At 35.2% G+C, this 57,671-nt stretch carries 50 protein-coding genes, 2 tRNA genes, 2 rRNA genes and 1 pseudogene (2 of these 55 running past the window's edge); 39 read left to right on the forward strand and 16 right to left on the reverse strand.

Annotated features, from left to right (window positions below):
• Nucleotides 1-31, forward strand: the 3' portion of a protein-coding gene (gene rplM, locus OB_RS00910) for a 50S ribosomal protein L13 (RefSeq protein ID WP_011064552.1). Its footprint begins 407 nt before the window's first position; the window shows 31 of its 438 coding nt (coding positions 408-438); the start codon falls outside the window, past its left edge; it ends in the stop codon at nt 29-31.
• A 19-nt stretch (nt 32-50) separates the two neighbouring features.
• The gene (gene rpsI / locus OB_RS00915; RefSeq protein WP_011064553.1) at nt 51-443 is read left to right on the forward strand and encodes a 30S ribosomal protein S9; all 393 of its coding nucleotides are present in this window, start codon (nt 51-53) and stop codon (nt 441-443) included.
• A gap of 101 nt (nt 444-544) precedes the next feature.
• Here rpsI (OB_RS00915) and OB_RS00920 read toward each other — a convergent pair whose 3' ends face one another.
• Both OB_RS00920 and OB_RS00925 read right to left on the reverse strand, forming a co-directional pair.
• Complete coding sequence (locus OB_RS00920; protein WP_011064554.1) at nt 545-1,723, reverse strand: site-specific integrase; 1,179 nt, start codon at nt 1,721-1,723, stop codon at nt 545-547.
• A gap of 52 nt (nt 1,724-1,775) precedes the next feature.
• Nucleotides 1,776-2,291 carry a helix-turn-helix domain-containing protein gene (locus OB_RS00925; protein WP_011064555.1) on the reverse strand — a complete coding sequence of 172 codons (516 nt, stop codon included), beginning with the start codon at nt 2,289-2,291 and terminating at the stop codon, nt 1,776-1,778.
• Between the two features lie 167 nt (nt 2,292-2,458).
• On the opposite strand from OB_RS00925, the gene OB_RS00930 reads away from it, so the two are divergent.
• Together OB_RS00930 and OB_RS18245 are read left to right on the forward strand one after the other, a co-directional pair.
• The gene (locus OB_RS00930) at nt 2,459-2,758 is read left to right on the forward strand and encodes a hypothetical protein (protein WP_011064556.1); all 300 of its coding nucleotides are present in this window, start codon (nt 2,459-2,461) and stop codon (nt 2,756-2,758) included.
• 1,028 nt (nt 2,759-3,786) lie between these two features.
• On the forward strand, nt 3,787-3,960 hold the full coding sequence (locus tag OB_RS18245) for a hypothetical protein (protein ID WP_231846976.1): 174 nt from the start codon (nt 3,787-3,789) through the stop codon (nt 3,958-3,960).
• A gap of 282 nt (nt 3,961-4,242) precedes the next feature.
• On the opposite strand, the gene OB_RS00940 is transcribed toward OB_RS18245, so the two are convergent.
• From OB_RS00940 to OB_RS00955, 4 genes are all read right to left on the reverse strand, one after another.
• A complete protein-coding gene (locus OB_RS00940; RefSeq protein ID WP_011064557.1) occupies nt 4,243-4,977 on the reverse strand; it encodes a M48 family metallopeptidase in 735 nt (244 codons plus the stop codon).
• 12 nt (nt 4,978-4,989) lie between these two features.
• Nucleotides 4,990-5,484: a stage II sporulation protein M gene (locus tag OB_RS00945; protein ID WP_011064558.1), complete on the reverse strand. Its 495-nt coding sequence runs from the start codon at nt 5,482-5,484 to the stop codon at nt 4,990-4,992.
• A 4-nt stretch (nt 5,485-5,488) separates the two neighbouring features.
• Nucleotides 5,489-6,133 (reverse strand): hypothetical protein, encoded by a 645-nt coding sequence (locus OB_RS00950; RefSeq protein WP_011064559.1) that lies wholly within the window; start codon nt 6,131-6,133, stop codon nt 5,489-5,491.
• Between the two features lie 101 nt (nt 6,134-6,234).
• Entirely contained in the window at nt 6,235-6,513 is a 279-nt protein-coding gene (locus OB_RS00955; protein WP_011064560.1) for a hypothetical protein, read from the reverse strand.
• A 797-nt stretch (nt 6,514-7,310) separates the two neighbouring features.
• Here OB_RS00955 and OB_RS00960 point away from each other — a divergent pair.
• From OB_RS00960 to OB_RS00970, 3 genes are read left to right on the forward strand one after another with little or no spacing between them, the layout of a single operon-like run.
• Nucleotides 7,311-8,420, forward strand: a complete 1,110-nt coding sequence (locus tag OB_RS00960) for an efflux RND transporter periplasmic adaptor subunit (protein ID WP_011064561.1) — start codon at nt 7,311-7,313, stop codon at nt 8,418-8,420.
• Nucleotides 8,417-9,103 carry an ABC transporter ATP-binding protein gene (locus OB_RS00965; protein WP_011064562.1) on the forward strand — a complete coding sequence of 229 codons (687 nt, stop codon included), beginning with the start codon at nt 8,417-8,419 and terminating at the stop codon, nt 9,101-9,103. Before OB_RS00960 ends, OB_RS00965 begins: the two co-directional genes overlap by 4 nt.
• Nucleotides 9,100-10,293, forward strand: a complete 1,194-nt coding sequence (locus OB_RS00970; protein WP_011064563.1) for an ABC transporter permease — start codon at nt 9,100-9,102, stop codon at nt 10,291-10,293. The genes OB_RS00965 and OB_RS00970 overlap by 4 nt, the downstream gene beginning before the upstream one ends.
• Before the next feature lie 1,550 nt (nt 10,294-11,843).
• On the opposite strand, the gene OB_RS00975 is transcribed toward OB_RS00970, so the two are convergent.
• Nucleotides 11,844-12,101 (reverse strand): hypothetical protein, encoded by a 258-nt coding sequence (locus OB_RS00975; protein ID WP_011064564.1) that lies wholly within the window; start codon nt 12,099-12,101, stop codon nt 11,844-11,846.
• Nucleotides 12,102-14,996: 2,895 nt separating this feature from the next.
• On the opposite strand from OB_RS00975, the gene OB_RS00985 reads away from it, so the two are divergent.
• Nucleotides 14,997-15,431, forward strand: a complete 435-nt coding sequence (locus tag OB_RS00985) for a hypothetical protein (protein WP_011064565.1) — start codon at nt 14,997-14,999, stop codon at nt 15,429-15,431.
• Nucleotides 15,432-15,541: 110 nt separating this feature from the next.
• On the opposite strand, the gene OB_RS00990 is transcribed toward OB_RS00985, so the two are convergent.
• The 3 genes from OB_RS00990 to OB_RS01000 form a co-directional block, all read right to left on the reverse strand.
• Nucleotides 15,542-16,051, reverse strand: coding sequence for a YcxB family protein (locus tag OB_RS00990; RefSeq protein ID WP_011064566.1), 510 nt, complete (start codon nt 16,049-16,051; stop codon nt 15,542-15,544).
• A 29-nt stretch (nt 16,052-16,080) separates the two neighbouring features.
• Nucleotides 16,081-16,590, reverse strand: a complete 510-nt coding sequence (locus OB_RS00995) for a YcxB family protein (protein ID WP_011064567.1) — start codon at nt 16,588-16,590, stop codon at nt 16,081-16,083.
• Between the two features lie 94 nt (nt 16,591-16,684).
• A complete protein-coding gene (locus tag OB_RS01000) occupies nt 16,685-17,227 on the reverse strand; it encodes a hypothetical protein (RefSeq protein ID WP_011064568.1) in 543 nt (180 codons plus the stop codon).
• 294 nt (nt 17,228-17,521) lie between these two features.
• Between OB_RS01000 and OB_RS01005 the strand changes: the two genes are divergently transcribed.
• Together OB_RS01005 and OB_RS17815 are read left to right on the forward strand one after the other, a co-directional pair.
• Entirely contained in the window at nt 17,522-17,710 is a 189-nt protein-coding gene (locus tag OB_RS01005) for a hypothetical protein (RefSeq protein ID WP_011064569.1), read from the forward strand.
• Between the two features lie 130 nt (nt 17,711-17,840).
• Nucleotides 17,841-19,826, forward strand: a complete 1,986-nt coding sequence (locus OB_RS17815; protein ID WP_081427483.1) for a DNA primase family protein — start codon at nt 17,841-17,843, stop codon at nt 19,824-19,826.
• 886 nt (nt 19,827-20,712) lie between these two features.
• Here the strand turns inward: OB_RS17815 and OB_RS01015 are convergent.
• A complete protein-coding gene (locus OB_RS01015; protein ID WP_011064572.1) occupies nt 20,713-21,552 on the reverse strand; it encodes a replication initiation protein in 840 nt (279 codons plus the stop codon).
• Between the two features lie 1,210 nt (nt 21,553-22,762).
• Between OB_RS01015 and OB_RS01020 the strand changes: the two genes are divergently transcribed.
• The 13 genes and pseudogenes from OB_RS01020 to OB_RS01075 all read left to right on the forward strand — a co-directional run bounded on the left by OB_RS01020 (nt 22,763) and on the right by OB_RS01075 (nt 39,580).
• A complete protein-coding gene (locus OB_RS01020) occupies nt 22,763-22,957 on the forward strand; it encodes a recombinase family protein (RefSeq protein ID WP_011064573.1) in 195 nt (64 codons plus the stop codon).
• Nucleotides 22,958-23,191: 234 nt separating this feature from the next.
• Nucleotides 23,192-24,982, forward strand: a complete 1,791-nt coding sequence (locus OB_RS01025) for a DNA cytosine methyltransferase (RefSeq protein WP_011064574.1) — start codon at nt 23,192-23,194, stop codon at nt 24,980-24,982.
• Between the two features lie 168 nt (nt 24,983-25,150).
• Nucleotides 25,151-26,569, forward strand: a complete 1,419-nt coding sequence (locus OB_RS01030) for an ATP-binding protein (RefSeq protein ID WP_011064575.1) — start codon at nt 25,151-25,153, stop codon at nt 26,567-26,569.
• Nucleotides 26,556-29,198 (forward strand): Z1 domain-containing protein, encoded by a 2,643-nt coding sequence (locus tag OB_RS01035; protein WP_011064576.1) that lies wholly within the window; start codon nt 26,556-26,558, stop codon nt 29,196-29,198. Before OB_RS01030 ends, OB_RS01035 begins: the two co-directional genes overlap by 14 nt.
• Entirely contained in the window at nt 29,191-30,141 is a 951-nt protein-coding gene (locus OB_RS01040) for a PD-(D/E)XK motif protein (RefSeq protein ID WP_011064577.1), read from the forward strand. The genes OB_RS01035 and OB_RS01040 overlap by 8 nt, the downstream gene beginning before the upstream one ends.
• Nucleotides 30,142-32,178 carry an AIPR family protein gene (locus tag OB_RS01045; RefSeq protein WP_011064578.1) on the forward strand — a complete coding sequence of 679 codons (2,037 nt, stop codon included), beginning with the start codon at nt 30,142-30,144 and terminating at the stop codon, nt 32,176-32,178.
• Between the two features lie 392 nt (nt 32,179-32,570).
• Nucleotides 32,571-33,470 carry a Kiwa anti-phage protein KwaB-like domain-containing protein gene (locus OB_RS01050; protein WP_011064579.1) on the forward strand — a complete coding sequence of 300 codons (900 nt, stop codon included), beginning with the start codon at nt 32,571-32,573 and terminating at the stop codon, nt 33,468-33,470.
• A gap of 44 nt (nt 33,471-33,514) precedes the next feature.
• Nucleotides 33,515-34,174, forward strand: coding sequence for a hypothetical protein (locus OB_RS01055; RefSeq protein WP_011064580.1), 660 nt, complete (start codon nt 33,515-33,517; stop codon nt 34,172-34,174).
• Between the two features lie 706 nt (nt 34,175-34,880).
• A pseudogene (rpsI, locus tag OB_RS18010) lies at nt 34,881-34,955 on the forward strand (30S ribosomal protein S9); the annotation flags it as partial.
• A gap of 534 nt (nt 34,956-35,489) precedes the next feature.
• Nucleotides 35,490-36,533 (forward strand): WD40/YVTN/BNR-like repeat-containing protein, encoded by a 1,044-nt coding sequence (locus OB_RS01060; RefSeq protein WP_011064581.1) that lies wholly within the window; start codon nt 35,490-35,492, stop codon nt 36,531-36,533.
• 776 nt (nt 36,534-37,309) lie between these two features.
• Nucleotides 37,310-38,302, forward strand: coding sequence for a zinc-dependent alcohol dehydrogenase family protein (locus OB_RS01065; RefSeq protein ID WP_011064582.1), 993 nt, complete (start codon nt 37,310-37,312; stop codon nt 38,300-38,302).
• A 197-nt stretch (nt 38,303-38,499) separates the two neighbouring features.
• Entirely contained in the window at nt 38,500-38,724 is a 225-nt protein-coding gene (gene tlp, locus OB_RS01070) for a small acid-soluble spore protein Tlp (protein ID WP_011064583.1), read from the forward strand.
• Nucleotides 38,725-39,028: 304 nt separating this feature from the next.
• Nucleotides 39,029-39,580 carry a DUF4256 domain-containing protein gene (locus OB_RS01075; RefSeq protein ID WP_041544409.1) on the forward strand — a complete coding sequence of 184 codons (552 nt, stop codon included), beginning with the start codon at nt 39,029-39,031 and terminating at the stop codon, nt 39,578-39,580.
• 2 nt (nt 39,581-39,582) lie between these two features.
• Here OB_RS01075 and OB_RS01080 read toward each other — a convergent pair whose 3' ends face one another.
• Nucleotides 39,583-39,927 carry a hypothetical protein gene (locus tag OB_RS01080; RefSeq protein WP_011064585.1) on the reverse strand — a complete coding sequence of 115 codons (345 nt, stop codon included), beginning with the start codon at nt 39,925-39,927 and terminating at the stop codon, nt 39,583-39,585.
• 266 nt (nt 39,928-40,193) lie between these two features.
• Between OB_RS01080 and gndA the strand changes: the two genes are divergently transcribed.
• The 5 genes from gndA to OB_RS01105 all read left to right on the forward strand — a co-directional run bounded on the left by gndA (nt 40,194) and on the right by OB_RS01105 (nt 46,345).
• On the forward strand, nt 40,194-41,603 hold the full coding sequence (gene gndA, locus OB_RS01085) for an NADP-dependent phosphogluconate dehydrogenase (RefSeq protein ID WP_041544065.1): 1,410 nt from the start codon (nt 40,194-40,196) through the stop codon (nt 41,601-41,603).
• Nucleotides 41,604-41,858: 255 nt separating this feature from the next.
• Nucleotides 41,859-42,905 (forward strand): NAD(P)/FAD-dependent oxidoreductase, encoded by a 1,047-nt coding sequence (locus OB_RS01090; protein ID WP_011064587.1) that lies wholly within the window; start codon nt 41,859-41,861, stop codon nt 42,903-42,905.
• A gap of 262 nt (nt 42,906-43,167) precedes the next feature.
• Nucleotides 43,168-44,334, forward strand: coding sequence for a GNAT family N-acetyltransferase (gene eis / locus OB_RS01095; protein ID WP_011064588.1), 1,167 nt, complete (start codon nt 43,168-43,170; stop codon nt 44,332-44,334).
• A 101-nt stretch (nt 44,335-44,435) separates the two neighbouring features.
• Entirely contained in the window at nt 44,436-45,110 is a 675-nt protein-coding gene (locus OB_RS01100; protein ID WP_041544410.1) for a hypothetical protein, read from the forward strand.
• On the forward strand, nt 45,107-46,345 hold the full coding sequence (locus OB_RS01105; RefSeq protein ID WP_011064590.1) for an efflux RND transporter periplasmic adaptor subunit: 1,239 nt from the start codon (nt 45,107-45,109) through the stop codon (nt 46,343-46,345). The genes OB_RS01100 and OB_RS01105 overlap by 4 nt, the downstream gene beginning before the upstream one ends.
• Before the next feature lie 74 nt (nt 46,346-46,419).
• Here OB_RS01105 and OB_RS01110 read toward each other — a convergent pair whose 3' ends face one another.
• Entirely contained in the window at nt 46,420-47,268 is an 849-nt protein-coding gene (locus tag OB_RS01110; protein ID WP_011064591.1) for a YihY/virulence factor BrkB family protein, read from the reverse strand.
• Between the two features lie 137 nt (nt 47,269-47,405).
• Here OB_RS01110 and OB_RS01115 point away from each other — a divergent pair, with 137 nt between their 5' ends.
• Genes OB_RS01115 through OB_RS01125 form a run of 3 tightly spaced genes read left to right on the forward strand, consistent with a single transcriptional unit; the run spans nt 47,406 to nt 48,532 of the window.
• Nucleotides 47,406-47,864, forward strand: a complete 459-nt coding sequence (locus OB_RS01115) for a DUF948 domain-containing protein (protein ID WP_011064592.1) — start codon at nt 47,406-47,408, stop codon at nt 47,862-47,864.
• A gap of 4 nt (nt 47,865-47,868) precedes the next feature.
• Nucleotides 47,869-48,318 (forward strand): DUF948 domain-containing protein, encoded by a 450-nt coding sequence (locus OB_RS01120; protein WP_011064593.1) that lies wholly within the window; start codon nt 47,869-47,871, stop codon nt 48,316-48,318.
• Nucleotides 48,311-48,532, forward strand: coding sequence for a hypothetical protein (locus tag OB_RS01125; RefSeq protein WP_011064594.1), 222 nt, complete (start codon nt 48,311-48,313; stop codon nt 48,530-48,532). The genes OB_RS01120 and OB_RS01125 overlap by 8 nt, the downstream gene beginning before the upstream one ends.
• An 83-nt stretch (nt 48,533-48,615) precedes the next feature.
• Here OB_RS01125 and OB_RS01130 read toward each other — a convergent pair whose 3' ends face one another.
• Nucleotides 48,616-49,029 (reverse strand): DUF948 domain-containing protein, encoded by a 414-nt coding sequence (locus OB_RS01130; RefSeq protein WP_011064595.1) that lies wholly within the window; start codon nt 49,027-49,029, stop codon nt 48,616-48,618.
• Between the two features lie 161 nt (nt 49,030-49,190).
• On the opposite strand from OB_RS01130, the gene cwlD reads away from it, so the two are divergent.
• The gene (gene cwlD / locus OB_RS01135) at nt 49,191-49,922 is read left to right on the forward strand and encodes an N-acetylmuramoyl-L-alanine amidase CwlD (protein ID WP_011064596.1); all 732 of its coding nucleotides are present in this window, start codon (nt 49,191-49,193) and stop codon (nt 49,920-49,922) included.
• 89 nt (nt 49,923-50,011) lie between these two features.
• Nucleotides 50,012-51,070 carry an Mrp/NBP35 family ATP-binding protein gene (locus tag OB_RS01140; RefSeq protein WP_011064597.1) on the forward strand — a complete coding sequence of 353 codons (1,059 nt, stop codon included), beginning with the start codon at nt 50,012-50,014 and terminating at the stop codon, nt 51,068-51,070.
• 62 nt (nt 51,071-51,132) lie between these two features.
• On the opposite strand, the gene gerD is transcribed toward OB_RS01140, so the two are convergent.
• On the reverse strand, nt 51,133-51,777 hold the full coding sequence (gerD, locus tag OB_RS01145) for a spore germination lipoprotein GerD (RefSeq protein ID WP_011064598.1): 645 nt from the start codon (nt 51,775-51,777) through the stop codon (nt 51,133-51,135).
• A gap of 133 nt (nt 51,778-51,910) precedes the next feature.
• On the opposite strand from gerD, the gene OB_RS01150 reads away from it, so the two are divergent.
• Nucleotides 51,911-52,537 carry a KinB-signaling pathway activation protein gene (locus OB_RS01150; RefSeq protein ID WP_011064599.1) on the forward strand — a complete coding sequence of 209 codons (627 nt, stop codon included), beginning with the start codon at nt 51,911-51,913 and terminating at the stop codon, nt 52,535-52,537.
• Between the two features lie 40 nt (nt 52,538-52,577).
• On the opposite strand, the gene pdaB is transcribed toward OB_RS01150, so the two are convergent.
• Nucleotides 52,578-53,333, reverse strand: a complete 756-nt coding sequence (pdaB, locus tag OB_RS01155) for a polysaccharide deacetylase family sporulation protein PdaB (protein WP_011064600.1) — start codon at nt 53,331-53,333, stop codon at nt 52,578-52,580.
• 291 nt (nt 53,334-53,624) lie between these two features.
• Between pdaB and OB_RS01160 the strand changes: the two genes are divergently transcribed.
• From OB_RS01160 to OB_RS01180, 5 genes are all read left to right on the forward strand, one after another.
• Nucleotides 53,625-53,846, forward strand: coding sequence for a hypothetical protein (locus OB_RS01160; RefSeq protein WP_011064601.1), 222 nt, complete (start codon nt 53,625-53,627; stop codon nt 53,844-53,846).
• Between the two features lie 357 nt (nt 53,847-54,203).
• Nucleotides 54,204-55,767 (forward strand): 16S ribosomal RNA (locus OB_RS01165).
• Between the two features lie 228 nt (nt 55,768-55,995).
• A tRNA-Ile gene (locus OB_RS01170) sits at nt 55,996-56,072 on the forward strand.
• Between the two features lie 19 nt (nt 56,073-56,091).
• Nucleotides 56,092-56,164 (forward strand) — tRNA-Ala (locus OB_RS01175).
• Between the two features lie 138 nt (nt 56,165-56,302).
• Nucleotides 56,303-57,671 (forward strand): 23S ribosomal RNA (locus OB_RS01180) (it continues 1,553 nt past the right edge of the window).
• Together the 16S and 23S rRNA genes with 2 tRNA genes alongside form the textbook arrangement of a ribosomal RNA operon.

The raw sequence follows: 57,671 nt of genomic DNA on the forward strand, positions 1-57,671 counted from the left end.
AAAACCAGAAGTTTATGAGCTTCGCGGATAATTAAAGGGAGGTAAATGAATTGGCACAAGTACAATACTACGGCACTGGACGCCGCAAAAAGTCAACTGCCCGTGTACGTTTAGTACCAGGTACAGGCAATGTAACAATAAATGGTCGTGATGCACAAGACTATTTTCCATATGAAACTCAACTTTTAATCTTGAACCAACCATTAGCTGCTACAGAAACTCAAGGAACTTATGATGTTCTTGTAAATGTAGATGGCGGTGGATTCACTGGTCAAGCAGGTGCAATCCGTCACGGTATCGCACGTGCATTATTACAAGCAGATCCTGAGTATCGTTCTACTCTTAAATCAGAAGGATACCTTACTCGTGATGCTCGTATGAAAGAACGTAAAAAATACGGTCTTAAAAAGGCACGTCGTGCACCTCAGTTCTCAAAACGTTAATATACTTGTTATATCAAGGTTTTGCCCTCTTTGCTCTTATGGAGCAGAGAGGGTTTTTTATGTTCTAATTTGGAATTGAATACCCCTTGAATACCCCGAGCCTAAAAAGTCATGTACTTCTGGAACATCTCAGCTGTTTTCTCTTTCGCTTCATCGGTCACATGCGTGTAAATATCCATAGTGGTTTGAATATCGGTGTGGCCGAGTCGGGATTGTACATCTTTGATAGAAGCCCCGGCTGCAAACAACAAACTGGCATGTGTATGCCGGAATTCGTGAACTTTTATTTGTGGTAGCTCCGGATTCTTTTGATAAATTCGCTCTAGTTTATCATTTAAGTAAGCCAGTCGACAATAATCCATTTCATGTTTTAACTGATTATAAACCGTAAAGATGGGCTGCTTATCATCAGACTGAAAAGGGGCAGCAAGTTCTAACGTCAGATAGCGTTGTATTTGCTTGCTACGCCATTTCTTTAAGATTGCCAGAGTTTCATCGTCAACGCTAACGATACGCCGAGAGGCCTTTGTTTTCGATGTCTGAAGCTGCTTTTCCCCACCGGTGTAAATTAATGTCTTTTTCAAGCTGATCGATTTTTGATGGAAGTCTACGTCCGACCAATGCAGGGCATACAGTTCTCCCTTGCGTGCTCCTGTGAAGGAGAGTAGCCGTAACATGGTATAAGCCATGTCATCCTTCTGAATCGCCTCTAAAAAGGTTCTGAGTTCTTCACGGGTATAGTAATGCTTCTTTTCTTCCAGCTCTGCAACATATTCCATCTCATGTTTTAGTTTGGGTAACGTGACATAGTCCATCGGGTTACGCTTAATCATGTCCATTTTCATAGCATATCGGAAGACCTGGTTTGCTTGTATCTTATAATCCTTGAAGGTTTTAAGCTCCTTGGCCCAACCGTTGATAGCTTTTTGGCAATGCGATCGGGTTATGTCTTTCATTTTGTAAGGACCGAAGACCGGGAGGATCCTGCGGTTGAATTTACTCTCCATCGCATACACCGTAGTTGGCTTTACTTCTCTACGATGTTGCTTAAACCATTCTTCAAAAACTTCCTGGAAGGTCAGCTGATCATTTTGGCGGATCCCGAGTTCGTCGACTTCAACCAATATTTTAGATAACGCAATATTTGCATCTTTTTTTGTCTTGAAACCTCGGCGTGTGGTTCGTTTCTTTTTGCCCGTGAGGGGATCCTTGCCGAGATAAGCATTAAACATATAAGCGGTGGTACCGTCTTTCTTTGTGTACTTTTTAATGTTTGCCATAATAGTTTCCTTTCCAATACGCTGGCAGGCTATATACAGGAAAGAGAAGAACTTATTCTAAAATCAATTCAAGCATACTTCTAATTTTTTTGCGTTCTTCATTTGTTAAAAATTCATTTTTATAGTACAAGTCAATCTTCATATTAAGAAGATCATGGAGGTCAAATAATCTTCTTCTTAATTCGTCATCTGATAACTCTTTAATAGTTTGCTCTCCGTTTTCTAATTTCATTTCCTCAGTACTTGGAAGGTTTACTTCTATATTTCTCGTTTTATTTAGGAGTTTTTCATCTCTACCCCGATCAATACCTTCACGTTTAATATGACCATTCTCAAAATCCACGTAAGAAGCAGAGTAGCCGGCTAAATTCATTAGATAAATAGGTGAAATGTCTAACCCTACAGCAAGCGTTCTTAATAATGAAGGTTTAGGTAAACCTTTATAACCGTTCTCGATTTGAGATAAATATGAATCTGAGTAACCGGTTCGTGCCTTTAAGTCGATTAAAGTTATGTTTTTCTCTTTTCGAATCTCTTTGAGTTTGGCTCCAAATTCTTTAGCATCCATTAACAAGTTACCTCACCTTTCATGTTTGTTTATCATCATTATCACACGTTAACTTTACCAAGTAAATATTTTTCTAACTAAAGTGTTGATTAAGCAATTAGGATAATATATAATTAAGTAAGTAAATTATTTACTTACTTAATAAGTGAGGGGGTAGGACAAAGCTTATGGAGAGCTCCATACCATTACAGGTCTCAGATGAGTTTAAAAGTAATTATTATGAATTATTCTATGAACTAAGCAAAGAAGCTTTTGAAGCTGCTAAAAGAGATAGTGGGGCTGGAAGGTTCATGACGAAAAAGCAATGTTGTGAGTTTATCGGTATCTCTTTTGGTCATTTGCAAAAACTAGAAAAACATGGCTTACCAGTTATTGAGTTAGAAGGAAAGGTGCTCGTCGATCGTGAAGATGTTATTAAATTCATGAGTAAGTATAAAAAGATTGAAAACATTAAACAAATAATTTAATTGCTGGCAGGCGAAGTTGAATTTATTTGTCTACAGGGTAAAGAGTGATTTTAAGGGAATGGTTTAGTTTAACCATCGAGTAGTGTCAATAAAATTCCGGTTGTTGTGCGCGTGTTGGTGATAAAATTAATACGTGTAATTTTGCGGAAATGTGATATTATATAGATATCGTGGAGAATGAAATCATAAGCGTCAGAGCCTTGAATGGCGCCATGAAACCACCTCTTATAAAAGAGGTGGTTTTTCGCTTTATCGCCCTGGTCTTTTTCTTGTAAACGATAATGTAGATTTTTTGACGAAAACGAATCATCTAATCCTATGAAATCACAGAAAAAATTGTGGATCGTTAAAATCTGATTTGTGCATTTTTCTTCTAATGAATACGCTTAATCTTGTTCCTGATTTGTTCCCACTTTTTTATGAAAGACTATAAATAAATATATATAGGCATGAAGCATAAGCATATAAGAGTTTGTTCGAAAAAGCTAGGAACAAAGGAACATGTTCTGAATTCAGAGGATTTCGGTGAGTTATTTACCTGTCGAGGAGTAGACTACTCCCGCATGTTGTTTTGTATTATGTAAAGAGAGAGATTTTTTATCCTATGGATACGAAAACGTCTTTATATCCTTTTATTTGCATCCTGAAGCCTTGTCTCTATCAGACACTGTTTGAGATCTGTCGATAGAGTTTGGCTGATTTTCATAGCGTTATTCAGCGTGTGAAGATATGTGTTACTGATTAGCTCCTGGAACATGCGAGCAAGTGAATAGCTCACGGACTGTAGCTTGAATGCACGATGTAAATTGATAATATACTCGTACTTTTTCGCTTGAGAGTTTCACAAATACATGCATATGAACTCCTGTGGCATAGTTATTTATAGATTGAAATAATGTTTGATAACTTATAATAAAATTTAATTAATTATTACTATACCGATCTTCCATTAAAGAAGGTCTTATTAAAAATTAAGAATTAACTCAAGTGCTACGAGGAATTCAAAAAAGTTCGCACATAAAAATTTTGTGTTTTATCCACAAGCTGATACACCATTTTATGGTGCAGAAGGTCTTGTAGAATCAGAAAAGAAAAATGTTGATGCTTTTCCAGGATTCAAAATACCTATCAAAGCTATTTTGGCTGAAGGACATAAGTATACGGAAAGTAAAATGATATTCCGTATAATATTGGATTTTTAAGTAAAGGTGTAAAAAGTGTACTAAATAATGGGGTATTTTCTTCAATACAATTTCCCGCGATCGGGCACGCTTATAGACAAGGTACTGCGTGCAGTACTGTAGAATAGGGTACTTATCTGGAATAAAGATTTGCTCTTAACCTTAGAGAAAAGCTTGTAATGCATATGAACTGGTAATGTATTGTAAAGCACTTAATATTTATAATATATAAGCGTGGTTAAATATAAATTGGGGTGATCTAATTAGCTCACCCCAACATTTGACTTAAAACCTTTATTAATGTTATTTTGATGCTACTTTTTCTATCCTTTTATTAAGACTGGGGTGCGTTTCAAATATGTTATAGCTCTTTTCAGGAACGAGAGCGTGTTTTTTTAATATACTTAAAGTATTTTTAGCAACTTCACTATCAACTATAAAACTAGCATATTTATCTGCAGCAAACTCACGTCTTTGCGAAAATATAAAATGAAAAATAAAACATGAAATGTATACAATAAATGCAATTATTAGCACCCATAGTATAGAGATTCTAGATATTAAAAATGGTGATATTATTAACAGTAAAATTGGCACACCAGATATAGCAAAAGTAAAAGAAAGTATGTTTTTAATTAGGTGATTTTTTTTTATGTGAAAATACTCATGAGCTAATAAAAATTTTACTTGTGAGTTATCCAATAACTCGAGAATTGGTTTTCCGCAAATAATTATTTGCTGTTTATTTTTAAAAAGAGTTACCACATTATTCAACTGACGAGAAATAAAAACCTCTGTGTTTTGTTCTGAGACCATCTCATTTAGAATTAAAGTAAGATGTCCGTCTCGTTCAATTTTTAATTTTTTTATTCTAAAATATGAGACTATTGGAAACATTACACTGAATCCGGTTAATATAATACTAGCGTTGAAAAAATAGTGAATAATATTATCGTCTAGTGGTATATCAATAATACTCAATTTTAAAGTTGAAGTTAATAATAATAATAATACTGAAATAATTTGAAGAACTCGCATTGGTTGTCACCTCTAAATGAAATAAGGACTAACATAGGTTTCTAGTATTGCTGCTACTCCAACCATTAGAACTCCTATGACTAGTAATTTTATATTAAACTTCTTATATTCTAAGAATTCATCTCTTCCAAGAAAAGCTATATAAGCAGCTATAAAAAAACTTAAAATTTCTGGAACTCCATGGATAGATAGAGACAATAAAACGTGTTGAATGTTATTTAATGATAACCCTCCAAGAAAATAACCTAGCATTAATCCATTCGATGTTAAGCTAATAATTGTAGGAATTTTCAAGAGAAAAAAACCTGTTAACAAAATTAAAAAAACCTTTATATTATTAGTAAAAATATATTTTAATGTGTCAATTGAAACAAATGTATCTTTGAGAGGATTTGGTGTATATTCAAAGTTATTGTCATGTAAATTACTGACAAAGATTCCTACAATAAAAGAAGAAAAATAAACACCACAAACAATCCAAACAAATTTTAATTTTAATCTTTTCATATTATTACCTCATAAAAAGTGTAGAAAGAATATTTATTAAATACCAGGAAATTAAAAGGTAAATTGTGTTTTTTCTTTCTTTATTAAATAGTTTTGAGTATAAGTAGGACGCTGATAAGACACTAAAAAATTGAAAAGGGTCTACTTGTTGAGTAATAGAAGCTAAAATAGAGTTTTCCGGTTGGAAAATTCCATAAGCAGTAATATAACCATAAGGTTGAACACCAAAACTTAAACTTAAAATTAGGTTAACAATAGACCCTGATAAAATAGGTATGTATGAAATTACTGCTATAGAAAATAATTTCATTTTAACATAATTCTCATTGAAGACTTGAAATATTGAAACCACATATAAAAAAATAAAAAGCGAACAAATTATTCCTAACGGAGCCAATAGACCCAAAAAAAAGGAAGTTATGTAAAGTAAATTCTCCATTCCGCCTAAATTAGGTATAACTTCACTGGATAAATCACTATTTATACTGCTACTACTAAGAGTAATTAAACCACTAATTATACATACTTGAATTAATATTGCCAGGCTCTTAACTTTTTTTTCTACAATTAAATTTATTATTCTATTTATCCCATCATTAAAGTTTAATAAAAGTCCAGAATAATAAAACAAATTATATTTTTTCAGCATGTTCTCACTCTCCTTTTTTTATAATTGGTTCCAATATATATTCCCATTTATTAATAAGAGGGGGAGCTCAGCTGCTACTCCCCCACTTATTATTTATTTTATTAAACTCCTGCAGATCCTGCGACGGCAACTGCCGCAGCTAGAAACCATGGTACTGATACACCTAGTAATCCAATTAGATATTGTTGTGCACCATAAACTCCACCAATAGTAGTTAAAGAATTAGCAGCCCAAGTCGGAATATTGTAACCAGCATTTTCTAGTATCATTAGAATATCCCCTTGTGCGAATGGAGAACCTATAAATCCAATAATACCTAAAACTAATGCAGCCGCAACTACCCCATATAGACTTCCTTTATGAGTACGTATATTTTCCATGGTTATTTACACCCCCTCCTATTTACTTAGTTATGTACATGCACAAAAACTATATTACTAAATAATATGAATGTTTGCAAGTGTGTTTACAATATCGAACTTCCTAAGTCAATCCCTCTATAGTAAAATATGAGTATTCATTTATAGTATTCTATTAAAGCATGATCGAAAAAATTTTAAATTGAGGAACATTTCATACAATAAATTGTAGTTTGAGTTTCAATATATTTACAAATTCTTACTGTTCCCTCATAAAAAGGATATCTAAGCTTCAAAAAAATTTCTTCGTTAGGCTCAATTTTCTTTCCGCATTCACTACATTGTGGTTTTTTCCTTTTAAAAAACATATATCTCCCCCCTATCAATTCCATTTTTAACAATTTTAACAGAATGCAACTTCTATTTTTCAATTTATTATTATATAAGTCAAGGTTAATTAGTGTTAACATTTGTAAAAATTTGTATGGAAATTCTAGAAATGTATCGAATAATAGTGGAAAATAGGTTATAATTTTACATGGTATTATTTACCTAAAATAGGTGTTGGAACAAAAGAGCAATATTGCATGAAACAAAAAGTTTTAAACCTTTACCTGTGGGTATGATTGTAAGCTATAGTGAACAATTTGAACGGATGAAAAAAAGCCTGAAGGTACAGAATGCAATGGCTATTGACGATATATTTGTGATAGGAACATGAATACAATCGATAGATATGGAGTTATTTCTCTTAAAAGGATAACTACTGAGAAATTTGCATTGTTTAGTACTGTGGTAAATGGAATGGCGGGATGTAAATGAAAAAGAAGAAAGTTTTTGTAATAATCTTTATTGTTTTAATAGCAGGATTAATTATTGTTGGTAATATCTGGAATGCATCAGCTGATTCAAAAATAGAAGTAGAAGTGACCCAATTAGAAGAAGAAACTATCACAGAAACAGTTATGACCTCTGGTCAGCTAAAATTAGCAGAGCAGCAAACAATTTACTATACACCTGAAAATGGTGAAGTGGAAGAAATACTGGTTAATGAAGGAGATCAAGTGGAAAGTGGTACACCGCTAATTTTTTATGAAAATACACAGCTGGATTTGGAACAAGATCAAAATGAATTGCAGCTTCAGTCTGCGAATTTAAAGGTCAATGATTTGCGTAAACAGCATGAAGTTATAGATGACTTGCTGAGAGATGATGAAAAAAATGAACAGCTCCAGGCTGAACATGATAATATTAAGCTTCAGGAGCAGCAGGCATATATTGAGGTAGAACAGTTACAGCTACAAAAAGAGTCTTTGCAGGATCAAATCAATGATCTGGAAATAAAAAGTGAAATTGCGGGAAAGGTACTCGAAGTGAATGATCAGGTGGTAGTTGGTTCAAATCAAATGGAACAACAGCCAATTATCCGGATAGGCACATTGGACCAAATGATTATAGAAGGTTTTATCTCTGAATACGACTCATTAAAAATTGAAGAAGGAAATCCTGTAACGCTCTCTTCCGATACAGTTCCTAACCAAACATGGGAAGGTGAAGTCAGCTTTATCTCTGATTTGCCGAAAGAGATAGAAAGTAGTGGTACAAATGGAGGGGGGGGTGTACAATATCCGATTGAAATAACAGTTGCATCAGAGAATATAAATTTAAAGCCAGGATTTCAAATAATTGTTGAAATTACAACCGATGAACGGATCGCAAATACACTTCCAATCACTTCAATTAAACAGAATGGCCAAACCAATTACGTGCATGTAGTCAATAACGGGAAAGTAGAGAGTCGTGAAGTAGGAGTAAATACCGCTTCAAAAGAGTCGATTGAAATTACAGATGGAGTTACAAATGAAGATCTGGTTATTAAGGATCAAACTGATACAATTGAAGATGGTATGGATGTGAGCATCAAATGATCCAACTATCCTCCCTTGTAAAAAGTTATTCTATTTTAAATGAAACGATTGATGTTTTAAAAGACATTGATTTACATATAAAAGCTAGTGAATTTGTGGCAATAATGGGTCCTTCTGGATCAGGAAAATCAACCTTAATGAATATTATTGGTTGTCTAGATCATCCAACAAGTGGAACATATTTGCTAAATGGAGAGGAAATTTTTGAATACAAAGAAAATGATTTGGCGAAAGTAAGAAATCGTTCAATTGGATTTGTCTTCCAGCAGTTTCAATTACTGCCTAGGCTCAATGCTTGGAAAAATGTAGAGCTTCCGATGATTTATATGGGAAAATCAAAAAAGGAGAGAGAAGAGAAGGTGGCTGAGGCATTAAAAAAAGTAGGATTAGCCGAACGAATGAATCATTTTCCAAACGAATTATCAGGAGGGCAAAAACAGCGAGTAGCAATTGCGAGGGCTATCGTAAATCAACCAGATATCATTTTGGCAGATGAACCGACAGGAGCACTGGATACAAAAACAAGTGTTCAAGTGATGGATTTGTTTGCCGCACTAAATCAAGCAGGAACAACGATTGTTCTTGTCACTCATGAACCTGAAATTGCTGAATATGCAGACCGAATCGTGCTTGTAAGAGATGGGGAAATTGTACAGCAAGAAACGGAGGGTATAGAAGGATGAGTTTTTTTGAAAACATTAAAATGGCTCTATCCTCACTACGTGCTCATAAAATGCGTTCCATATTAACTATGGTAGGCATTATTATCGGTGTTGGGTCAGTTATTGCTGTTATCGCTATTGGACAGGCTGGAGAAGCAATACTTAAATCGCAAATTATCGGATCTGGAAATACTATTGATCTATATTATATGCCATCCGATGAAGAGTTACAGGCAGATCCAGACGCGCTAACTATGGATCCCTTCACAGAAGAGGATATTAGGGCTATTGCATCGATTCCAGAAGTGAAAAATGTTATCGCAACTAGTTCAGAATACGGCAATATCCGGTATCAAGAAGAAACAGTTGAGGCCTCCATAACAGGAATTAACCAGGCTTATTTGGAAGTGAATGGATTAAAATTGGGACAAGGGAGAAATCTTTTATCAGCTGATTTTCTAGCAGGAAAGCGTACAACAGTTATTAGCCCCTCTATCAAAGATGAATTATTTGATGGTGAGAATCCAATAGGTAGGGTGATTTATATACAATCGCAACCCGTGGAAATCGTTGGCATACTGGAAGAACCAAGTGGTCTATTATCTCTAGGTATGAATGAAATTTATCTACCATGGAATACATGGCGGACTGTATTTGCCTCCAATGATATAAGTCAAGTCACTTTACAAATTGAGAAAGCAGAAGATCTCCAAGATGTTGGCAGTCAGGCCGCTGATATGTTGAACCGTGAGCATAATAAAGAGGAAGCATATCAGGTTGCTAACATGGAGCAGATTGTACAGGGAATTGGACAAATCACGAGAATCATGACGATTATTATCGGAAGTATAGCAGGTGTCTCACTATTAGTTGGTGGGATTGGTGTTATGAATATTATGCTTGTTTCGGTAACCGAACGAACGCGTGAAATTGGAATTCGTATATCTATTGGAGCAACTCGCTATCAAATATTATTTCAATTTTTAGTCGAATCAGTCATCCTTACTCTCATTGGTGGAACAATTGGAATTCTGCTTGGAGGAGGGACTGCCTATCTTGTGTCTTATTTTGCAGGGTGGCCATCCTTAGTCTCGTGGCCGATTATTTTGGGTGGGCTGTTATTCTCGATGATTATTGGGATTGTTTTTGGTATTTTACCTGCAAATAAAGCATCTCGTCTGAATCCGATTGAATCACTAAGATATGAATAATATCTTAATAACTTGAACTAACATTTGGAACCGGAATGAAGAAATGTAGGGTATATTCCAGAGTTAGCTGTTTGAGATGGCCCATTCCTATCAGGGTGTATTTATAAATTTAAGTTTAATGGAGAGGGGAGGTTTAATTACTTTTGGCAGATTAATTTATTTCTTCGTTTATACCTGAGGATTTTTATCTAGACATAAATTTTATTGTTTTTTTTATGAAATTGATAAAAGCAAATTAATATGGTCTGTCTTCAAAAAATAGAGGTGGAAACAAAGAAGTTTTACTAGATTCTATGTCCATTAGATTGGTTTATAGAGAATGGATATAAAAGTATTGCTTTTAACTTTAAAAAGTCAATGTGTTCTTTAGTTTTTTAACTGACTTTATAATTTTTAGTTGTTCATAAAGACGGAAAATAAAAGTTACCTGTTCTATTAGTACAAAGTCGGTAAAAGACAGCTTGTTTTATGTTTGTTGGTTATTAGCTTATTCGGGAGAATTGATTATAAGTATTCTTTATAAGAGACCGCAAGATTTCGATGTGATATATAATAGAGTTTCTCCAATAGAGTGCGATTGTACGGATAGATTCTGCTTGATTATATAACGTTTCTACACGTGCTCGTTCAAATTTGGTAAGTTGATTGTAGCTCATAATAGCCCACCGTTAATTGTTGGTAACTTACATTTAACACGAAGCTGTTATGGGTTGTTTTATTTTATCCATATCTTTAGGTGGTGCACTTAATATTACAATTTGTCTTGTTAAAAATTAGTGCGAGACATATTACGATAAAATCATCTATATAATGAAATTTATGCCGAATTATTTGAAGTTCTGTCACTTACTTGTGAGGAATATGATTATATAGAATAATCGAGACAATAAAATAATAATTTACGTTTAAAATAACAAGTGTACTCAACTGACATCCAACTTGGTTCTAATTGGTTCAAGTAATATTGATTTCAAACTTTTTTCATCCACTTTTATCGGAATTTTTCAAAACGCTGATATAAATGGATTCCAATGGATTGAACATATTTACAAATTACCTGAATAGTTCTCAAAACGTTAATAAACCTAATATACCAAGGTTTTGACCTCTTTGCTCTTATGGAGCAGAGAGGGTTTTTAATATTCTAATTTGGAATTGAAGCCCTTTGAATACCTCGAGCTAAAAAGTCATGTACTTTTGGAAAATCTCCGCATCTTGGATCAGTGCGTCTTCTGCAATGTTTTCACTAGCGAAGCTCTTGAATTCGACACTCTTGAATCCTTTTATCTTCCGGGTTGGCGCCCTTTTCGTACCGTATAGAATTTTGATTTTGCCATAATTACTGCTCCTTTGCTTTGCGTTTTTAATCACATTGAGTATGTCTATATCATTTTCGATCTAATCAGCGGGCGTGTCACTTTGACAATAAGGCCATTCCTCCTGTAAATACGCTTTTTATCTTATATCTTAACCGTTTATCGGTTGTGCAAGGCGCAACCTCGGGGGAATAGCAAAACCCCGCACCGTATTATGGTGCGGGATTCTATTCCTTAATATCTTGTTTTATAATGAGTATCTAAATAAGCTATAAAGCGTTTACGTTCATTGAACTTTTTTTCATTTTGGTCTCCGTTCTCAATCTCTTTAGCTAATGTCATAGCATCCCAAAATGGTCCATCTCCTTCATAACCTTCTAGAATTTTGTCACCTATTTTACCGTAGGGTACCGGGTTATGTGTTTCTAATTCATGGGCTATGTTGAGCATTCTTTGTTGGAGTTCAACGCGCTGTTCAAATCTGAATTGCAACCACTTCTTTGTTTAGGTTATAGAACAACTTTGTATATATTTCTATGTCACTTGGTTTATGTCACTTGGTCTTAGTTTTTCTGACAATTCCGCTACATTTTCCCAAGATTCACCAAAGAGGTCACGCTCCACATTCTACGACTCTTCTTCAATAGATTCCGGTTTGGATTCTGTCACCCTTGCCCTCAACTTGACTCTTTTTTTCAGGTTGCAGGATTATTTAGTAACAATTTCGGATAGGAATGGCATGACAACACCCCCGACAAACAGAACGATGGCGAGGCAAAGGGTGGCTCCAGATATTGGAAGAATCCATTTTTGCTTCTTGTATTGGAACCAAGAATTAATTGCCCACATGAGTAGAAAAATAGTAAAACAGAGTGCGAACATTTCACCAATGTGGTCTTGGGCTGGACTTATATTTGCTACAGAGGAAAACATGAAAATACCGATAAATTCCAATAGGATTAAATTGACAACATGCACGACGATACGTATTTTTCATAAATTACCACCTTGGTAATTTATAATGTGTTATTAACAATAAACGTTAAATGAGCTTCATAGACAACATGAAATATATTTTGCAGCAATACATCGATTGAAACCTAGCTTCATTAAGTCTGAGTGAATAACTACTACATCTTTACATCTTCATTATTATTAAATTAATTTCTATTGTTTTATCGGACATAGTGACACTGTATCACTTTTATTTTTAGACTGGGTTTTGCTCTTGATTTGACACCGAGAATGGTTCTTCTGTCCGGTATTTCTGACCGGCGTGCATACAGATGGATTTATCACGTATGTACGAAAAAGGTGCAAGCGTTTTGCGGGAATACGTGGTGGGCGAAGCCCATTGTTTTTACCGGAATAGAGCAACGACCGCGATTGGTCGTTGCGTCATGTAGGGTTGCTTTTTATTAAATAGAAAGTGACGAACAGGAGCTTTCGAATGAGCACCCTGAAACGAAGTGGAAGGGCAAGGAGAGCGAAGCTCGACGCAGTGAGGGGGACGGTCAGCTATGCTGACTGACAAATGAGCGTAGCGAGGCTTGTCATACGTCCCCCTTATGCTCTTTCCCCTACCACGTACCGAATCACGCACCGTATATTGAACCACCCCGACAAACCCTCGGTGCGACTGGCGGTACGACACTCCGGGGCGGATACCACCACAAATATGCCGCATATTCCGCCCCGCATAAAGCCCGCCGTTGTAGGATTCCGAAAATATGCCCGCCATCACATCAAGAAATATGCGTATGACGGCATATTCGGGGATAAGCGGGCGTCTACCGGCACGATTTCAGCATCGATTGCGTGAGCGGAAGGGCGAATTTCGTGCAGAGATGCGGTGCGGGATTTCGCCGAGAAGTGCAGCTCTAAATAGATAAAAAAGAAGCGGTGTTGCCAAAAAATCAGGTAGGGGAAGCTGTCCAAAAATAAGATCTTAAAGAAAAGAGAAGCGGACCGAACGGGGAGCGGATCGTCCGGAGAAAAGGTCTTTCAGGAGAGTCACACCTTGTCAAACAGCGTGCCCTGATGGAAATAAGGCGAGGCGCTTGTATGTCAAAAATTATATAGTTGTACGCACAAAGTGCGAGTAGAAAAAGTCAGGAAAAAGCACCGAGCGGAGGAAGGCTCCGCGCTGTTTGTAAGAGGTGTCGTTCAGGGATTTCCGAGGGGGAAGGAGGGAGCGGTTATACGAGCGGTAGCGAGCGAATCAAGAAAGACCACCGACCGACGCGGGACCCGCTCGAAAATCCCTTGCTGCCCTTGATTCAACAGCTTTTTGCGTGACTTCTTTGCGGGAAGCCCGGAGCGGTTATACGAGCGATAGCGAGAGAAGGCAAGAGAGACCACCGACGGGCGCGGGACCCGCATAGAAGGCGCGCGTTGCTCTTGAAACGTTGCCAGAAAAGGGTTTTTGTAGTCTGGTACTACCAAAAAGAAGGATCTGCTGGTCAAAAAAAAGAGACAGTGCACACTTTCATAGCGTGAATCACGGTATGCACACCCGGTGCGATATGCGGTGCAACATCTCATGCACACAAAATATTTATGATATACCTATCATATAAGAAACATATTCCATGACATATGCTGTGCATATGAGATACGCACCGCATGTGATGCAGTATAAACTTAACTGTATTTCGCACGATATATCACATAGGATACATATGCTATGCGACACTCCATGAACATATACCTGTCATTTATACCATTTGGTATACCATGCGATATGAGATACGCATATGATGTACAATACCGTGCATGCGCACATTTGATAAGCAGACCGTGTTACATGGCGTGTTTATGTTGTGCTGTAAGCCATGAATATAAGATGCGCAATGGTGTCGTTACGGGATGCGATCCGGGGTTGGGGAAAATAGATCTGCTAACGAAAAAACGAACTTAAAGATACAGCTACTGGTTAGGATGCTAAGCAGGAGTAACATCAAGAATAGTTTTTACTTCTCCTGGTCTTGGATATGATTGACTGTTTTTTTGCTATTCCGTAAACTATAGACAAAATCTAATAATTACATTAGAGAGGGGTGGTTCTTAATTATGGGCGTCATTCAAAAGGAGACATCATACCTTTTTTATTTCACAGTCGTGTTTTTATCTTTTATAACAGGTAGAAAAGTAGAACGCATCGAGGCGAAGCGAAACAATCTGAAAGAGGAAGTCAAGCTATTGAAAGGCAAACATAAATTATAGAACCCAAATCGTAGTTCAACATCATTTCTTCCATGTAGAAATGGTGGATTTTTTATCTGTCGCGGTTTACTTTTTCTCGTTGAATTTCTCTTTATATATTAGACAGCTCACATGCTTTGAATGTACTACGCTGTCTAATAAATAGAAGAGAGGGAGATATGTATGACTAACCAAAAAGAAAGTGATTTGCGCGTAATCACGCTTGAACAAGGAACGGCTACCTATCAAGAGATTGTCAACAAAGCCACTGATTCGGATATGGTTATTGATCTAATTAAAATTAGAACCGATGAGGGCTTCGTGGTTGATACGAAGGACGCTGAAGTTAAAGTGGCAGAAAACAAGGGAACAGGAACACGCGCTTTGGAGAAAGTTGCCTTTCTAACATATTTAGGAGACGACAAAGTGGGAGAAGTCGGCTTCGTCAATGGTCTAGAAGGGAATAAGCAAACGATTGTTTATTCTCAAGTTGTAGAAAACGATGAAATTAGTATCTATTATTTTGAAGATGGCCAGCTACAACACCATACTTTCACACAAGCAGAACAGGACGAATTTCGACGATGGTTACAGAGGCTGAGTGTAACGAAGCCATAAGAGTAGTGTGTTCAGCAGGATGACGATTTGAGATTTCAGGTTGTTTATCACGATCAATCGTAAATTAAAAATATACTAAGATTAGTAGGCAAGGTCATTGACGGATGGCCTTACCCACTATTTTTCTTTCTATTAATTAATGCCTGTAATTCTTTTGTTTCTTTTTCATTCATATTCTCAGGTTCCTTCTTTATTGTGACTGCTTTCAAATCAGTTATATATAGATAATAACGGTCATTATCTTCTTTAATTTGATTAAATTCACTCCAATTAAATCTCTCCGTTGAATTTTTAGATTCCTTTACCAATTCATCATCAGATAGAACTAAAGAAAAATCCCCTGTTAAATGTTGATGATGTCTAAGTACATCTTTTCTAAAACGATTTATCATTCCATGCCTATAAATTATCGATAGTAAGGGGGAAAATATTATAGAAACAGTTATTCCAAACCATATTGAATCCCCTGGTGTATGAGTAATGAATAAATAAAGATAAATTAATAAAAAATATATTATTGTATATATTGTTTTAGTTTTTATATGATATTTAGTTTTTGATATTGCGTTTTTTTGCTGAGCAATCAAATCTTTTTCTGTTAAATTATATTTCGCTATCAACTTTTTGCCTCCTAGTAAAACTAATTCATTTATATTTGATTAATTTTGTTTTCTATGTATGTCTGGTACTCATTTACTTCTTTATGATTCATGTTGTCTGGTTCCTTCTTTATTGTTATTGCACGTAAGTCTGTAATATACAAGAAATATAGATCATCATCATCTTCAAATTTTTGAATATCCTTCCATTTAATTATTTCTGTTAGATTTGTAGATTCTTTTTTAAATTCATCTTCAGATAGGATTAAAGTAAAATTCCCCATTTTATTTTTATGATGTTTAAAAATATCTTTTTTGAACCGTTTTAATATAGCCCTCTCATAAGAGTTCCATAAAAATGGAGCGACAATTAAACATAGCACCATCCCAAGTATTAGATCATTTTTTGAGAAACCATAAATAAATAAAATGAACACTACAAATACAAAAAAAACAACTAATTGCATTATTCTAGATTTCTTATGGAATTTAGTATTCTTTATAGCATTTTTTTGCTGAGCAATTAAGTCTTTATCTGTTATATCGAATTTTGCGATCATATGTAAAAAAACCCCTTATTATTGTTTCTATTAAACTAAATAACAGTTGACGATACGGTGATCCACTTGGTTTTGCAACAAGTACTACTTTCTATTATTTTTTTCTGTATGGTAATTTATTTTTTAATAACTGATTAACGTCTTCATACTGTTCGTCAGCTTTGACAGGATAAACAAAATCAATACTATCTGCGTAAATTAAAAAACAATTATCCTCTTTGCTGTAATAATCAACATTTCCCCAGTTACTTGCCATATTTTTTTCTTTCTTTTGGTCATTAGGATGTACTTTAACATGAATGTCATTTTCAGATAGTGTTGTGCGGTAGTCACCCAGCAAACCGGTATTATCTTTCGTCAAACGCTTGTATGTATTTTTCAAAGCATCTTTTCTATGTTCTTTAAGAGCTAGAACAGGAGTGGTTATGAAGCAAATAAGCACTAATAACAAATACACATAAATACCATCCCCTATAATGAGAGAGATTGGATAAGATACAATAAGTGATATTAATAACACGCTTAGAACAGTCCATTTTTTTGCCTTTTTAGCTTTTGAGCTATTTTCGTAATAATTATTAGCCAAACTTTGAATATCCTCTTCATTTATATTGTAACTTAACTCAATTTTTGTCATAGTTAGCCTCCCTTTACAACTTAAAAATCTGATTTTATCACACTAATCAAATAATTTGATTCAACATGTTTCATTTTAACATAAAATTATTGGATACAATTATCCTTATTACCTTTTTGATGAATGAAGTAATGTGAAAATGTCTATCACTTTGTTCATAGTTCAAAAGATTTGTCAAGAAAATTTATTAAACATTCTTATCTCCATGTGCACAAATGTTCTTGGTGAACTATTGATAGCAGGTAATCTCATAGTTTATCCTTGTATTAACAAAGAAAAAGGAGGTTTGGGGATATGTCGAAGGGGAGAGTTTTTTCAGGGGTTCGTATAAAGGAAGAAAATGCAGTTAAAATCGATGAATTAATAGGACATTTTCAAGGACAGATATCACTTGGAAGTGTACACAAACAGGATGTTGTAGATTTGGCAATTGAAAAACTTCATGAGGAAATCTTTAGGCAGCGTTATCAACTTCAAGTGTAAATAGATGGTGGCCATTCTAATCAGGGAAGACATAACAAAAACCATGCGAAACCCCGCGATGGTTTTGTAGATCAGTGAGAAAGCACTGAATCTAATCAATTCTTTTATAGATGCAAAAAAATAGCCCTCGATGCGACATTGGCAACAGGAGCTAGATACAGATTTAAAGTTACTGACCGGTCCAGGGTCAGAACTACTTGGTTTCGAGTTGTACAAGACACATCACCAAACAAAAAATGAGAGAGGTGTATGCCATATGGTCGACACAACCATGGTATCTACTACTAATATTAACATTAATTCCGAAAAAAAACAAAGAGTTATATACGATGAAGGAATCAAATTCATATCGAATGGCGATGAATATAATGATGAAACGATGAGTGATAATGATGCCGGTGGTAATGGTGGAAGTATCGCCGATGGGGATGCAGTAGGAAGTAGCGATGATGACAGCCATACGAACCGTCGTGTGCAAGTACCCGATGATGTTTACGTTCCTGAGTACCTTTCGCGGTTTTTGAACGATCTAAAACTTCCAGAGCAAATTAATAAAAGTTTTCTATTAGATGTTGGAGAAGAAGCACTTAAATCCAAAATACAATTCGTAGAAGAATTCAACATGACCATTAAATCAGGAAAAAAGCGAATTCCTGACAAGCTGGACTTTGATGACGTGGCCATCATAATGATGTCTATATTTACATTCCGAAACATTCAAACGACGGAACGAGAGGAGGATACGCTGCTAGCTCTGCACGATATTAGCAAAGCATCGACTAAGATGGGGATATATAATAAGAGCAGGGGGTATCTTTACGAGGTAATGGAACGTCTGGCGCCAAAATTTGATCAGCGCGAAATGGACAAAGTGATCCACAAGATCGAAAGGTCAGTACCGAGAGTCGAGCAGACGAAGGAACGTCATTTGTTTGCGGTAAACAATGGGATCTACGATCAGAAAACGAGACAACTAATGCCGTTTAACCCTAAGTATGTGTATCTCACAAAAATTCCGGTGGAGTACAAAGCGCATCCAATTAACCCTGTGAAGACATCACCGGACGGGTATCAGTGGGACGTAGAGTCATGGCTACGCGAAATCATGGACAATGACGCGGGTTCAACAACTTTAATGTGGCAGGTCATTGCAGACTGCTTACAACCTAACTATTCGCGGCATAAATCAATATGGTTCTATTCTGAAAAGGGAAACAACGGGAAAGGGACTGTCGGTCAATTGATAAAAAACTTATTAGGTAAAGGTAATTACGCGTCACTCTCTGTTGCAGACTTTAATCATGAGTTCTTGAAGTCGAGCCTTGTAAATGTTGCGGCGAACATTGCAGATGAAAACGACGTAGATATTTATATTGATAGTGTGAAAGATTACAAGGCGTCAGTTACGGGCGATGACATCAATATTAATATAAAGTATGGACAGCCATTACGTATCCAATTTAACGGGTCGAATATTCAGATGATGAACGGTTTGCCGAAAACAAAAGATAAATCCGAGTCGTTTTATCGCCGCATTATTCTCGTGCCTTTCTTGAAGTCTTTTACAAACAATGGGGAAAGAACATACATCAAAGATGACTATATCAACCAACAGGAAGTATTGGAATACGTACTGCACAAGGCATTGAACATGGATTTCGATGAGTTCATCGTACCGGCACGTTCTGCAGAGTTACTGGATTGTTACCGCGAAAAGAACAATTCTGTGATGGAGTTTTGGAACGAATTAAAAGAAGAATTCGTTTGGGATTTATTACCAACTGATTTCTTGTATGCTATCTATGAGAAATGGTCAGAGATGAACAACCCTAGTGGAAAACTAATGGGGAAACGTACATTTAAAGATACACTATCGACTGTTATCAGTGAACAAGGCGACTCATGGATTAATAAATCTAACAGTAAGGACGCCGCAACAGTATCAAATGGTAACATGGACGATGACGAACCGTTAATCACAACGTTTGGGTTAGATGGGCCAAACAAAAATGGAAAAACGAATCCGTGGTATGCCAGTCATTACAATGGTGCGAATACTCAGAAGAAGCGAGATTTCAAACGTAAACCAAGGTATAGAGGATATATTCGGGCGTGATTCACAGAAGATAGGGGGCTTAAGCTCCCTTGCAAGACAATATAAACAAGTACAAATTTCGTTCGATTTTCTGTACAATCTTGTACAAATACGTACAGTTTTGTACAGATAGGTAGCAATAATTTGTACGAGGACACAGAAAAAGGAGAACGATGTACAGAAACGAACCACAGTGTACAGCAAATGTACAGCTGAAAATCAAATTTTGTACACATTAAAACACTATCCCATCAGTGCTTTATATATGAAATGTACAGATGTACACTTATTTATATAAAACTAAATAAATAAAAAGAATAGTATATAATCATATATATATAAAGTTTTGGTTTATAACTTTACATCTGTACATTCGACTAGGTGTATTTAATTACTTCTGTGTTTTAATAGGTGTGTTTTTGGTGTGAACATGTCTTGGCCGAGAGTATAAACAATACAAAGTAGATTATTACGCTGAAAAGTGTAATAACTCACTTTAATTCCCTTCGCATGAAGAACTTGCTCTTATTGTAGGTGAGGTGTTTAAGTAATCAATGCCTATTAATGATAAAAAGAAACCGATACGGGTTTCATCCGTTATCACCAGATTTTGTTCCCTTCGGAATCAACTTCTTCGTGCTGATTTTCTTCTATGATTCCTGCCATTAATTATTTTAATGTTGGATATTTTGAATTTTGGTCAGTTGTGGACATAAGATTCACTCCTCATTATTGTTCTTTTATTATTTTATGCACAATGTCACTGCTACAATCGAAATAGCGATACGCATTACCTTCTTTGTCAAATGTTACTGCATTCCTATTAAAATTAGCGCAAATCACGTCTCTGATGATTCTTCGTTCTAGCATAATAATTCCTTCCTAAGATTATTATAACACCTTCACGTTACTTATCAGTCTCGTCCTTTAAAGATATCCGAAGTGTAATGTCGATTGTCTTATTTGTCATTTTCTCTTCCTGATTCTCTTTTTTATTAGCCTGTTTTTCCGAGAACGTCTTTAGCTCATCTTCTTTTACATTTCCTGCCGTGTTTAAATCATCATTTATTTTAATATCAAAATATATTTCGTCCACTCTTCTAACCATTTTTATTTCTTCAAACGTAAAGGTAAGAACGTTAATATTATCAAGTTCTTTTTTTACGCTTTGTAGTATTCTTGATTTAAAATGACCGTATTCTTTATATTTACCTTTGACCCCTAAGAGTTCTTTTAGTTTTTCTAATTTGATTTTTCTATGACCAATCATGGCATACTGTTGCAGCAGCTCAAATAATCGAATTGTATATGGACTTTGCATGTGACCGATTGTGGCAAATGCATATTTCGTATATTTCTCCTGTTCCGAAAGGTAGATTAAGTAAGACTTGATTAAATCATTAAACGTAATATGCACCATGCCGTTTTTATAAATGATTTCTTTAAACCATGGGAACCCCCAATCGTGCTCCCTTGGCTTTATTCGAATTTGTTTTCGTTTTAGCTCCCCGACTATTTTTTTAACTTTACCATGATAGCTGTTGCCGGATAAACCGGCAGCATTAATAAACTCAAGAACTGTAAATGATACATTCGGGAATTGATCTGGTGATTTATTAATCTTTGCTACGGCATATCGAATAATTTTGTGTTCCGTTGCCGTTAGGCCTTCTTCATAAATTGCTTCTATTAAATCATTTGATTGGCAGACTTGTACTTTATTATCTCTTTTTTTCTTTTCGGCCATATAATCCTTCCAATTCTTACAGTATTAGTATTGTCTTTATTATTTCAGATTAAAAATAGTGCATTAATAGTTGTTATCAAGTGTCATGGTTTGGATGCTCTTCGTGGGAAAAGACCGCTAATATATATAATGGTTCAATGTTTTTTTTATATTCAAACGAATAAGCTTGCTTTGTTTCTTGCATTTCAAGGTGAAAAGGAACATACAAATGCTTATAATTCAAGGGTTCACAGAGTTATGTTCCTTAGTTCCTACTTTTTTTAATAAAAGATTATAAATAATTAATATAAATGCGTGTCACGCATATAAAGTTTTCTAAAATAAAACAGCAACAGAGGAACATATTTTGAATTCAATATATTTTGGTGCAGTTTTTGGGTGACGTGTTGATAGAATTATCTGTTTTATCTATAGATTACTTCGGCAAATGTCGAGAATCTAAACTTTATATAAAGTCCTTGTTTAACTAAAAAACTAGAATGAATTTGATGATGAGTAATATTTAATTCACTGTTGTCGCCTTGTTTATATTACTACTTCAATAGTAGTGCTTTTATGTTCCTGCTTTGTTCCTTTTTCGCTTAAAATGTTCCTTTTTTGGTCGAGATGTTCCTTTTTTAGAGCTATTTTTGCATGTATGCAAGTAATTTTTGTGATTTTGACATCATTAAGGATACAAGAACAAAAGATCTATTTTGCATAGATGCAAGTAAATTTCGGTATTTTGTTCCTTTTTACCCCCAAATGTTCCTCAGATGTCCCTGTTTATTTTTAGCAAAAAGGAACAAGTAAATCGCTTAATACCAATGGGCCACGCGTTTATGTTCCTTAGTTCCTACTTATTCTAATGAAAGACTATAATAAAAAATATATAATAGACGCATGTCACGCATATAAAGTTTTCTTGAAAAAACCAGGAACAGAGGAACATATATTGAATTCAATATACTTTGGTGTGAGTTTTTAGGTGGCGTGTTGATAGAATTATTTGTTTTTCTCTATATTGTACTTCTCGGCAAATATAGTGAGTCTAAACTTTTATATAAAGTCTTTGTTTAACTAAAAAAACTATAATGAAATTTGGTAATGAGTAATATTTAATTCACTTTTGTCCAATAAGAGTACACTCTGTCCAAACAGATGGAAATGTAGTACTATCAATGCATATAAGTGTTAAAACAGACTTGTTCAAATAATTGGATGTGAGAATGTGATTTTTGGATATGCGAGAGTCAGTACAAAAGACCAAAATTTAAATCGCCAAATAAAAGAGTTAGAGAATTTCGGATGTGATCGCATTTATCGAGAAAAGCAATCTGGTAAAAACTTTGATTGTCCTGTTTATAAAGAAATGCGTTCCAAATTACGATTTGGAGATGTATGGGTTGTATATGATTTAAGTTGATCATACCTGTTGTACATATGGTAATGGTGATATCTATAACTAAAGAGGACACGACATTTAGAATTGTTTAGAGATCTGAGTGGAAATAAGAAACTCAGGTCTCTTTTTCAGGTGATTTAAACTTATTTATAAATTACTATCTATTGTTGTTGATTTTATTTTAAATAAACGTTATGCTGCTTAATAAGGTGATTAATAACTTATGAGTGTTTGAATTGAAAGGTGAAAATAGTAATGGATTCAGTAATTAATAATCGAAAGCCAAAGTATAAATTAATTGATTTGTTTGCAGGTGCTGGAGGGCTTAGTAACGGTTTTATTCAGACAGGTAAGTTTGAAGTACTGGGAGCTGTCGAAATTAATAAGTCTGCAGCTAAAACATATGTGGAAAATCATAATAAAAATGAAGATTTAATAATTAAGAGTGGAAATAGTGGGATGAGCGATGTTTCAAAGATAGATTTTGCTAACTTTATCTTAGAAAAAAAAACCTCAGGAGATGAAATAGTAGTCATTGGGGGACCGCCGTGTCAAGGTTTTTCAAATGCTAACAGACAAAAGAATTATCTGATATCAGGAAATAACCAATTGGTAAAACAATATGTTAGAGCAATTGATGAAATAAAACCCACTGCATTTTTATTGGAAAATGTAAGAAGCATGAAATCGGATGTTCATAAGTTTTTCGTTACAGAACATATAGAAGATACTATATATTCTTATAGTTCATTAAAGCATTTAAAACAAATCACTAAAAATAGTAAAGAGGGATTAAATAGACTTATTAAGGATGATACTATAACTTTGGTTGAAACCAAGTATAGTTTCCTAAAGGATATATTTGAAGGAATATATCACCAAGAGGAATTGGATCCTATAATAGAAAATAAAATATATATTTCTCGATTAAGAAGCATTGAAAGAAAAACAAATAAATTACAGTCAATAAAGTTGTTAACTACCAAAGAAAAGAATGAGACGACGCAATTAATAGAGTACTTAGAGAATAAAGTTGAGAAAGATCCCTTAATCAAACAATTAAAGATTGATGTAATCATTTCTTCAGCCATTACAATATTAAAATTGGTTGTCAAACAAGAAGTTGATAAAGAAAATATAATAAATACGATAGGGCCGTTAATGGATTTAAATACATTTCTTCTCCACTATAAAGAACTTATTGAAGAAAAAATAATTTTTTTAAAACCGCTAGATATAAAACAAATGAAGGAAAAAGTATCAGTCATTGCAAAAGTTAAGTCGTATAATATTGTGGAGTATTTAAAAACTGTTTTTACTTTCTATGATTATAAAATAGATGATAATGTCTTAGATGCGTCATTCTTTGGTGTTCCGCAGCGTCGAAAAAGATTCATGGTTTTAGGAGTAAGAAAAGATAAAGTGAAGGTTAATAAGGTTAAATTACCTACACAATTGAATTGCATAATGACACCATATACAGTTTTTGATGCAATAAGTGATCTAGAAAAAATTTCTCCACAGAAGGAACTAAAGAATTATATACCAAGTTCATATATAAAAGGCAAAAAGTTATCACCATTACAGTCATATTTTCGGAAATATAATAATAGGATATACAATCATATCAGCACTAATAGTAGAGATTTAAGTCTTAAAAGGTTTGAGGCCATCAAAAAAGATGGAGGTAAGAACTTTCATAGTTTATCTGATGATTTAAAAACAACATATACAAATTCTGAAAGAACTCAGAATACTATTTATCTGAGACTAAATTACCATGAACCTTCACCAACTGTAGTAAACGTTAGAAAATCAATGTGGAATCACCCAAAAAATGCTGTTGCATTAAGTATTAGAGAAGCAGCAAGACTCCAATCATTTCGTGATGGTTATATTTTTTATGGAACGAAAGATCAACAGTATCAGCAAGTTGGGAATGCAGTTCCTCCACTTTTAGCTAGAGGGGTATCAGAACAATTATTGAATATTATTGGGGAGAAGGCACTAATAACAATAGAAGAAGAATTTAGTGAAAAACAATAGTTGAAAACTATTGTTTTTTGTTTTGCACTAATTCACAAGAAATGTAATAATTTGTTATAATTTAGCTAAATAGATAGAATAATATGCTTTTTATAGACCAAATTTCTTAGTTTAGCTTATAAAACTTATTAAAAATAAAAATTCATTAATGCTTGAGAGGTAATAAGGATGGAAACTTCGATTATTGTAAATCCAAATGTTGGAAATTTTGTCAATTCCATAAGAGATATAGGATATTCCTTTGAAGTTGCAGTTGCAGACATTATTGACAATAGTATTACTGCTAATAGTTGTAATGTAAAGATACATGCTATACCAGAGCCAGAACTTGTATTTTCTTTGTTGGATGATGGATATGGTATGTCCAGTGAGGAATTAATAGAAGCTATGCGTCTTGCAACAAAAAATCCTATGCATAAAAGAGATAAAAACGATTTAGGGAGGTTTGGTTTAGGTTTAAAAACAGCATCATTCTCACAATGTAAAAAACTAACTGTAGTTTCAAAAAAAGATAATATAGTTTCAATGAAACAATGGGATCTCGATTACATTGCCAATGAAGATAAATGGTTACTCATAACTCCAGAAGAAGCATCTATTGAGTTATTGCCTCTATTTCAAGAGTTAATAAATAGTGAAAGCGGTACATTAATTATATGGGAAGAAATCGACAGCTTTAAAAAAAATGGCTTGTCCTCTCAACTAGATAAGTTGAGAAAGCACTTGTCGTTAGTTTTTCATAGATTCCTAGAAAGTAATGATTCTTTTAATATTTATGTGAATGATAATAAAATTAAAGCTTTTAATCCTTTTAATATTAATCATCCAGCAACTCAACAGTTAGCAAATGAAAAAATAAAAATAAATGGTTCAACAACCATAATCCAACCATTTATATTACCTCACCACTCTAAATTAAATCAACAAGAATATGAAATGTATGCTACAGAAGAAGGCTATACTAAATCCCAAGGTTTTTACCTATACAGGGCTAACAGATTATTAATTCATGGGACATGGTGGGGCCTTCATAGAATAAATGATGTTCACAAACTAGTTAGGATTAAGATTGACATTTCCAACGATATGGATTATTTCTGGGGGATAGATATTAAAAAGTCAACAGCAAATCCGATGAGCGAAATAAAGAATGATTTAAAGAGAATTATACGACAAGTTACAGAAAAGGGTTCACGTCCTTATACAGGAAGAGGAAGAAAAATAGAAGATAAATCAACCATAAGTTTTTGGGAAATCTCTTCTGGGAGTGAAGGGTTAAGATTTTCAATAAATAGAAGACATCCTTTCTTAAACAAACTTTTATTCAATCTGGAAACAGAAAATAGAAGGTTTTTAGATTTGTACTTGATGGGATTAGAAGCATATTTACCATTAGATGCTATTCAAGCGCAGTTACAATTAAATCCACATAAAATTAAGCAGGATAATGCGATTGATGCTGATGTTATTAAAACTATATTACAAGAAATTAAAACATCTGATTTAGATCCCGATTATATTAATAATTTACTTAGGAGTGAATTATTTAAAAACTACAAGGAGTGGCTAGCTAATGGAACGGAATAGTTATCAAGACATAAAAAATTTTATATACAAAAAATTACAAGAAGTAGATGGAGTATTACCACAAGGAAAAATTGGTTCTGAAATTACTAATACAAGAGAATTGATAAATAATTTAGGCGTAGATATTTTCGCTAAAATATTATCAGTAAACTCCCTGAGTAATTTATCAGACAGTGATTGGAATCGAATGAATAGGGAGTTAGAGACTTACTTTGATGTTCAGATGGAACAGGGGGTATTAGTGCAAGGAGAAGAACAACAAAAGCGAGATAATACTTGGTGGACAAGTAAATATAAACAAGAGAGCAAAAGCTACTACTGGAACAGATATAAGGAGTTTATGAAACAGTCTTTACCAACGGATGTAGTTAAAGGTATTGGGGAAGATACAGACGTTGTTATGAATAATTTGGAGAATCCTAAAGTAGAAAGCTTTTCAAGATATGGAATGGTAGTTGGACATGTACAATCCGGAAAAACTGCTAATTATTCAGCATTATTATGCAAAGCTGCGGATGCAGGTTATAAATTTATAGTAGTAATAGCTGGTGGGATTAATAATCTTAGGAACCAAACTCAGGAGCGCTTAAACGAGTCTTTTGTAGGAAGGGATGAAAGGGTGCCTGTTGGTGTTGGAAAACTAGGGAATCTGAAGAAAGAATTATTGCCAATTAGTCTTACAACAAAAGAACAAGATTTTAATAAAAGAGATGCAAATAAAAATGCACAAGGTTTGAATTTTGACAACATAAGAAGTCCAATAATTTTGGTAATAAAAAAGCATACACGTACTTTAACAAATGTCATAGACTGGTTGAAATCACAATATGGCAAAGAGATTCCTAGACATGCAATGCTACTTATAGACGACGAATCTGATTATGCATCCATAAATACTAAGGATGAGGACAGCCCAACATCTATCAATAAAAAAATAAGAGAACTATTATACTTATTCAAAAAAAGGGCATATGTAGCATATACTGCTACACCCTATGCTAACATTTTTATTGATCATGTAGCAGATCATGATAAAGTTGGAAGGGATATATTTCCTGACGATTTTATTTACTCTTTAGAGGCACCAACAAACTATTTTGGTGCAGAAAAAATATTTCTAAACAGTAATACAAAATATTTGGTTGAAATTAATGATTGTGAGAATCATATCCCAATTAAACATAAAAAGGATTTTGATCTATACTCACTTCCTGAAAGTCTTCATGATGCTATTCGACTATTTATAATAAATATAGGAATACGAAGTTTGAGAGGCCAGGGAAATAAACATAATAGTATGCTTGTGCATGCTACTCGTTTTACTAGAGTTCATCAACAAATAAGTACTTTCATTGAAGACTATTTGTCAGACTTAACTGCTGGTGTAGTTGCATATGGAAAATTAAAAGATTCACACAAATATAGTTTATACATTAAAACTCTAAAGGAGACTTTTGAAACTCGTTTGCCTAACTCAGAGTTTGCTTGGGTAGAGGTAATAGATAGAATTGTTGAGACTATTGAAACAGTTATAATTAGAGAAGTCCACCAAAATACAAAGGTTCATTTAGAGTATAGGGATGATAGTGTCACTAATGCAATAGTTATAGGTGGCACAAGCCTAGCACGTGGTTTTACTCTTGAAGGTTTGTCAGTAAGTTATTTTTATAGAAATACTGTATTTTATGATACGTTGATGCAGATGGGAAGATGGTTCGGTTACAGAACAGATTATGAAGATTTATGTAGAATTTATATGACACCTACAATGTTTGAGAATTTTGGTCTAATTATTGAAGCCACTACAGATTTAATGGATGATTTAAAAAGGATGTCAATAGCTAAAATGACTCCGAGAGATTTTGGATTATCTATTATACACCATCCTGATAGTGGTTTACAAGTGACAGCAAGAAATAAACAAAAAAATAGTAAAGATATATACTTTGAAATGAAATTAGATGGAAAGCTTAAAGAAACAAGTTGGCTACACAAAGACCCTCGGATTATACAAGAAAATTTGGTTGCTATTCGAGAGATTGTTAGATACCTGGAACAAAACAAAAAAACAGAGATGATTGGACAGTCAAATTATGATTATTTATGGAGAAATATAGATAAAAGTCATGTACTTAGATTTTTAAATAGTTTTAAAGTAGTTTATACAGATCCTTTTGGAATACAAACAAGAATGCCGATAGATTTTATAAAAGATTATGTCCGCGATATAGATTCTTTATGGGATATAGCACTGTATAGCGGGAGTACAAACAATATCTTTAAAGAAGGAAATGTTAGTATAAATCGCCAAAAGAGGGGTGTGGAAATTAAAGATACTTATTATGAAATTCAAAATCGACAAGTTTCCTCAGGAACTTCAGAATCTATCTGTCTTGAAAATGAGGACTTAAAGAGGATTAAAGGTAAAAGTGACCGAAAGGGAGCACGAGCATTAATGAAAAAGCCTCTATTAATGTTACATGTTTTGGAAGTCGATAATAGTATTGAACTAGGCGCTTTTGGAATAAGCTTCCCTGGCGGTATTACTAGTAAACAAAAGACTATTAAAAGAAAAATAAATACAGTTTATATTCAGAAATTGCTTAACGAGGAGGAATATGATGACTAATAATGAAAATCCATGGGAAGGCATGGGGTATTCCTCTCAACGACGAGTCGAATCTAGCATGAGACACAATATATACTGGATAACTGATTTACACGGGAATTATGGTCTCTATTTTTTAGTAGGTAAAGTGCCTTTTGGGTCAGATAATTCTATTAAACTTAAAGGAATAACTATTATAAAAAGGCCAAAAGGGAAACTAATAGAGTTATTTTTAATTTTAAATAACAAAGAAGACTGGCAAGTGTTTCACGTCCTCTGTAACGATTTAATTACTGTGGCAAAAGAATTTGATTCTGAAGAGAGATTAATAAGCTCTATTGAAATTCGATTAATACGCTGGCAACAGTTATTGAAACAAGATAGAAGTAAAATGTTAACTTTAGAAGAACAAATGGGTTTATTTTCTGAATTATTATGTCTAAAAGATGTTGTTGGGCCTATTGTTGGTATTAATCAAGCAATTAGGTCATGGGTAGGGCCGGATTTTGATAAACAGGACTTTTTATTTGATAATTCAGTAGTGGAGGTAAAGTCGTATAAAACTTCAAAAGGTGAAATAATTAATATTTCTTCAAAGGAACAATTGTATACCTTGAAGAATTCGCTATATTTAATTACTTATGCGATATCACTTTCTCAGAATGGATCCTCTGTTAAAGATGTTGTAAATCATATTAGAGGTTTGATTAAGAACGAAGAAGATAATGACATTATTAATATATTTGAATATAAATTGATTGACTATGGATATATTCCAGAAATAATTAAAGAACCACTAAGGAAATTTAAAGTAGATAAACAAAGATATTATTTGGTTTCAGATAACTTTCCAAGGATAGTACCCAAAGATATAAGAAATGAAATAACATCTGTAAAATATTCTATTGACTTGTCAAGTTGTCATGAGTTTGAGATTGATTCTTTGAAAAAAGAGGAGATATAAATGATCAGTTTGGAGGAATTCCATCAAGATTTTCTGCAATCCATATTATCAGATTCAGAAAGTAGAGGAATAATGAAACCACAGGCATTTTTTGAAAATGTTTGTGAAGAACTAATAAATACTGGAGATCTAACTATTAATTATACAGCAGCTGAGTATATTAAAAACGGGATTGAAGTATACGGATATGATTTTGATGAAGAAAGAAAAATATTAACAGTATTAGTACATCAATTTTTTCAAGAAGATAAAATAGAAACACTAACGAAAAACCATATAAAAACTAAATTTAATAGACTAAAAACATTCTTGAAAAAATCGTTACAAGGTATTTATCAGGAAATGGAAGAAACATCTGAGGCTTATTCCATGGCATTTAATATTTTTAGGTATAATCAAAATAAAAAAGTTAATAAAATAAGGTTAATGCTTTTAACTGATGGGAAAGCCACTAGAAATCTATCTGAATTGCCCAATGAAATAATTGGTGAATTACCTATTGAGTTAAGGGTAATTGATTTAGAATATATTTATAAAATATTTTTGACAGAGTATACTAATTATCAATTTGAAATTGATTTAGAACTACCTTGTTTAGAAATAACAACTAATTCAGAAGAGTATAAATCTTATCTTACCTTTTTAAAAGGGGACCATATTGTTGATATTTATGAACAGTATGGACAGAAGTTATTTGAACAAAATGTTAGAACGTTCTTACAATTTAGAGGCAATGTAAATAAAGGAATCAGGAATACAATCGAATATAAACCTGAGATGTTTTTTGCATATAATAATGGAATAACTGCAACAGCTTCAGATATAGAATTGGATAATGAAAAGAATATAAAAAAGATAAAAAATTTCCAAATTGTTAATGGTGGTCAAACAACGTCTGCGATTTATGCTGCAAATAAAAACTCAAAATTAGATATTAAGGATATTTCTGTTCAAATGAAATTATCTGTAGTAAAAGATAAAGAAAAACATCATGACTTTGTTTCAAAAGTATCTGAATATGCTAATACACAAAACAAAGTAAATAAGTCAGACTTCTTCTCAAATAGCCCTTTTCATAAGGAAATGAAAAATTATTCAAATAGGGTGTGGGTAGCTGCAACTAGTGGGTCACAAAGAAGGACACACTGGTTTTATGAAAGAGTCAGGGGAGAATATTTGAATGAGCAGGCTTATTTAACAAGAGCTGAAAAAAAGAAATTTCAATTAGAGAATCCTAAAAAACAGCTTCTTGATAAAACTTTCTTGGCCAAAAGTGAAAATGTTTGGTTACAGAAACCAGATATTGTATCAAGAGGTGCCCAATATAGCTTTTCAACATTTGCTGAAGATATTACAAATCGATTAGAAAAAGAAAATTTAGCTATTACAGAGAATTTCTTTAAAGATGCAGTGTCAAGAGTAATATTATTTAGAACTGTAGAAAAAATGGTCTCCAATGCAACATGGTACAACGGTGGGTACAGAGCACAGACTGTGGCTTATACAATTGCGTATCTATCTTATTTAGTGGAAAAGACAGGAAAATTTATGGATTTCAGTGTTATTTGGGATGAGCAAGAACTTCCTGAGCATTTAATTACAATACTGGAGCGTATAGCAGAGAAAATTTATTCTGAGATTACTAGTCCTCCGGAAGGGTCAGCAAACGTTTCACAGTGGTGTAAAAAGAAACAGTGTTGGGAAAGCATTAAGCAACTTAGAATAGATATAGAAATAAATGATGAATTGCTTATTAATAAAGAAGAACAGAAATATATTAATAGGGAAGATAAGATTGAGAAAAAATTAGATAATAGTATAGAAATGCAAGTCTTTGTTGTTAATACTGAATTAGAGCAATGGAGTATACTGTATAACTACTATAAACGAGATTATTTAAAGAAAAGGATTTCTCACACTCAGTTAGATATATTGAAAAAGATGGCATTAGGATATTTGACACCACCCTCTGAGAAACAATCGAAAATATTATATCAATTATATGAAAAGGCAATAGAAGAAGGAGTTTCTTTTTAAAAATTAGTTTCCATATTTGCTGGGGATAAAAGTGTTTTGAGTAAAGAAATTTCTAATGTTATTATTTAAAATAGAATTATTCTTTAGTATTAGATGCGAGGTTATGAATTGTAAATATAATAAATGTGGAAGAATATCCGGAACATGTTAAGAATTGTTTATGTGATTTAGAATTTCTGGTATGCGGTCAAAATATTATAGTCAGCCATATGATTCCGGTTAGTCAATTAATAAAGTGAAGGAAATTAAAAAATAAGACCAAGTTTAGCTCTCTGTTTTTATTTAAAAATATCATGGAACAGTTTATAGAGTTATGCAATAAGACAGTCAGTGTTTTATAATAACTATAAAATTAGTATTCTATCTGTATTAACTAGAGAGAAGGTATAATCGTGGAAATATATTTGTATAAAAAAACTACATCTTCTCAGAATGACCAAATCTATGCATTTGAAAATTTACATGAAGATTTGACAGTTCCTTTATCAGAAGAAGTTTTAAGTAAAAAAGGTGCATTGTTACAATTTGAGTTAAGAAATTATAACCCTTTAGTAAAAGATAGAAATTGTGTGGATACAGTTTTGGTCAACCAACTAAGACAAAATAGCCCCTTTTTCAGTAACTTATATGACTACTTTGTAGATAATTCAGATTATATAACAACTATTACAGACTTTGGTGAGAATAATTCCTATTCACTACTGATTTATAAAATGGATGAAGAGATTTTTATTAAACAATTTGATGGAAATAAATTATTATCCAATAATTCACTCATTGGGGAGTTTGACCAGCGAAGGTTAACAAAAACAAGAAAAAAGTTACTTATCTTTGACGGTAATTTTGATTTCTATTTTAATTTGAATGATGATACCGTAATAGTAAAAAATAATTCCCGCTTTGAAAAGATTTGTAATTATGAAGCTTACTTTAATAATATAAGAAATGATAGAATTATAGAGATAAGAGATTCGAATTTAATCTCAAATTTTGATGAGATATATGAAGAGATAGACAATAAGAAATATAATAGATTGTTTACACAGCTTAATACTTTTGATGTGGAAACCATAACATCTAATCACGAATTGATTACAAGGTTAGAAAGAAAAGATATTTATTTTGATAATAACCAATTTGAAATTCGCACCTCTGAAAATAGTCATATCTTATTATTCCTTATCTCAGGTTTGGTTTCAATTAATAACTTTGACCAGGTAGTGGTTTCAAAAGATCATGAACTTATTATCGATAGAGATGTAAATGCTACAAATCAAATAGTTAGAATTTGAAGCTGGATATATTTTCATTAGTAATATAAAAGAAGGTGTTTTGCATGGAGGAGTATGTAACTTTAGTATTGGACTATGTTACAAAATATTTTAATTCACAATATTACATGCAAAGCATTCTCGTAGCATTAACTGTTTTGTTAATAATATTGTTATATTTAAAAAGCTTCCATAGAATATTTACTGAAATAGTTTGGATATACTCTGCTCTTCTACCTGCCTTAACTATTCTATTTTTGAATCAAAGTGACGTAGTATTTTTAGTGATGCTTTATCTAATACTAAATGTGGTATTTTTAGTTCTTTATTATAAGCAGATTATAAAGAACTATTTTAAATTAGTATCTGTTTCCATTTCTCCAAAGTCAAAAGTTAAGAAACTAATTAACAGAGATTTTGGAAAAGATAAGACCTTAGAATACGTAGGACTGTTTGTTTTACCGTTTACCACAGTTAATAATTCTGTGAATAATACCACAATCTTATTTATTTTAGTTCTTGTAATATTAATTATAAAAAGGTTCGATCTTTATTATTTGAATTTACCGATTCTTTATTTTTTTAAATTACAAGTAATAGTAACTAATAAAAATTTAAGAATGATAGTACTAACAAGAAGGAATTTCACCTTTAATACAAATGAAGAATATGATATTAGAAGTTTTATTAAAACGCTTAAATTATATATATACGTAGAAAAATAACTACATGTTATGTCTTTAAACAATCAGTAAAAAAATTAAAACGGTTTACTATGTTAGTTGAAATTGAAGCAAATGATGAAGGCGGTGCCGAAGTTATTCAATTGCTACCCTTTGTCGAAGCCCATAATGATTAAACAAAGCCAGCATTAATTCTTATATTCATTGTATAAATGTGTGAACAAAATAGACAAGATCTTTAGGTAGTCACTTAAAGAAAAGGATAAAGATAATTGTTCATGTTTTGTTTATGTTCAATATTGGTCTTTTTCATGTTTAGTGAAAACAAAAAAGCATTGATTTAATAGGGTTTTTAGAGGTTGTTTGTTCATCTTTACATGGTTAATAGATGGGCGGCATGATGTAATAAAAACATAATGTGATGCGGATAGTATAAAAGTGAATATTAGATTCCTAACTATTATATAAACCGGATTGTGTCAGAATATGTTTTCTTTGAGAATTAGTTTAAAAACAGCAACAAAGGTTAAAAACACAAGTAAATAGATACTCCAATTCGAATAATGAATTGAGCGGAAATCTAAAAAACAAGAAATCAAATAGGTTTCCTGTATATAGCCTGCCAACGTATGTATTTTGAATACCCTTTGAATACCCTTTACGAAAAATCCGTTAAAATCCAATGAAACACAAACAGGGAATAACGTTGATTTGAAGCGGTTTAGAAACTTCCATATAATGGAAATTAAACCCGTTTATGAAAGAACGTAAAAAATACGGTCTTAAAAAAGCACGTCGTGCACCTCAGTTCTCAAAACGTTAAGTTTTTGGAATATCAGAAAACCCTCAATCTTTATGGTTGGGGGGTTTTTACTATTTAACTCCAGAATAAAATTTGATGAGTAATAAATTCGTTTCCTCTAATAATTTTATGAATAGTTCGACCATCTTCTCCTTATCATTACTAGACTAAAAATATATGAAATATCAATAATTACTACGATAAGGTAAAATCAAACCAGTTATCTCAAAAATAAATTTTTTAAGATGATTACTTATCATGATTATATATAAAGGAAAAAGAATCTAAAGAATCTCTAAATAAATGAAGCCAATAAGTTCGACGAATAGTGAGCAGTGTTTTTGTAATATACAAGATTCTATTTTAAGGTATTGGTAAAGATATAAAGTTTTAAGTGATTTATCAATTGCTTGCATGATATTGTGAGGGTGTAACATAAATAGTGGGTCCAAGGACAATATCGTTGATGCAATATGCTGCTGTCATCATTTATGGACTTTTCAGAGTAATATTATTATAACTACTAACAAAATACAATTTGAAAGGATGAAGATTGTGAAAGTATTGTATGCTGGAATGGAAGATGTATTACTTGTGTTAAAGGAAAATGAATACGGATGGCAAATGGAAGAAAAACTTAAAGGCACGCAACCTGTGCGAGTTGCGATAGATCCATCTGACTCTTCTATCGTTTACTGTGCAACATATGGTCATGGACTATGGAAAAGTGAAGATGCAGGGGAAAGTTGGCAAGCTCTAGGGAAGCCCAATTTATATTTTGAATCGGTAAAGGATGAAGGCATTTCTTCACCATATGTAACGTTTGTAGGGACGCATCCGACAAAGAAAGTCGGGGGATCGCACATCGTTTATGCTGGCACTGAGCCCTCTGCTTTGTATTATTCAGAAGACGAGGGGGAGCACTGGAAAAAATGGAATGGTATCGATAAAATGGGATCTAAACCTGGATGGAGTTTTCCACCTCGTCCTCATACTCATCATGTTCGTTGGATAGCTCCAAGCTATGCTAATCTAGATCATATAGCTGTGTCCATTGAATTCGGTGCTGTTCTTCGCACCGAAGATCATGGTTTTACATGGCATGATCGTTCTGAACAATCTCCTAGAGATGTCCATACACTATTGACTCATCCATCTGCTCCAGGTCGTTTGTATGCTGCTTGTGGTGATGTTTCGTATGCAGAAAGCAAAGATGGTGGCTATCAATGGCAATACAAGAGCGAGGGCCTAGAAAAACACCCTTATCTTTATAACATGGTGCTTAGTGCCACGGATCCAGACGATCGCTGGGTTTCAGCATCTTCTGGACCAGGTGCAGCTCACTCTGTTCCTAACTCAACTATTTATAGGAAAAAAGGGGAGACTCCTTTCCGCGAAATATCACAAGGACTTCCGGAGAATTCTTATGCCCACGTCTTAACTCAAGATCCTGTGGACACTAATATTTTGTACGCGCTTAATAATCATGGTATTTACTACTGTGATAATAACGAGGAAGCATGGAATCCGATCAATATTAACTGGGATAAGAGGTATAAGGATCAACATCCGTCATGCTTAGTGGCTTGCGAGATCTAACTATACAAAGGTTTTTTTAACAGAAAACAAAATTATTATAACGTTAGATAGATAAAAATGGAATGAATCTTACGCTGAATTACTCCTAGTTATAAAGAGACAAAGCGAGAATTACCTTCAAAATAAGTAACCCCTCTCAATGTGGGGTTACTATACTTCTATTAAACTTGATGATTATGTTAAAGGTTTAATAATATTCGAATTTTTAGAGCGCTAAGTTATTTATACTAATGAAATTTTATACACTATTGTCCAATTCAGTATTGACTTACCAATTGGTTGAAAAGAAAAGCTTTGAATTTATAACCTATCTAAATTTCGGGGTTGTTTTAGAAGTGAATATATTATAAAAGGAAACCTTTGTTTTTATATAATACAGGTATAAAACTGTATTTAATAATTAAAGAGGTTTCTTATGACGACTTTATTGGGTTCATATTAGTGTAGATGTTGTAAAGAAGAATTGAAATCAATAGATTGCGTCATTGTTGAGAATTTAAGAACAATGCTACATATTAACAGTCGTTTATCCAATGCTGAGGATGAAATAGACAGAGTATACGCGGAAGACTTGATACTTAAATTTTTTTGGCGAGCCACTCGAATAAGGGTGGTTTTTATCTTTGATTCCTTTGTGTGTATTAAGATAAAGGATGCGGCACAAAAATAGGGACTCGTCTTTTTCATATTTTGTAGAAAAGTATTAAATACTGAGCAGTTGAAGTTAAGATGATATAATTAATTAATTCTGATTTATTTTAAGGAGAAATATAGTTTTGGATGCGAAATGTATTAGATTTTATGAATTTGGTAGACCTAAAGACGTGTTAAGAGTGGAGACCAAAAGTATTGAACCACCAATGAATAATGAAGTTCTGGTTCGAATGCTAGCTCGCCCTATGAATCCTTCTGATTTAATACCCATTACTGGTGCTTATTCTCATCGGATTTCTTTACCTAATATTCCGGGGTATGAAGGAGTGGGGGTCATAGTGGATGTTGGACCATCCGTTTCCAATGACCTTATTGGTCAACGAGTTTTACCATTACGCGGGGAAGGTACATGGCAAGAGTATGTTAAGACATCATCAGAATTTGCAGTTGCTATCCCTGATTCGATTGATGATTTTACAGCAGCACAGATGTATATTAATCCAATTACAGCATGGGTAGTTTGTACGGAAGTATTAAATTTAAAACCTAATGATGTTTTATTAGTTAATGCTTGTGGTTCATCAATAGGGCATATTTTTGCTCAATTATCAAAAATACTAGGGTTTCGATTGATCGCGGTGACTAGAAATAATAAATATACAGATAGTTTACTTCATCTAGGTTCCTCTTATGTAATAGATACTTCCAAAGTTCCACTTAAAGAAACAGTTATGGAATTAACAAATGGAGTGGGTGCAGATGCTGCCATTGATTCTGTTGGGGGGAACGATGGAAACGAGTTAGCTTTTAGTGTCCGCCCTAATGGCAAATTTTTAACGCTTGGTCTCTTATCTGGGGTACAAGTAAATTGGGCCGAAATTGTAAAAATGGAAAAAGTGCATGCTAATATGTTTCATTTGCGACATTGGAACAAAAATGTCTCAGCAGATATATGGCAAGAAACTTTTGCCCGTTTAATTCGGCTAATAGATAGGGAGAAATTACGTTTGATGACGGTCCATTCTAAGTATGAGCTGTCTGATATCCAAAAGGCAATTGACGCTGTTGAATTTTCCAATAAAACAAAAGGAAAAATATTTTTAACAACTTACTGATCTTTTTTCTTACATTTTATATATATAATAATTCCCAAAAAGTTAAAACACCTCAACCCTTAAGGTTGGGGGTTTTTACTATATATAAAAACAGTTCCCTACTACTAAACCAACTTACTCAATTATGAACTTTTCATAAGAATATATTTCAAGGTTATGGAGAAACTACTCCCGAAAATAGTTGAAGGAGGGATAGTATGACGCACCCAAAACCAGACGATAGATCTGATAACGTAGAAAAGATTCAAAATACCATCGACCACACTTTAGAAAATCTTAATGAATCAAAGGATTATATTAATGCTCACGCAGAGGAGCTAAGTAGTAAAGAAAAAGATGAATTATCAAGTAAAAATGAAAGAAGAAAAGAAAGTGTAGATGGATTACGTTCTGAAATAAAAGATGAAGCTGATTCACAATAAATTAGCTCCATCTAGTAGACGTATTACATCAGAAGTGATTTGAAAAAGACTAGATAATTTAAAAATGAACTAAAGCCCTCAAAAAATATATTGCGGCTATAGTTCATTTTTTTCTTAATCGTGTCATCGTGAACATTTGTAAGTCAGATTCGATTTTTCACTTCATAATTGTTTTTATAATAGCCGATATGAAGATGAATACAAATTTTCTATTACATTGTGTTTTCTATATTAATTACTTTATAATTTATCTAAAGTCTCAGAATGTGAAAATAAGAGAGGGGAATAGAAATTGGCTGATCGTATGACTTTATCTTCAGATCAACAAGCACAATTACTTGAAACGTTGAAAGTACGGTTTGAAAAAAACTTGGATCGGCATAAAGGTATAGAATGGGAAAATGTACAAGCAAGGTTAGAAGCTCATAGTGATAAGCTTTGGTCACTCCATGAAATGGAAAGAACAGAAGGTGAGCCTGATGTAGTTGAATATGATCAAAATACGGATGAATATATTTTTTATGACTGTTCTAAGGAGAGCCCAAAAGGTCGTAGGAGTATTTGCTATGATCGAGAAGCGTTAGAATCAAGAAAAAAGCATCAGCCGGAAAATAGTGCGATTGATGTTGCTACAGAGATGGGCATTGAGCTATTAAATGAGCAGCAATATCGCCAATTACAAGAGCTTGGTAACTTTGATATGAAAACTTCCAGTTGGATAAAAACACCTTCTGATATTCGTGAAGCGGGTGGAGCGGTTTTCTGTGATTACCGTTATGGACATGTGTTTGTCTATCATAATGGAGCTTCCTCTTACTATGGATCTAGAGGGTTCCGAGGATTTGTTAGGGTGTAGTTTTAGTTTTCATAGAAATTCTCTTTGTCAATCACGATAGTGTCAGAGTTATTGTTCCAGTCTAGCTTAATTGTAATATCATCATTCACAAGATCTTCTCTTGGGTAGGTTAACTTTAATCTACCAGATGATATTGGGTGATCATTTCCGTCTGTAGTTCTGGATCCATGTTTAATTATAAATGAGATTTCATCAGGAGGTGCTTCTTCACCGATATATTCAATAATAAGTTCATCTCTTTGATAGAGTACTTCCCATTCGTCACCACTAGCTTCTATAGGAGGTATTGTACAACCAACCAATAGTAAACTGGTGATAACAAATAAGCGAATAGATAATTTTAACAAATGTATCATCCTTTCTTAATTGGATAGTCTATAATTATTATATCAGAATATTTTGTGTTTAATTAAACGGATTTTGTAGAAAGTAACAATGAAGAAGGTGCATCTATCACTTATACAAAAGGAATCGAGACAGTAGAACTAATTTCAATGATGAATCAAATAACAATCATTTTTTAGATATCAGAGTGGATATTGGTTTCCTCTTACTAAATTCGCTATAATAGGTATGATTCATTTCAAAATAATTTAAGAGAGGAAATGATGGATTGATGAAACAACAAATTGGTGTTATCGGCTTAGCCGTTATGGGAAAAAATATCGCACTTAACATGGAAAGCAAAGGCTTTTCTGTAGCTGTTTTTAATCGTTCTTACGAGAAGACAGAGAACTTCTTAGCGAATGAAGCAAGCGGGAAAAAATTTATTGGTGCAAAAACAATTGAAGAATTTGTGGATTCATTGGAAAAACCACGTAAGATCATGTTGATGGTAAAAGCTGGTCCAGCAACGGATGCTACGATTGAATCATTGAAACCACATCTTGATAAAGGCGATATTCTTATCGACGGTGGAAATACATTATATGAAGATACGATTCGTCGTAATAAAGAATTAGATGAGTCTGGAATTCATTTCATTGGGACAGGTGTTTCTGGTGGCGAAGAGGGAGCTTTAAATGGTCCTTCTATTATGCCAGGTGGACAAGCAGAAGCGTATAAATTAGTTGCTCCTATTTTTGAAGCGATATCTGCAAAAGTAGATAAAGATCCATGTGTAACCTATATTGGGCCAAATGGCGCGGGGCACTTTGTGAAAATGGTTCATAATGGAATTGAATATGGAGATATGCAATTAATCGCAGAAGCATATGATTTAATGAAAAATGTTCTAGGACTTGATGCAAAAGAGCTTCACAACGTATTCAAGGAATGGAATGATGGAGAATTAGACAGTTATCTGATTGAAATAACTGCAGATATCTTCACTAAAGTGGATGAAGAGACTGGGAAGCCTCTAGTGGAGGTAATTCTAGATAAAGCAGGTCAAAAAGGGACTGGAAAATGGACGAGTAAAAATGCACTTGATTTAGGAGTACCGCTTCCATTAATTACAGAGTCTGTGTTTGCACGCTTTATTTCATCCTTAAAAGATGAGCGTGTTCGTGCAAGCAAAGAATTGAGTGGACCAACGAATGCAATGCTAGGTGAAAGTAAAGAGGAGCTTATCGAAGCAATCCGTCAAGCACTTTATATGAGTAAGATCGTATCTTATGCGCAAGGGTTTGCTCAAATGCGAGCAGCTTCTGATGAGTACGATTGGAATTTAAGTTATGGTGACATCGCAATGATTTGGCGTGGCGGATGTATCATTCGTGCGAAGTTCCTACAAAAGATCAAAGATGCCTATGACAGAGATTCTCAATTACCGAACTTAATGCTCGACCCTTACTTCAAGGAAATTGTAGAAGGCTACCAGTCTTCATTACGAAAAGTTGTATCTCTAGCGGTTGCACATGGTATTGCAGTTCCAACGTTCTCAAGTGCAATTGCATACTATGATAGCTATCGTTCAGAAGATTTACCAGCAAATCTTATTCAAGCACAACGTGACTACTTTGGTGCACACACGTATGAGCGAAAAGATAAAGACGGCATATTCCACTCTCAGTGGTTTTAAGGGTTAAAGTTAAAAGGATCTGATTAACAACATATTAATCAGATCCTTTTTCTGCCTTTTCGAGAGTTTTCCTATAGAGCGGTGGTCTGTAAAAATTTATATATGTAAGGCAGACCAAACGTAAAAGTTGAAAAAATTTTTATTCTAAAAGATTGAAAACGATTCTCATTATCATTATAATAACAATTAAGAAGTTTTATTATTATAGTTTGAGCTGATTTAGTTCTTCATATCTTTTAGGGGGTTGAATAGCAAATGGAAGTCTTTGATGTAACGATTGTTGGTGGTGGTCCCGCAGGTTTATATTCTGCTTTTTATAGTGGTTTACGAGAAATGAAAACAAAAATCATTGATTATCAAGCAGAATTAGGTGGAAAGGTGCATATTTATCCTGAGAAAGTTATTTGGGATATTGGTGGATTAACTCCAATGTCAGGGGAAAACGTGATTAAGCAAATGGTAGAACAAGCAATGACGTTTGATCCAACCGTTGTATTAAATGAAAAAGTAGAATCCATAGATAAAAATGAGATGGGACTATTTCAGTTACATACCGCATCTGGAGAGATTCATTATTCAAAGACAATTATTGTGGCAGTAGGCGGCGGCATTTTACACCCTAAAAGATTAAATTTAGAAGGTGCAGAGAAATATGAAGTGACCAATTTAAACTATAAAATAACATCGTTACAACGGTATAAAGATAAGCGAGTAATTATCTCTGGCGGTGGTAATTCTGCTGTTGATTGGGCAAACGAGCTAGTAGATATTGCAAAAAGTGTTTATCTAACGTATCGTAAGGATGTTCTGTCCGGACATGAAGCACAAGTGACAAAATTAATGAAGAGTTCAGCGGAATGTTACTTTAATTGTTCGATCACTAAACTTATCTCTGAAAATAATCAGTCGATCGAACATGTGGAGTTAACCAATCATGAATCTGGGGATATTCTTGCTCTGCCAATTGATGAAGTTATTATAAATCATGGATATGATAGAGATATTGATTTGCTGGACAATAGTCCTTCCTTAGGTGTAGAGATTAAAGATGGATACTTTGTGGCAGGTTCACCAAATAGCGAATCTTCTGTTCCTGGAATATATGCAGCTGGAGATATACTTCATCATGAAGGGAAGCTCCATCTGATTGCGGGTGCTTTCCAAGATGCTGCTAATGCAGTGAACCAGGCGAAGAAGTACATTGATCCAATGGCAAATAATTTTGCGATGGTGTCTTCTCATAATGAAATGTTCAAAGAGCGGAATGAAAAGCTTAAAGCATCTGCTGCCGCATCGGTTTAAAGCGGAAAAGCAGGCTTGTAACTCGGTTGCTGTCGGTGGCAATTGGTGAGCTTTACTTCGAATACAATACGCATCATAACAACTTTTAGAGACATGCAGCCTTTTCTGTATGTCTCTTTGTTTGTCTAGGAAATTATAAAATTTTACAGCTGTAGATATACATACTAAACCGGTCGTTTGCGCTTTTTTTCCGCTTAATTAAATTCACTATCTATTGTAATATGAAAATGTAGCCTGATTTTTCAAAAAGGGGGAGTCTATATTGTTAAAAAAGCTATCTTCACAAAGTGATGAAATCTATCAATTATCGGCATTCGCTTTTCAGTATGAACTAACACCGGAAAGATTAGAAGAAAGAAAACAGGAAAAGCGAAAGGAAGCAATATGGGGGTGGATGGAAGATGATCGTTTGGCAGCGAAACTTCACATCGTACCATTAGAGGTCTCTATACATGGCCAACCGATTAAAATGGGTGGCATTTCTTCTGTTGCAACGTGGCCGGAATTTCGTCGGAAAGGCATTGTACGAAAACTACTTCAACACGCTCTTGAGGAAATGAAGAAAGAAGGACAAGTTCTTTCCTATTTATATCCTTTCTCTATACCTTTTTACCGTCGATTTGGTTGGGAAGTTACGTTTGATGAGAAAGAATACAATATTCCTATGCATCATTTTAAGAGAAATTGGCAATTAGACGGTGGTATGATACGGCGAATGCAGAACAAAGATGATGTTTCGATTTTAGAGACAATTTATGAAAAATATACAGCTCAATTTAATGGAATGCTTCTGCGAGATTCCCACTGGTGGGAGTATAGAATTTTAGTCAAAAAGAAATTAATTGCAGTTAGCTATGATCCACAAGGCGAGCCAGATGGATATATCTTATATGAAGTTAAGAAAGATATACTAGAAGTAGAGGAAATAATACATCTTACGCTAGCTAGCAAACAACGCTTGCTTCATTTCATCTCCAATCACGATTCAATGGCGAAAAATGTAAAAATGGTGGTAGCAGAATCTGATACACTTCCGTTACTTCTCGATGATCCACGATTTGAACAAAAAATGACGCCGTATTTTATGTCGAGAATTGTCGATGTCTATAAATTTCTACAAAAATATCCATTTTTAGCACATAAGGAAAATGTGACGATTGATTTGGAGATAACAGATGATTTTGTAGAAGCGAATTCCGGCACGTATCGATTAGAAATTAATTCAAAAGAGATCCATGTGGAAAAGCTGTCTAAAGAAGTCGCTTCATCCGTCACTATACCGATCCAACAGTTAGCATCGATATTATTAGGGTACAAACGTCCGTTAGAGTTAAAGGAGTTAGGATTAATCGACGGAGAACAACAACATTTGGAAGCACTCGACAGCATAATTCCACAAACAGAACCATATTTTGCTGACTTTTTCTAATAGTCGACGAATTAATCAAAATTTCATAGTATTTCATTAGTTATTAAGGTAAAATGACAATTATAGGAAAAGAATGGATAATGCAAAAGGATTGTGACGAAATGACTTATTATGCGCGTTTGTTTCGAATGATTTCTCAGACAAAAGATGAAAGTTTTCGACTTAATAAAGCAGAGGAAGTTAAGGGCATTTGGAAGATAACGGTTATTTTATCGCTTGTTTCCATGGTCATTTACGGAATTATGGCTTTCTTAGGTGTTGGTTCAGAAGAAATATCTAAAAATGGCTTATTATTAAGTTCTGCTGATTTTGAAGCTAGTAAACTTTGGTTTGTGTTAGGCAGAATGTTTTATGGGCTTTTGTTTGCGGCAATTGTTATTTTTCTACCATCTCTATTATTCTATCTACTTACTGGAGTGCCTTATAAGAAGTTAGTTGTTATTCAGCACACAGCGTTAATAGTGGTGTTGGTAGAGCGACTATTATGGATTCCATTGGCATTGTTTGCCGGATTAAGTTGGTATGTATCGCCGCTCTCATTTGGAATAATCGCTTCTTACATAACTAGTATTCCCTGGTTCGTATACTTTTTTGGAGCGATATCGTTATTTCAATTATGGATTATCTACTTTCAAGCAAATTTCTTGGCGAAGTATTCTGATGTAAGAAGCCGTTTTGTTTGGTTAAATGTTATTTTAATTCACTTCTTAGGATGGGTTATTGCAAGTGTTATAGCAAATGTGGATTCATACATCATAAGTGGGTGGTTTGGATGAGAAAATACAAGAAGTATATGCTGTGGATAGCGATTACTGTATTTGTTGTAGTCAATTTTGTGCTCGTTTTATTTGATAAAGAAGAAAAAGTAGATCGAGTTTCATTTGTACATAGCTGGGCAGATAGCCATGAGGCAGATCTTGTAGAAATGTTATACAAGCCTGGCGTCATTGATGTTGCAGGGGAAGAGCATGTTTATTTTGATCCATCCAGTGGTGTGTTTCAAGAGTTTATGGTGCAAGAGGGAGATGTAGTGTCGAGCGGTGATCCACTATTCTCCTATGAAGTCCAAAGCTCTTATGAAACAGAAGTAAACTTGAATCAACACGTGTCTCAAGTAGAAGGAGAGATTGCAGCTATACAGTCTGCCATCACAGAAATGGAAATGTTTCAAATCCCAGAAGGTGCTACTGGTACACCAAGTGATGTAACGATAAATGAAGAGGAACTTGAAATTAGTTTTCCTCAAAACACAGTTGAAGCAGAATTGTTACGTGAGCAATACTTGATTGAAAAAGAAAATGAACTCTCCCAGAAAACAGCGGAATTACAAAGTCTAGAAGCGCAATTAATGGAATTACAATCATTTGAAAATGTGATTACCGTGAATAGCCCTTTTGATGGTCGAATTAGTGAGGTAAAAGATAGTTTAGAGGATCCTGTGATTACCATACAAGATACAACACTTCAGGTTGATGGGGAATTAACGGAAGAAGAACGAACAAAGGTGGAGGCTGGACTTGCCACGCAAATGGAAATAAATGAACTTCCAATAGCACTAGAGGGTACAATAAGTGAAGTAAGTGAACATCCGAAAGAAGTAGAATTAGAATCAACAAGCGTGTATCCATTTAGCGTATCGATAGCGGAAGAAGATCCGGAAGTTTTAGATGCACTGCTTCCCGGTTACCATACTGAGATAGGGATCGTCATGGAAGAAGCATTAGGTGTCACTGCATTATTTGAAGATTCGATTTTTATCAATCATGTATGGAAGATGCATACAAACGGACAACTGATAGAGACTCCTATTGAAACAGGATTGCATGTTGAAGAACAAGTAGAAGTTGTGCAAGGGGTAGAGATGGGTGAGGTTGTTGCCGATCAACCTTCTTCTCAATTTCGACATGGAGCTACATTCATTACTCCTATACAAGTAAAAGAACTGTCGAGGTCGTCTTTTACATGGGATCAATGGGCAAGAAGTCTAGTAACAGGTATATTATCAAGATGATAAAAATCCAAACTGACAGAGGTAGTCGGTTTGGATTTTTTTGTAACGTTTCTACGCGAGCGTTGGTCCGTTCTTTATATATTTGCTGCATGAGAATACGATGAATCTTCTGCTACTTTTTTCTGATGATACATGACATTTATGATACCGCCAATAAGAAGAATCATCCCTGTCAAGAAGAACCAAATCATTAAAATGATGACACCGCCTAGACTTCCGTACATATTTGAATAATTTCCGAAGTTAGATACATAAATAGAGAATCCGAATGAAATGATAAGCCAGAGGATGCTAGCTGTTAAGGTTCCAGGAATAATATGCTTCACTGGAAGTTTCGCATTCGGTGCAAAGCGATAAAGTGTTAGCAGTAATAGTGTAATTACGGCGATACTAATTGCAAAACGTGAAATTTGTAGAATCCATTCAGTTGATTCATTTATCCCTACAATAGACATGGCCATTGTTAGAATGACATCTCCAAAAACAGGTAGTATAATAGCGGTAATAACAGCAAATATCATTGCAATAGTAAGTCCAAAGGCAATTGCTCTTGTCTTTATAAAGGAGCGAGTTTCTTCTACTTCATAGGATTCATTTGATACTTTAATGAATGCGTTAATTCCGTTGGAAGCGGACCATAGAGTCCCCAAAATACCAATTGTTAGTAAGCCCCCACGAGGTGTCTCCACAATACTAACAATATTTTCTTGAAACGTGCTTGCTAGTTGTTCAGGAAGGATAGATGAAATAAATTGTATGGCATCCTGTGGACTTATATTAAAATAAGGGATAATCGCAAAAGCTACTACAAGTAACGGGAAAACAGATAATAAAAAATAATAAGCTAATGAAGCTGCAAGTAATGGTACATCATCATTTTTAAATTTAGTGATAAACGTTTGCGCATAGGATTTTATCTTCATCGGGTCAACCTCCATATCTGGTACTATATGGAACCTATACCCATTCCGTAATAAGTTTAATCTTACTTAAAGATAGGAAACGTTTTATTTCTGTAGACAGGTGGTATAATATTGTCTAAGAGGAGGGATTTTTACATATGGCTGTCATTTATGTTGGAATTTTGTTCATCGCTGTTGCTTTTGCCATTGTTGCCTGTTATGCGGCATTTGCATTAAGTCGTTTTTCAGATACAATGCGATCACTAGGAAGATCGATGACGGAATTAGAAAAAGAAATGCATTATATTACACCTCAATTGACGGAATCACTGCAGGAAGCAGATAAATTGGTCGATGATATTAGTGAAAAAGTGAAAGCGACGGATAGTGTGTTTGATCACGTAGAAGATGTAGGAACATCGGTACAAACGATGAATCAGTTATATCTTCAACAAAAAGAAACACTATCTGAAGCGGAATTAGAAAAGAAATTACAACCCTTTATAACAGGAATTACGTGGAGCGAAGCATTTATGCAAGTATTTAAAACGTATCAAACAGGAAAAGGATCGTCGATGAACGATTCAACTTCTGTAAATACAGGAAGAGAGGGATAAGCAAATGACGTTAATCGGCATAGGTGTCATTATTATTGGAGTAGCAGCTATTATTTTAGCTATTTTTATCGGTCATACGTTGAATAACTTGGCTAGTGTACTAAGTGGAGTAGATAAGACAGTTCAAAAATTGCCGGAGCAACTCGATGGAATTTTTAAAGAAACAGGAGATATGATTCACGAAAGTAATCAAACATTAGCAGATGTTAATGATAAATTACAGCAATTGAGTCCACTTTTCTATATGGTTGGAGACGTAGGGAATGCTACGAGAAAATTCTCCTCTTCTTTAGTAGATGTAACCGATTCTGTTAAAGCACGTACAGAAGCAGGCAGAGATATTGGTGATAAAAATAATCTCGGTGGTTTGTATGGTAGCTTTGCTTTAGGTTACTATTGGTTGAAAAAGCGCAGAGAAATGAAGCGAGAGGAAAGGGATTATACCAATGAGTAAGCGTAGAAAGCAAGCAGCTATTGCTACAAGCGCAGCATTGGGCGCTTCATTAGGATGGGCGGTCAGTTCATATATCTCTAACAAACGTTCTTTAGAGGAAAATCAATCATTCATCGAACGATTGAAAGATTTTGAACAACAACTATATACGGATGGATTTGAAAAGGCGAATGACCTACAAGGTATTCGCCAAGAAGTGGAAAACCGTATATAAGAAAATAAGGTAGATAAAAAAGCTAAACGATCGCCGGCCAACTGGCTGCATCGTTTAGCTTTTTTATTATTGTAGTTCTCATTTTATTTGTTTCGTGTAGCAAGGAAGTAACCAATGGTTGCTAGACCATATATACCTTGTAAGTTTTTACTCGCAATCATAGCGTTTGCCTCTTCTGTTTTTTCTTGAAGTCCATCAGCGGTCTTTAATACAGAAGAAGTTAATTGATTTGTTGCACGACCGGCATCTCCAATTAGATGAAAAATCGGCGATAGTTCTTTAATTTGTTGATTTACTTGTTGTAATGTGTCGATTCCGGTTCCAAGAACGTCTGTCGCCTGAGCTGTAATAGTTTCTACTGTTTCCGGCAATTGGTCTGTCGTTTTTTGGACGCTTTGGAATAAATCAGCTAGTTTCATTAATGGCTTAAATAATGCACCAGCGATTCCTAAAAATGCTATACCAATAATAATAAGGCCAATTCCTATCCATATCATGAGTGTTTCCCTCCGTTTAAGTTCTTTGGTTAATTGATACCACTGTGTTTGCAGAAGTAAACCTACCTCGTAAATAGCATACCATAAATGTTAAGTCATAAACTGCAATCTTGTCCCATAAATTTAGTAAAAGAGAAGTTAAAGGAAGGAGCAAGAACTATATGGGAAGAAAAAAGAAAATTGCTTTTTGGCTATTAGGTGTATTTTTACTCGCGTACTTATTACAATACCCAATAAATGAGACAAATATGACAGTAAATCAAGGGTGGACGTTACCCCTTACCGGAAAAACAATTGTAATCGATCCTGGCCATGGTGGACCTGACGGAGGGGCAGTTGGATCCGATGATACAGAAGAGAAAGATATTGCTTTACAAGTATCGAAACTAATTCAATCTTATTTGCAACAACAAGGAGCACTTGTTTATTTAACTCGTGAACAGGATAAGGATTTAGCCGCTGAAGAAACAAGTGGACTAGCTCGAAGAAAATCTGAAGATATTCGAAATCGTTTGAAGTTTATTCACGATAAGGAACCGGACTTTTTCCTTTCTTTGCATTTAAATGCATTACCATCGACACAATGGAGTGGAGCACAAACGTTTTATTATCCAACAAAAGATGAGAATAAGCATTTGGCCACGATGATTCAACAAGAAATAATACGAAACTTAGAAAACACGAATCGGTCACCATTAGCATTAAATAGCATGTATTTATTAAAGCATGCTGAAGTACCAGGAGCTTTGGTAGAAATTGGATTTTTGTCTAATGTCGAGGAAAGAGAATTGTTAAAAGACGAAGATTATCAACGAAAAATGGCAGCAAGTATTTATGAGGGAATTTTACGATATGCGACAGAGGAGCCTGAAGAACAGGAGGAGTCAGACTGAAACCGTCACCAAATAGCATATTACTTAGATTTTCTGTGTTTTGTGTTATACTAGCAGGTGGATACAAACACAAGGGATGGTGATGTACGATGCTAACAAAAGAGAGGGTTGTAGAGCTATTAAGTTCTGTTCAAGATCCTTTTTTACATATAACATTGGAAGAAACCGGGGGAATTAATTCTGTAACGATCAAGGAAGACAAGAAGCATGTCAGCGTAAAGATTGGTATTTCCAAGACGAATACAGCAGAACAAATGGAATTACAACAAGAAATCGTTGGTATCTTGAAACGTGAAGGGGCAAATACCGTAGGACTTCGATTTGAAGCACTTCCGGATGAAGTTATTCAAAAATATCAACCTGCAGCGGAGAAAGCGAAAGAAGCTTCGCTCATGGGTGGTAGTTCAAATACAAAATTTATCGCAGTTGCTAGTGGTAAGGGTGGCGTAGGAAAATCTACGGTTACCGTAAACTTAGCAGTATCATTAATGCGTTTAGGTAAAAAAGTCGGAATTATTGATGCCGATATTTATGGATTTAGTGTTCCAGATATGATGGGTGTGGAGAAACGTCCAGTTGTACGCGGAGAAAAAATTATTCCGGTAGAACGTTTTGGAGTGAAGGTCATTTCCATGGGCTTCTTTGTTGAAGATAACTCTCCGATAATTTGGCGTGGCCCAATGCTTGGTAAGATGATTAATAGTTTCTTCTCCGAGGTGGAATGGGGAGAATTAGATTATCTATTATTAGACTTACCACCAGGTACAGGTGATATCGCAATGGATGTACATGAGTTATTACCTACGTGTAAAGAAGTAATTGTAACTACACCGCATCCAACAGCTGCTTTCGTAGCGGCACGTGCTGGTCAAATGGCATTAAAAACAGACCACGAAATTCTTGGTGTAGTAGAGAATATGGCATACTTCGAAAGTAAAACAACTGGAGAAAAAGAATATGTATTCGGTAAAGGTGGAGGCAAAAAACTTGCTGATGTCCTAAAAACAAAAGTATTAGGGCAGCTACCCTTGCAGCAACCTTACGAGGAAGAAGATGTTTTTGCACCTTCTGTATATCAGGAAGATCATCCAATTGGAAAAGAATATCATAAGATAGCAGCTAAAGTAATTGCCAAAATGGAAGAATAAAGAATTAGGGTGTCCTGGTTATTCGGGCACCCTATTCTCTTGTATAACCATAGGATATTTGTTTAATTGCCTGAATCGCTACTACCTGAATCAGATTGCGATTCGCCAGATTGGCTTTCTTGTCCGGACTCACTTGAAGAACCACTTGATTTACTTTGCTCTTGGGAAGCCTTGAGTAGGATTTCCTCAATTTTGGCTTGGAAAATAGGTGATTGTAAGGTTTGTTGGATCGTTTCTTCTAAATGAGCACGGAATTGTTGGCTTTTCACAACCGATAGCATTTGTTCGGTAACTTCCGGGTTGTTTAGCAGTTCAATCATCTGTTTTTGAAATTGACTGTCGTTCATGAGATCTTTCATTAAATTCTTTTGTTCGTCAGATATGGATTGCGCATATGTCTTAACGAACTCCGGATCTTCGAACATTTTTTCCCAGGATTTTTTGCTTTCTTCTGAAGTAAGTGCTTCATTAACAGCATTTTTCACGGTGTCTGATTCCATCACTAATAAGTTTTTAAGCTCTTCATCATGCATGATTTCTCGAAGCGCTTTTTTACCGTCTTCGGTTTGAAGTATATCAACAACCATTTTTTTGGTTGAATCGTATTCACCTTCGCTTTCGCTGTTACCACCACCGCCTCCACAAGCGGTTAAAATTATGAAGAAGGATAAGCTAAGGAGTACAGTACATAGTTGTCGTCGTACCATTTATAATCCTCCTTTCTATATACTTAATATGCTTGATAAATAATTAAAATATGCACATACACAAGAGAAATAAATGCCGTATCATGGTAAAATATTGAGGGAATCATAGTATGTGCAATAGGAGTGAAAAAGTTTGAATACACGAATCCTTGTAGGTTTTTTATGGAAAACATTTTGGCTAGGTGGACTAGCTGGATTAATCGCAAGCTTTTTTGTTAAACCAGAACAATATCTAAACTATTTACAACCGTTCGATGGCATGGAAATTCTAGGACTTATCTTATTCTTTTTAGTGTTAGGGTTAACATTTGCAATGGTTAGTTTAACTGGGTTTTTTGCTTATTTATTTGTTCATCGTATGGGACTAAATCTATTCAAAGGATATTGGTCAACAGTACAAATAGCTCTAATCATTTTTATACTTTTTGATATTATTTATTTTCCGTATCAGTCAGCCAATAATGTTGCGCTGTATTGGTTTATCCTCTTAGCAGCAGCGATATTATTAATTGGATGGATCGTTGCTAAGCTTAAATCCAAAGAAACCAATAAAAAAGCATTTGTTCCAACGCTATTTTTTATGGTGGTATTTACCACAGTGGAATGGGTGCCTGGATTAATGGTAGATGGAACAGATTATGCATGGCTTATGGTTGTTCCATTACTTGTATCGAATACATATCAAATTTTGAATTTACATCGTTTAAATTTTCAAGAAAAAACGCCAGTTCAAGAAGCTAAACAAAAAAAGAAAAAGTAATAAAAAAGATCTCTTCCCAGTATTGGAAAGAGATCTTTTTTTAATCAACAATTTCTGTATTTGCTTTTGCTTGATTAATGATTTCTGAAATGGTCACAGGTTCATATCCTTTGTTTTTTAATCCTGGAAGAATAGTTTCTAATGCACCGGCAGTTTGTTTTGCACTATCTGAAGCATGTAATAGAACGATATCACCATTATCCGTTTCTTTCATGATGTAGTCTACGATTACTTCTGTACCAGGATTCTCCCAGTCATTAGGATTTACATTCCAATGAACAACATGGAAACCTAAGCTTTCAGCAAGTTCGATAATCTCTTCGTTAAAATGACCATGAGGAGTTCGCAATAAATTTACGTTTTCATATCCTAATTTTTCAAATGCTTCCTGAGCATACAAAAGATCTTTTTTAACTTGCTCAACTTCTTGATCTAAATAGCTTTTGTAGCGATAACCTAGCATTCCTATTTCATGCTCTCCGTCTGAAATTGCTTTTAGAAGGTCTGGGTGTCTTTCTGCCCATTCTCCACTGATGAAGAATGTAGCTTGTACATCTTCATTTTCTAATTGCTTTAATATTTCTTCTACTCTTTCTTCACCCCAGCTAATATTGAAAGTAATAGCAATGTCTGGTTCATCAGCATTGCCTTTTGACAAAGCAACAGGTTCTTCGCCATTAAATACGGAGAAGACTGCATCTTTTTGTGTCCAAGCTATAAGAGCAACTATAAATGCTAATCCAATAATCCATGCAGTTCTTTTTCCTCTTAAACGAAAGGAATAAAAGTGATCCATCCGTTTTCCTCCTCTACTTATATCTATATTCATATCTATGCATTAGATATAGAAAATATGTACAAGCGTGCTTTGTCGAAAACTGTTTAGGAAAATGATGGATGAAATATAGTGTTTTTGGGGAATAGTAGTGGGTAGACACTTAAAAAACTTCGACCCGACAAAATTCAGCTGTTTTTGCGAATACTTGTAATGTTTAAGTCGTTGGAACCGAAAAGGGCTTATTGAAATATATTAATAGCAATATATGAATCCATTTAACGGAATTATACGGTAATATGAGGTGATTGCATGATTGGACTATTAGTAAATGAGATGGAACAGAAAGAAATGGAGTATCTAATAAAACGAGAGCTTGAAGAAATCTTATTAGATCTAGATGATAATCGAATTGATCAAATGGTAAAAAGCGCAATGCGAGAAAGATATCGATTGTTATTTCAATTACTTCGTAGAGTGGCGAGTGAACAAGAGTGTATGAAGTATATCCCTAAAAGAAAAGGGAATATCTGAGTTAAGCAACCTTTTGTAGTAATTTATGAAGTTACTACAAAAGGTTTTTTACCGAAATTTAATTTTTTGTTTAAAAACTATTGCTCAATAAAAAGGATTATGGTATATTAATTTTTGTCGCTTGATGAAACATATTGCAAGACACACAAAACAAACATCTTTTAAAAAAGATTTTAAAAAAGTGTTGACATCAAACGGATAACATGATAAATTATATCTTGTCGCAAAAAACGACAAACAACGAAATTGCTCTTTGAAAACTGAACAAAACAACCAGTACGAAAGAAGAAAAACACCTCGTTTTTCTTAAAAGAAATGAAGTCAGAAGTTGACTTCTGAAGCACAAGAAACACAACTTTTATGGAGAGTTTGATCTTGGCTCAGGACGAACGCTGGCGGCGTGCCTAATACATGCAAGTCGAGCGCATGAAATTATTTGATTCTCTTCGGAGTTGACGATAATGGAATGAGCGGCGGACGGGTGAGTAACACGTAGGCAACCTGCCTGTAAGACTGGGATAACTCGTGGAAACGCGAGCTAATACCGGATAACACTTTTTATCTCCTGATGAGAAGTTGAAAGGCGGCTTTTGCTGTCACTTACAGATGGGCCTGCGGCGCATTAGCTAGTTGGTAAGGTAACGGCTTACCAAGGCGACGATGCGTAGCCGACCTGAGAGGGTGATCGGCCACACTGGGACTGAGACACGGCCCAGACTCCTACGGGAGGCAGCAGTAGGGAATCTTCCGCAATGGACGAAAGTCTGACGGAGCAACGCCGCGTGAGTGATGAAGGTTTTCGGATCGTAAAACTCTGTTGTTAGGGAAGAACAAGTACTATAGTAACTGATAGTACCTTGACGGTACCTAACCAGAAAGCCACGGCTAACTACGTGCCAGCAGCCGCGGTAATACGTAGGTGGCAAGCGTTGTCCGGAATTATTGGGCGTAAAGCGCTCGCAGGCGGTTCTTTAAGTCTGATGTGAAATCTTACGGCTCAACCGTAAACGTGCATTGGAAACTGGGGAACTTGAGTGCAGAAGAGGAGAGTGGAATTCCACGTGTAGCGGTGAAATGCGTAGAGATGTGGAGGAACACCAGTGGCGAAGGCGACTCTCTGGTCTGTAACTGACGCTGAGGAGCGAAAGCGTGGGGAGCGAACAGGATTAGATACCCTGGTAGTCCACGCCGTAAACGATGAGTGCTAGGTGTTAGGGGGTTTCCGCCCCTTAGTGCTGAAGTTAACGCATTAAGCACTCCGCCTGGGGAGTACGGCCGCAAGGCTGAAACTCAAAAGAATTGACGGGGGCCCGCACAAGCGGTGGAGCATGTGGTTTAATTCGAAGCAACGCGAAGAACCTTACCAGGTCTTGACATCCTCTGAACACTCTAGAGATAGAGTTTTCCCTTCGGGGACAGAGTGACAGGTGGTGCATGGTTGTCGTCAGCTCGTGTCGTGAGATGTTGGGTTAAGTCCCGCAACGAGCGCAACCCTTGATCTTAGTTGCCAGCATTAAGTTGGGCACTCTAAGGTGACTGCCGGTGACAAACCGGAGGAAGGTGGGGATGACGTCAAATCATCATGCCCCTTATGACCTGGGCTACACACGTGCTACAATGGATGGAACAAAGGGAAGCGAACCCGCGAGGTCAAGCAAATCCCACAAAACCATTCTCAGTTCGGATTGTAGGCTGCAACTCGCCTACATGAAGCCGGAATCGCTAGTAATCGCGGATCAGCATGCCGCGGTGAATACGTTCCCGGGCCTTGTACACACCGCCCGTCACACCACGAGAGTTGGTAACACCCGAAGTCGGTGAGGTAACCGTAAGGAGCCAGCCGCCGAAGGTGGGACTAATGATTGGGGTGAAGTCGTAACAAGGTAGCCGTATCGGAAGGTGCGGCTGGATCACCTCCTTTCTAAGGATATATATAGGAAGTGCAGGCGCCTTGCTTATCGACGTACAGATTGGAGAACTCCAGACGAGATAAAGGAAACACGAATGTGATTCGATGTTGACTTATCGTAGGATGGAATTCGAAATTTGCTAGTCGATAGGCGCCGGAACTAGACTATTAACGGAATCGTACTTGGTTGTTTGGTTCAGTTTTGAGAGAGCAATTCTCTTTAAATATTATAAGTGAGATGGGCCTGTAGCTCAGCTGGTTAGAGCGCACGCCTGATAAGCGTGAGGTCGGTGGTTCGAGTCCACTCAGGCCCACCATCTAATACAATAGATATATGGGGCCTTAGCTCAGCTGGGAGAGCGCCTGCCTTGCACGCAGGAGGTCAGCGGTTCGATCCCGCTAGGCTCCATTTTTGTACCTTGAAAACTAAATAAGAGTAACAACGACATCAAAAAAACAGAAGGCTGAAGCAACTATTTTTAATAGGAGCTGAAGCTGGATTGAAACAAGGCTATTAAATTAGCACGCTTATTTACTGAAACAACTTAGTTAAGTGAATAAGGGCGCACGGTGGATGCCTTGGCACTAGGAGCTGACGAAGGACGGGACTAACACCGATATGCCTCGGGGAGTTGTAAGTAAACTTTGATCCGGGGATTTCCGAATGGGGAAACCCACTGTTCGTAATGGAGCAGTACCTATACCTCAATACATAGGGTATAGGGAGCAGACCCGGGGAACTGAAACATCTCAGTACCTGGAGGAAGAGAAAGAAACCTCGATTTCCTGAGTAGCGGCGAGCGAAACGGAAAGAGCCCAAACCAGAAAGCTTGCTTTCTGGGGTTGTAGGACACTCCTTTGGAGTTACAAAGAAATTCTTTAAATGAATCGATCTGGAAAGGTCAGCCAAAGAAGGTAACAGCCCTGTAATTGAAAAGGAATTTCCTCCGGAGTGTATCCTGAGTACGGCGGAACACGTGGAATTCCGTCGGAATCCGGGAGGACCATCTCCCAAGGCTAAATACTCCCTAGTGACCGATAGTGAACCAGTACCGTGAGGGAAAGGTGAAAAGCACCCCGGAAGGGGAGTGAAATAGAACCTGAAACCGTGTGCCTACAAGTAGTCGAAGCCCGTTAATGGGTGACGGCGTACCTTTTGTAGAATGGACCGGCGAGTTACGATCCCATGCAAGGTTAAGTGGAAGACACGGAGCCGCAGCGAAAGCGAGTCTGAATAGGGCGAATATAGTATGTGGTCGTAGACCCGAAACCGTGTGATCTACCCATGTCCAGGGTGAAGGTCAGGTAACACTGACTGGAGGCCCGAACCCACGTATGTTGAAAAATGCGGGGATGAGGTGTGGGTAGGGGTGAAATGCCAATCGAACACGGAGATAGCTGGTTCTCTCCGAAATAGCTTTAGGGCTAGCCTCAAGATGATGAGTACTGGAGGTAGAGCACTGATTGGACTAGGGGCCCCTACCGGGTTACCGAATTCAGTCAAACTCCGAATGCCAGTTACTTAAACTTGGGAGTCAGACTATGGGTGATAAGGTTCATAGTCGAAAGGGAAACAGCCCAGACCGCCAGCTAAGGTCCCAAAGTATACGTTAAGTGGAAAAGGATGTGGAGTTGCCCAGACAACCAGGATGTTGGCTTAGAAGCAGCCACCATTTAAAGAGTGCGTAATAGCTCACTGGTCGAGTGACTCTGCGCCGAAAATGTACCGGGGCTAAACGTATCACCGAAGCTGCGGATTGTTCTTACGAACAATGGTAGGAGAGCGTTCTAAGTGCTGCGAAGTCAGACCGTGAGGACTGGTGGAGCGCTTAGAAGTGAGAATGCCGGTATGAGTAGCGAAAAAAGAGTGAGAATCTCTTTCACCGAATGCCTAAGGTTTCCTGAGGAAGGCTCGT

Origin of the sequence: Oceanobacillus iheyensis HTE831, assembly GCF_000011245.1 — a bacterium.
GTDB lineage: Bacteria > Bacillota > Bacilli > Bacillales > Amphibacillaceae > Oceanobacillus > Oceanobacillus iheyensis.

What these genes read in the sequence shown, in the direction of transcription:
- OB_RS00920 (WP_011064554.1), bottom strand. Translation starts at nt 1,723, where the DNA reads ATGGCAAACATTAAAAAGTACACAAAGAAAGACGGTACCACCGCTTAT.
- OB_RS00925 (WP_011064555.1), bottom strand. Translation starts at nt 2,291, where the DNA reads ATGGATGCTAAAGAATTTGGAGCCAAACTCAAAGAGATTCGAAAAGAG.
- OB_RS00930 (WP_011064556.1), top strand. Translation starts at nt 2,459, where the DNA reads ATGGAGAGCTCCATACCATTACAGGTCTCAGATGAGTTTAAAAGTAAT.
- OB_RS00940 (WP_011064557.1), bottom strand. Translation starts at nt 4,977, where the DNA reads ATGCGAGTTCTTCAAATTATTTCAGTATTATTATTATTATTAACTTCA.
- OB_RS00945 (WP_011064558.1), bottom strand. Translation starts at nt 5,484, where the DNA reads ATGAAAAGATTAAAATTAAAATTTGTTTGGATTGTTTGTGGTGTTTAT.
- OB_RS00950 (WP_011064559.1), bottom strand. Translation starts at nt 6,133, where the DNA reads ATGCTGAAAAAATATAATTTGTTTTATTATTCTGGACTTTTATTAAAC.
- OB_RS00955 (WP_011064560.1), bottom strand. Translation starts at nt 6,513, where the DNA reads ATGGAAAATATACGTACTCATAAAGGAAGTCTATATGGGGTAGTTGCG.
- OB_RS00960 (WP_011064561.1), top strand. Translation starts at nt 7,311, where the DNA reads ATGAAAAAGAAGAAAGTTTTTGTAATAATCTTTATTGTTTTAATAGCA.
- OB_RS00965 (WP_011064562.1), top strand. Translation starts at nt 8,417, where the DNA reads ATGATCCAACTATCCTCCCTTGTAAAAAGTTATTCTATTTTAAATGAA.
- OB_RS00970 (WP_011064563.1), top strand. Translation starts at nt 9,100, where the DNA reads ATGAGTTTTTTTGAAAACATTAAAATGGCTCTATCCTCACTACGTGCT.
- OB_RS00985 (WP_011064565.1), top strand. Translation starts at nt 14,997, where the DNA reads ATGACTAACCAAAAAGAAAGTGATTTGCGCGTAATCACGCTTGAACAA.
- OB_RS00995 (WP_011064567.1), bottom strand. Translation starts at nt 16,590, where the DNA reads ATGATCGCAAAATTCGATATAACAGATAAAGACTTAATTGCTCAGCAA.
- OB_RS01000 (WP_011064568.1), bottom strand. Translation starts at nt 17,227, where the DNA reads ATGACAAAAATTGAGTTAAGTTACAATATAAATGAAGAGGATATTCAA.
- OB_RS01005 (WP_011064569.1), top strand. Translation starts at nt 17,522, where the DNA reads ATGTCGAAGGGGAGAGTTTTTTCAGGGGTTCGTATAAAGGAAGAAAAT.
- OB_RS17815 (WP_081427483.1), top strand. Translation starts at nt 17,841, where the DNA reads ATGCGACATTGGCAACAGGAGCTAGATACAGATTTAAAGTTACTGACC.
- OB_RS01015 (WP_011064572.1), bottom strand. Translation starts at nt 21,552, where the DNA reads ATGGCCGAAAAGAAAAAAAGAGATAATAAAGTACAAGTCTGCCAATCA.
- OB_RS01025 (WP_011064574.1), top strand. Translation starts at nt 23,192, where the DNA reads ATGGATTCAGTAATTAATAATCGAAAGCCAAAGTATAAATTAATTGAT.
- OB_RS01030 (WP_011064575.1), top strand. Translation starts at nt 25,151, where the DNA reads ATGGAAACTTCGATTATTGTAAATCCAAATGTTGGAAATTTTGTCAAT.
- OB_RS01035 (WP_011064576.1), top strand. Translation starts at nt 26,556, where the DNA reads ATGGAACGGAATAGTTATCAAGACATAAAAAATTTTATATACAAAAAA.
- OB_RS01040 (WP_011064577.1), top strand. Translation starts at nt 29,191, where the DNA reads ATGACTAATAATGAAAATCCATGGGAAGGCATGGGGTATTCCTCTCAA.
- OB_RS01045 (WP_011064578.1), top strand. Translation starts at nt 30,142, where the DNA reads ATGATCAGTTTGGAGGAATTCCATCAAGATTTTCTGCAATCCATATTA.
- OB_RS01055 (WP_011064580.1), top strand. Translation starts at nt 33,515, where the DNA reads ATGGAGGAGTATGTAACTTTAGTATTGGACTATGTTACAAAATATTTT.
- tlp (WP_011064583.1), top strand. Translation starts at nt 38,500, where the DNA reads ATGACGCACCCAAAACCAGACGATAGATCTGATAACGTAGAAAAGATT.
- OB_RS01075 (WP_041544409.1), top strand. Translation starts at nt 39,029, where the DNA reads ATGACTTTATCTTCAGATCAACAAGCACAATTACTTGAAACGTTGAAA.
- OB_RS01090 (WP_011064587.1), top strand. Translation starts at nt 41,859, where the DNA reads ATGGAAGTCTTTGATGTAACGATTGTTGGTGGTGGTCCCGCAGGTTTA.
- OB_RS01100 (WP_041544410.1), top strand. Translation starts at nt 44,436, where the DNA reads ATGACTTATTATGCGCGTTTGTTTCGAATGATTTCTCAGACAAAAGAT.
- OB_RS01105 (WP_011064590.1), top strand. Translation starts at nt 45,107, where the DNA reads ATGAGAAAATACAAGAAGTATATGCTGTGGATAGCGATTACTGTATTT.
- OB_RS01110 (WP_011064591.1), bottom strand. Translation starts at nt 47,268, where the DNA reads ATGAAGATAAAATCCTATGCGCAAACGTTTATCACTAAATTTAAAAAT.
- OB_RS01115 (WP_011064592.1), top strand. Translation starts at nt 47,406, where the DNA reads ATGGCTGTCATTTATGTTGGAATTTTGTTCATCGCTGTTGCTTTTGCC.
- OB_RS01120 (WP_011064593.1), top strand. Translation starts at nt 47,869, where the DNA reads ATGACGTTAATCGGCATAGGTGTCATTATTATTGGAGTAGCAGCTATT.
- OB_RS01125 (WP_011064594.1), top strand. Translation starts at nt 48,311, where the DNA reads ATGAGTAAGCGTAGAAAGCAAGCAGCTATTGCTACAAGCGCAGCATTG.
- OB_RS01130 (WP_011064595.1), bottom strand. Translation starts at nt 49,029, where the DNA reads ATGATATGGATAGGAATTGGCCTTATTATTATTGGTATAGCATTTTTA.
- cwlD (WP_011064596.1), top strand. Translation starts at nt 49,191, where the DNA reads ATGGGAAGAAAAAAGAAAATTGCTTTTTGGCTATTAGGTGTATTTTTA.
- OB_RS01140 (WP_011064597.1), top strand. Translation starts at nt 50,012, where the DNA reads ATGCTAACAAAAGAGAGGGTTGTAGAGCTATTAAGTTCTGTTCAAGAT.
- gerD (WP_011064598.1), bottom strand. Translation starts at nt 51,777, where the DNA reads ATGGTACGACGACAACTATGTACTGTACTCCTTAGCTTATCCTTCTTC.
- pdaB (WP_011064600.1), bottom strand. Translation starts at nt 53,333, where the DNA reads ATGGATCACTTTTATTCCTTTCGTTTAAGAGGAAAAAGAACTGCATGG.
- OB_RS01160 (WP_011064601.1), top strand. Translation starts at nt 53,625, where the DNA reads ATGATTGGACTATTAGTAAATGAGATGGAACAGAAAGAAATGGAGTAT.